The 57671-nt window shown below is 69.2% G+C and carries 54 protein-coding genes and 2 pseudogenes (1 of these 56 running past the window's edge); 24 read left to right on the forward strand and 32 right to left on the reverse strand.

The annotated features are described in order from the left end of the window. Positions 1-360, reverse strand: a pseudogene (locus IG04_RS48240) (fasciclin domain-containing protein); the annotation flags it as partial. Positions 361-548: 188 nt separating this feature from the next. On the opposite strand from IG04_RS48240, the gene IG04_RS0124960 reads away from it, so the two are divergent. The 5 genes from IG04_RS0124960 to IG04_RS0124980 all read left to right on the forward strand — a co-directional run bounded on the left by IG04_RS0124960 (position 549) and on the right by IG04_RS0124980 (position 5661). Then, a complete protein-coding gene (locus tag IG04_RS0124960; protein WP_036015809.1) occupies positions 549-1148 on the forward strand; it encodes a sigma-70 family RNA polymerase sigma factor in 600 nt (199 codons plus the stop codon). Continuing rightward, entirely contained in the window at positions 1145-1867 is a 723-nt protein-coding gene (locus IG04_RS0124965; protein ID WP_030479141.1) for an anti-sigma factor, read from the forward strand. Before IG04_RS0124960 ends, IG04_RS0124965 begins: the two co-directional genes overlap by 4 nt. A 106-nt stretch (positions 1868-1973) precedes the next feature. Next, the gene (locus IG04_RS0124970) at positions 1974-2957 is read left to right on the forward strand and encodes a fatty acid desaturase family protein (RefSeq protein ID WP_030479142.1); all 984 of its coding nucleotides are present in this window, start codon (positions 1974-1976) and stop codon (positions 2955-2957) included. A gap of 100 nt (positions 2958-3057) precedes the next feature. Then, positions 3058-4908 (forward strand): hypothetical protein, encoded by a 1851-nt coding sequence (locus tag IG04_RS0124975; RefSeq protein WP_144065549.1) that lies wholly within the window; start codon positions 3058-3060, stop codon positions 4906-4908. Between the two features lie 51 nt (positions 4909-4959). Continuing rightward, positions 4960-5661 (forward strand): SDR family oxidoreductase, encoded by a 702-nt coding sequence (locus tag IG04_RS0124980; protein WP_030479144.1) that lies wholly within the window; start codon positions 4960-4962, stop codon positions 5659-5661. Positions 5662-5668: 7 nt separating this feature from the next. On the opposite strand, the gene IG04_RS0124985 is transcribed toward IG04_RS0124980, so the two are convergent. The 10 genes from IG04_RS0124985 to IG04_RS0125030 all read right to left on the reverse strand — a co-directional run bounded on the left by IG04_RS0124985 (position 5669) and on the right by IG04_RS0125030 (position 16392). Further along, entirely contained in the window at positions 5669-6865 is a 1197-nt protein-coding gene (locus IG04_RS0124985; RefSeq protein ID WP_030479145.1) for a cytochrome P450, read from the reverse strand. A 14-nt stretch (positions 6866-6879) separates the two neighbouring features. Beyond that, positions 6880-7662 carry an ABC transporter permease gene (locus tag IG04_RS0124990; RefSeq protein ID WP_030479146.1) on the reverse strand — a complete coding sequence of 261 codons (783 nt, stop codon included), beginning with the start codon at positions 7660-7662 and terminating at the stop codon, positions 6880-6882. Further along, complete coding sequence (locus IG04_RS0124995; RefSeq protein ID WP_030479147.1) at positions 7659-8594, reverse strand: daunorubicin resistance protein DrrA family ABC transporter ATP-binding protein; 936 nt, start codon at positions 8592-8594, stop codon at positions 7659-7661. Before IG04_RS0124995 ends, IG04_RS0124990 begins: the two co-directional genes overlap by 4 nt. Before the next feature lie 10 nt (positions 8595-8604). After that, entirely contained in the window at positions 8605-9447 is an 843-nt protein-coding gene (locus tag IG04_RS0125000) for a DUF4097 family beta strand repeat-containing protein (protein WP_030479148.1), read from the reverse strand. Between the two features lie 69 nt (positions 9448-9516). After that, the gene (locus IG04_RS0125005; RefSeq protein ID WP_030479149.1) at positions 9517-10041 is read right to left on the reverse strand and encodes a ribbon-helix-helix protein, CopG family; all 525 of its coding nucleotides are present in this window, start codon (positions 10039-10041) and stop codon (positions 9517-9519) included. Between the two features lie 67 nt (positions 10042-10108). Then, positions 10109-10915, reverse strand: a complete 807-nt coding sequence (locus IG04_RS0125010) for a TIGR02452 family protein (RefSeq protein WP_030479150.1) — start codon at positions 10913-10915, stop codon at positions 10109-10111. 43 nt (positions 10916-10958) lie between these two features. Then, on the reverse strand, positions 10959-11945 hold the full coding sequence (locus IG04_RS0125015; RefSeq protein ID WP_030479151.1) for a hypothetical protein: 987 nt from the start codon (positions 11943-11945) through the stop codon (positions 10959-10961). A gap of 53 nt (positions 11946-11998) precedes the next feature. Further along, positions 11999-12454, reverse strand: coding sequence for a (2Fe-2S)-binding protein (locus IG04_RS0125020; protein ID WP_030479152.1), 456 nt, complete (start codon positions 12452-12454; stop codon positions 11999-12001). 13 nt (positions 12455-12467) lie between these two features. After that, entirely contained in the window at positions 12468-14681 is a 2214-nt protein-coding gene (locus IG04_RS0125025; RefSeq protein WP_030479153.1) for a xanthine dehydrogenase family protein molybdopterin-binding subunit, read from the reverse strand. 184 nt (positions 14682-14865) lie between these two features. After that, on the reverse strand, positions 14866-16392 hold the full coding sequence (locus IG04_RS0125030) for an ABC-F family ATP-binding cassette domain-containing protein (protein WP_030479154.1): 1527 nt from the start codon (positions 16390-16392) through the stop codon (positions 14866-14868). Between the two features lie 315 nt (positions 16393-16707). Here IG04_RS0125030 and IG04_RS0125035 point away from each other — a divergent pair, with 315 nt between their 5' ends. After that, a complete protein-coding gene (locus tag IG04_RS0125035) occupies positions 16708-17484 on the forward strand; it encodes a sensor histidine kinase (RefSeq protein ID WP_051770637.1) in 777 nt (258 codons plus the stop codon). Between the two features lie 2 nt (positions 17485-17486). On the opposite strand, the gene IG04_RS44225 is transcribed toward IG04_RS0125035, so the two are convergent. The 6 genes from IG04_RS44225 to IG04_RS44235 form a co-directional block, all read right to left on the reverse strand. Further along, positions 17487-19016 (reverse strand): helix-turn-helix domain-containing protein, encoded by a 1530-nt coding sequence (locus IG04_RS44225; RefSeq protein ID WP_051770639.1) that lies wholly within the window; start codon positions 19014-19016, stop codon positions 17487-17489. Then, a complete protein-coding gene (locus IG04_RS44230) occupies positions 19013-20074 on the reverse strand; it encodes a DUF917 domain-containing protein (protein WP_030479157.1) in 1062 nt (353 codons plus the stop codon). Before IG04_RS44230 ends, IG04_RS44225 begins: the two co-directional genes overlap by 4 nt. Positions 20075-20084: 10 nt before the next feature. After that, positions 20085-21626, reverse strand: coding sequence for a hydantoinase/oxoprolinase N-terminal domain-containing protein (locus IG04_RS0125050; RefSeq protein WP_030479158.1), 1542 nt, complete (start codon positions 21624-21626; stop codon positions 20085-20087). 9 nt (positions 21627-21635) lie between these two features. Further along, the gene (locus tag IG04_RS0125055; protein ID WP_051770685.1) at positions 21636-22955 is read right to left on the reverse strand and encodes a purine-cytosine permease family protein; all 1320 of its coding nucleotides are present in this window, start codon (positions 22953-22955) and stop codon (positions 21636-21638) included. 114 nt (positions 22956-23069) lie between these two features. Beyond that, positions 23070-23702: a hypothetical protein gene (locus IG04_RS0125060; RefSeq protein WP_084401902.1), complete on the reverse strand. Its 633-nt coding sequence runs from the start codon at positions 23700-23702 to the stop codon at positions 23070-23072. Positions 23703-23765: 63 nt separating this feature from the next. Beyond that, the gene (locus IG04_RS44235) at positions 23766-24317 is read right to left on the reverse strand and encodes a hypothetical protein (protein ID WP_084401903.1); all 552 of its coding nucleotides are present in this window, start codon (positions 24315-24317) and stop codon (positions 23766-23768) included. A 56-nt stretch (positions 24318-24373) separates the two neighbouring features. Here IG04_RS44235 and IG04_RS44240 point away from each other — a divergent pair, with 56 nt between their 5' ends. The 9 genes and pseudogenes from IG04_RS44240 (at position 24374) to IG04_RS0125105 (ending at position 33833) form a co-directional block, all read left to right on the forward strand. Continuing rightward, on the forward strand, positions 24374-24826 hold the full coding sequence (locus IG04_RS44240) for a YbaB/EbfC family nucleoid-associated protein (RefSeq protein WP_051770645.1): 453 nt from the start codon (positions 24374-24376) through the stop codon (positions 24824-24826). Further along, positions 24823-25128, forward strand: a complete 306-nt coding sequence (locus tag IG04_RS0125075) for a hypothetical protein (protein ID WP_030479163.1) — start codon at positions 24823-24825, stop codon at positions 25126-25128. The genes IG04_RS44240 and IG04_RS0125075 overlap by 4 nt, the downstream gene beginning before the upstream one ends. Next, positions 25125-25619: a DUF6346 domain-containing protein gene (locus IG04_RS0125080; RefSeq protein ID WP_144065550.1), complete on the forward strand. Its 495-nt coding sequence runs from the start codon at positions 25125-25127 to the stop codon at positions 25617-25619. Before IG04_RS0125075 ends, IG04_RS0125080 begins: the two co-directional genes overlap by 4 nt. Next, positions 25616-26917: a WXG100 family type VII secretion target gene (locus tag IG04_RS44245; RefSeq protein ID WP_051770647.1), complete on the forward strand. Its 1302-nt coding sequence runs from the start codon at positions 25616-25618 to the stop codon at positions 26915-26917. Before IG04_RS0125080 ends, IG04_RS44245 begins: the two co-directional genes overlap by 4 nt. Further along, on the forward strand, positions 26914-27300 hold the full coding sequence (locus IG04_RS0125090; RefSeq protein ID WP_030479166.1) for a DUF6346 domain-containing protein: 387 nt from the start codon (positions 26914-26916) through the stop codon (positions 27298-27300). The genes IG04_RS44245 and IG04_RS0125090 overlap by 4 nt, the downstream gene beginning before the upstream one ends. A 154-nt stretch (positions 27301-27454) precedes the next feature. Beyond that, positions 27455-27541: pseudogene (locus tag IG04_RS48990) on the forward strand (DUF2399 domain-containing protein); the annotation flags it as partial. A gap of 55 nt (positions 27542-27596) precedes the next feature. Continuing rightward, complete coding sequence (locus IG04_RS0125095; RefSeq protein ID WP_245816482.1) at positions 27597-28997, forward strand: TIGR02677 family protein; 1401 nt, start codon at positions 27597-27599, stop codon at positions 28995-28997. Continuing rightward, positions 28994-30067, forward strand: coding sequence for a TIGR02678 family protein (locus IG04_RS0125100; RefSeq protein WP_030479314.1), 1074 nt, complete (start codon positions 28994-28996; stop codon positions 30065-30067). Before IG04_RS0125095 ends, IG04_RS0125100 begins: the two co-directional genes overlap by 4 nt. After that, a complete protein-coding gene (locus tag IG04_RS0125105) occupies positions 30060-33833 on the forward strand; it encodes a TIGR02680 family protein (protein ID WP_036015818.1) in 3774 nt (1257 codons plus the stop codon). The genes IG04_RS0125100 and IG04_RS0125105 overlap by 8 nt, the downstream gene beginning before the upstream one ends. Here the strand turns inward: IG04_RS0125105 and IG04_RS0125110 are convergent. After that, on the reverse strand, positions 33830-34336 hold the full coding sequence (locus tag IG04_RS0125110) for a hypothetical protein (RefSeq protein WP_030479169.1): 507 nt from the start codon (positions 34334-34336) through the stop codon (positions 33830-33832). The genes IG04_RS0125105 and IG04_RS0125110 overlap by 4 nt on opposite strands. Next, positions 34333-36651 (reverse strand): helix-turn-helix domain-containing protein, encoded by a 2319-nt coding sequence (locus tag IG04_RS48665; RefSeq protein ID WP_030479170.1) that lies wholly within the window; start codon positions 36649-36651, stop codon positions 34333-34335. The genes IG04_RS0125110 and IG04_RS48665 overlap by 4 nt, the downstream gene beginning before the upstream one ends. A gap of 85 nt (positions 36652-36736) precedes the next feature. Between IG04_RS48665 and IG04_RS0125120 the strand changes: the two genes are divergently transcribed. Further along, entirely contained in the window at positions 36737-37789 is a 1053-nt protein-coding gene (locus IG04_RS0125120) for a cytochrome P450 family protein (protein WP_051770649.1), read from the forward strand. Here the strand turns inward: IG04_RS0125120 and IG04_RS45530 are convergent. Genes IG04_RS45530 through folP form a run of 3 tightly spaced genes read right to left on the reverse strand, consistent with a single transcriptional unit; the run spans position 37746 to position 39856 of the window. Then, the gene (locus IG04_RS45530; protein WP_084401906.1) at positions 37746-38030 is read right to left on the reverse strand and encodes a hypothetical protein; all 285 of its coding nucleotides are present in this window, start codon (positions 38028-38030) and stop codon (positions 37746-37748) included. The two genes, IG04_RS0125120 and IG04_RS45530, sit on opposite strands and share 44 nt — an antisense overlap. Positions 38031-38078: 48 nt before the next feature. Further along, positions 38079-39017: a hypothetical protein gene (locus tag IG04_RS0125125; RefSeq protein ID WP_030479172.1), complete on the reverse strand. Its 939-nt coding sequence runs from the start codon at positions 39015-39017 to the stop codon at positions 38079-38081. A gap of 14 nt (positions 39018-39031) precedes the next feature. Beyond that, positions 39032-39856 (reverse strand): dihydropteroate synthase, encoded by an 825-nt coding sequence (gene folP, locus IG04_RS0125130; RefSeq protein WP_030479173.1) that lies wholly within the window; start codon positions 39854-39856, stop codon positions 39032-39034. A 62-nt stretch (positions 39857-39918) separates the two neighbouring features. Here folP and IG04_RS0125135 point away from each other — a divergent pair, with 62 nt between their 5' ends. The 3 genes from IG04_RS0125135 (at position 39919) to IG04_RS0125145 (ending at position 41897) form a co-directional block, all read left to right on the forward strand. Continuing rightward, positions 39919-40983: a DUF2786 domain-containing protein gene (locus IG04_RS0125135; protein WP_051770650.1), complete on the forward strand. Its 1065-nt coding sequence runs from the start codon at positions 39919-39921 to the stop codon at positions 40981-40983. A gap of 94 nt (positions 40984-41077) precedes the next feature. Beyond that, positions 41078-41560 (forward strand): hypothetical protein, encoded by a 483-nt coding sequence (locus tag IG04_RS0125140; protein ID WP_036015820.1) that lies wholly within the window; start codon positions 41078-41080, stop codon positions 41558-41560. Positions 41561-41624: 64 nt separating this feature from the next. After that, complete coding sequence (locus tag IG04_RS0125145; protein ID WP_030479176.1) at positions 41625-41897, forward strand: hypothetical protein; 273 nt, start codon at positions 41625-41627, stop codon at positions 41895-41897. A 760-nt stretch (positions 41898-42657) separates the two neighbouring features. Here the strand turns inward: IG04_RS0125145 and IG04_RS0125160 are convergent. Next, on the reverse strand, positions 42658-43485 hold the full coding sequence (locus IG04_RS0125160; RefSeq protein WP_036015821.1) for an SWIM zinc finger family protein: 828 nt from the start codon (positions 43483-43485) through the stop codon (positions 42658-42660). Beyond that, positions 43478-46456, reverse strand: coding sequence for a DEAD/DEAH box helicase (locus IG04_RS0125165; RefSeq protein WP_030479178.1), 2979 nt, complete (start codon positions 46454-46456; stop codon positions 43478-43480). The genes IG04_RS0125160 and IG04_RS0125165 overlap by 8 nt, the downstream gene beginning before the upstream one ends. Before the next feature lie 30 nt (positions 46457-46486). Here IG04_RS0125165 and IG04_RS0125170 point away from each other — a divergent pair, with 30 nt between their 5' ends. Beyond that, on the forward strand, positions 46487-47953 hold the full coding sequence (locus IG04_RS0125170) for an aromatic amino acid ammonia-lyase (protein WP_030479179.1): 1467 nt from the start codon (positions 46487-46489) through the stop codon (positions 47951-47953). 80 nt (positions 47954-48033) lie between these two features. Beyond that, complete coding sequence (locus tag IG04_RS0125175; protein WP_030479180.1) at positions 48034-48993, forward strand: zinc-binding dehydrogenase; 960 nt, start codon at positions 48034-48036, stop codon at positions 48991-48993. 666 nt (positions 48994-49659) lie between these two features. Here the strand turns inward: IG04_RS0125175 and IG04_RS0125180 are convergent. Continuing rightward, positions 49660-49944, reverse strand: a complete 285-nt coding sequence (locus IG04_RS0125180; protein WP_030479181.1) for a MoaD/ThiS family protein — start codon at positions 49942-49944, stop codon at positions 49660-49662. Continuing rightward, complete coding sequence (locus IG04_RS0125185) at positions 49941-51020, reverse strand: WD40/YVTN/BNR-like repeat-containing protein (protein ID WP_030479182.1); 1080 nt, start codon at positions 51018-51020, stop codon at positions 49941-49943. The genes IG04_RS0125180 and IG04_RS0125185 overlap by 4 nt, the downstream gene beginning before the upstream one ends. A 145-nt stretch (positions 51021-51165) precedes the next feature. Here IG04_RS0125185 and IG04_RS0125190 point away from each other — a divergent pair, with 145 nt between their 5' ends. Beyond that, positions 51166-52854, forward strand: coding sequence for an acyl-CoA dehydrogenase family protein (locus IG04_RS0125190; protein ID WP_030479183.1), 1689 nt, complete (start codon positions 51166-51168; stop codon positions 52852-52854). Here IG04_RS0125190 and IG04_RS0125195 read toward each other — a convergent pair. Continuing rightward, positions 52851-53480, reverse strand: a complete 630-nt coding sequence (locus IG04_RS0125195) for a TetR/AcrR family transcriptional regulator C-terminal domain-containing protein (RefSeq protein ID WP_051770652.1) — start codon at positions 53478-53480, stop codon at positions 52851-52853. The two genes, IG04_RS0125190 and IG04_RS0125195, sit on opposite strands and share 4 nt — an antisense overlap. A gap of 68 nt (positions 53481-53548) precedes the next feature. Here IG04_RS0125195 and IG04_RS0125200 point away from each other — a divergent pair, with 68 nt between their 5' ends. Continuing rightward, entirely contained in the window at positions 53549-53989 is a 441-nt protein-coding gene (locus IG04_RS0125200; protein WP_030479185.1) for an ester cyclase, read from the forward strand. Here IG04_RS0125200 and IG04_RS0125205 read toward each other — a convergent pair. The 5 genes from IG04_RS0125205 to IG04_RS0125225 form a co-directional block, all read right to left on the reverse strand. Continuing rightward, positions 53986-54885, reverse strand: a complete 900-nt coding sequence (locus tag IG04_RS0125205; protein ID WP_245816484.1) for an asparaginase — start codon at positions 54883-54885, stop codon at positions 53986-53988. The two genes, IG04_RS0125200 and IG04_RS0125205, sit on opposite strands and share 4 nt — an antisense overlap. Next, on the reverse strand, positions 54866-55633 hold the full coding sequence (locus IG04_RS0125210; protein WP_030479187.1) for an amino acid ABC transporter permease: 768 nt from the start codon (positions 55631-55633) through the stop codon (positions 54866-54868). The genes IG04_RS0125205 and IG04_RS0125210 overlap by 20 nt, the downstream gene beginning before the upstream one ends. After that, entirely contained in the window at positions 55633-56247 is a 615-nt protein-coding gene (locus tag IG04_RS0125215; protein ID WP_030479188.1) for an amino acid ABC transporter permease, read from the reverse strand. The genes IG04_RS0125210 and IG04_RS0125215 overlap by 1 nt, the downstream gene beginning before the upstream one ends. Then, positions 56244-57122, reverse strand: coding sequence for a glutamate ABC transporter substrate-binding protein (locus IG04_RS0125220; RefSeq protein WP_030479189.1), 879 nt, complete (start codon positions 57120-57122; stop codon positions 56244-56246). Before IG04_RS0125220 ends, IG04_RS0125215 begins: the two co-directional genes overlap by 4 nt. 106 nt (positions 57123-57228) lie before the next feature. Further along, positions 57229-57435, reverse strand: a complete 207-nt coding sequence (locus IG04_RS0125225; RefSeq protein WP_030479190.1) for a cold-shock protein — start codon at positions 57433-57435, stop codon at positions 57229-57231. A gap of 210 nt (positions 57436-57645) precedes the next feature. Here IG04_RS0125225 and IG04_RS0125230 point away from each other — a divergent pair, with 210 nt between their 5' ends. Further along, on the forward strand, positions 57646-57671 hold the beginning of the coding sequence (locus IG04_RS0125230; RefSeq protein ID WP_030479191.1) for a hypothetical protein. Its footprint extends 229 nt past the window's final position; 26 of the gene's 255 nt are visible here — the first part of the coding sequence; it begins with the start codon at positions 57646-57648; its stop codon lies beyond the right edge, outside the window.

The following is a 57671-nucleotide window of genomic DNA, read 5'->3' on the forward strand; positions in this document are numbered from 1 at the left end:
CGTGAACTCGGCGCCGTTGAGCGTCGAGACCAGGTTCACCTTCGGGTTCAGCTTGCCCGACACCGCGCTGACGAGCGTGGTGAGCAGCGGGTTGTTGCTGGCGGCCACGGCGACCGGGTCAGCGGCCATGCCCGAAACCGAGCCGGCACCGGACGGAACCTGCTTGGCGTAGTCGGCACAACCGGGGCCGACGAGGTCCTTGGCCGGATCGGCCATCGCAGCCGAGGACTGGGTGGTCGTGGTGGGCGCGACGCTGGAAGTACCGCTGCCGGCCGTGTCACCCGAACCGCACGCCGCGCCGAACAGGGCGAGCGAGGCGGTGCCGACGGCCAGAACGGTGTTGCGGACGGTCTTGTTCATGACGAGACATCTCCAAAGGGTGATCGAGCAGTTGCTACTCGTGATTCGCCGCCCCCCCGGGAAGCGGATGGGTGCGGTTATGAATCCGTTACCAGCCGTGCCCGCGATGTGACGACGCATTCCGAACCGATCCATCTGCGTCCCTGCTGCGAACAACTAGAGGACGACAGCGGAGGAGAGGACCTGGGATGCCAGAACGTGAGCGGGCACTACAAAGCCTGCAGAGCACCCCTCGTGACGTCGGCCCGACCGCTGACGACCTGCTCCCGCTGGTCGCACGGGGCGACGAGGCCGCGTTCGAACGGCTCTACGACGTCGTCACCGGCTCGGTGTTCGGGCTGATCAGGCGCGTCCTGCGGGACCAGGCGCAGTCGGAGGAGGTGTTCCAGGAGGTGATGCTCGAAGTGTGGCGGACCGCGACCAGGTTCGACCCCGAGCGGGGCAGCGCCACCACCTGGATCCTCACGCTGACGCACCGCCGGGCCGTCGACCGCGTCCGGTCCGCCCAGGCCGCCACGCATCGTGAGGACCGCGCGGCCCGTCTCGACACGGCCAGGCCGTTCGACGAGGTGAGCGAGCAGGTCGAAGGACGGCTCGAGCAACGTCAGGTCCGCCGCTGCCTGAGCTTCCTGACCGAACTACAGCGCGAGTCCGTGCTGCTCGCCTACTACCAGGGCTATTCCTATCCGGAGGTCTCGAGCCTGCTGGGCATTCCGCTCGGCACCGTCAAGACCCGGATGCGCGACGGCCTGATCCGGCTGCGGGACTGCATGGGGGTGACCGGATGAGGACCACATCCGCTGATCTGCACACGCTCACCGGCGCCTACGCCGTCAACGCGTTGTCGGACATCGAACGAGCCTCCTTCGTGGTGCACCTGACCCGGTGCCAGAGCTGCGCGGTCGAGGTCACCGAACTCGCGGCCACGGCCGCACGGCTGGGCGTCGCGGTCGAGTCCCCGCCACCGCCCCAGCTCCGTGCCCGCGTGCTCGCGGCAGCGGCCGAGACACGCCAGCTGTCCCCGCACACGGCACGCGTGCCGGACCCGCGCCGCAAGCGCTGGGCGGGAGGGCTGCTCGCGGCCGCCTGCCTCGTCGCCGCGGTGTTCGTGACGGTGCAGTACTCGCAGACCGGTCAGGAACGGCAGCTGGCGCAGCTCTCCAGCGAGTACAGCCGGTTCTCCGACTTCCTGTCCACGCCGGACGCCAGGCTGATCAACGGCAGGGGATCGAACGGCGCCACCGGCACCGCCGTCGTGTCGGCCGGCCGCGACGAGGCGCTGTTCCTCGCCAAGGACCTGCCGCAGGCACCCGACGGGCACACCTACCAGCTCTGGCGGATAGGCGCCGACGGCGACCCGCACTCGGCCGGGCTGCTCGACTCGCGGTCGTCACCGGTCGTCGTCAGCGGGCTGACCGGAGCGCAGGAGATCGCGCTGACCGTCGAGCCGTCGGGAGGTTCGGAGAAGCCGACCACGCCGGTGGTGATGGCGATGCCGCTCGCGTGAACCAGGGCGACGGTCCTCTCTGCCGACGCCGGCATGACCGGTGTGATTGGTAACGACTTCATGGGCCGTGCATGACTTCGTCGCCGCGATCAGGCATTCTGCGCAAATGGCACTCCGGCAGGCGAGCGACTTCGCTCAGTTGTCCACCGAGATCAAGCAGGCTGGCCTGCTTGCTCGGCGGCGCGGTTACTACTTCACCCGGATCGGCGTGAACCTCCTGGTCTACGCGGCGGCCTGGGTGGCGTTCGCGCTGCTGGGCGACTCGTGGTGGCAGCTCGCGGTGGCGGTCGTGCTGGCCGTGATGTCCACGCAGCTCGCGTTCATCGGCCACGACGCGGGTCACAAGCAGATCTTCGCGTCGAAGAAGTGGAACGAGATCACCGGCTACGCCCACAGCGGACTGGTCGGCGTCAGCTACGAGTGGTGGGTGGGCAAGCACAGCCGCCACCACGCCAACCCGAACCACGAGGACGAGGACCCGGACGTCGACATCTCGGTGCTGGCGTTCACGCAACGGCAGGGAGCGGCCAAGCGCGGACCACTGCGGTGGATCGCCTCGCGCCAGGCGGTGTTGTTCTTCCCGCTGCTGTTGCTGGAAGGCTTCGCGCTGCACTGGCACTCGATCCGGTACTCGGGCCGCGAGCGGACCGTGATGATCGCGAACGTCGTGGTGTACCTCGCGGTCGTGTTCTGGGTCCTCTCCCCCGTGTACGCGGTCACGTTCATCCTGGTGCACCAGGCCCTGTGGGGCTTCTACATGGGGTGTTCGTTCGCTCCCAACCACAAGGGCATGCCGGTGCTGTCGGCGGGACACTCGCTCGACTTCCTGCGCAAGCAGGTGCTGACCTCGCGCAACATCCGGGGCAGCTGGTTCGTGGACATCCTGCTCGGCGGGCTGAACTACCAGATCGAGCACCACCTGTTCCCCAGCATGCCGCGACCGAACCTGAAGCACGCGCAGGCGATCGTGCACAAGTTCTGCGAGCAGCACGGGATCTCCTATGCCCAGTGCGGCCTGTTCCGTTCCTACGGGTACGTGCTGCAGCACCTGCACGAGGTCGCGCAGCCGATGCGCAAGGCCACGGTCTGATCCACGATGTCCTGAAGTGGACAAAGGCTGACCAAAACGCTCGTCCCGCGCGCACGACGCTGGTTTCCTCGGTGGAAGGACCGAACTGGGGGGACTGGACATGCGAAAGCATCTGTTTGGCGTGCTCACGGCAGGTATGGCACTGGCTCTGGTCGCCGGCGGGCAGTCGGCGGCCGAGCCCGCGGCACCGCTCTTCCAACCCGATCCGATGCTGGCCTTCCTGCCGGCGGAGGCGAAGGTCGACTGGGCGGCGGTGCAGCGGAACCGGGAGTCGCGCAAGCAGTCGCGGGTGGCCGCGAAGAGCGCGGGCCAGCCGTTGACCTACACCGAGAAGGAGACCGGGCAGGGCGCCAACGACGTGCCCTCGAAGGCCGAGCACGTGGCCGGGTTCGGGACCGGCAGGGGCAAGAACCCGAAGCTCACGCTCACCGGTGACCTCGCGGGCGACCCCACGATCCCCGTGGTGGCGCCGTTCGCCGAGACCAACGACGCCATCCCGCTCGCGAGCGACCCCGGTGTACCCGTGCGCACCAGCGGCAAGATCGGTGACGGCCCGTACGGCAGCGGCGGCGACGGCACCGGTGACCACGACTTCTACAAGCTGTCCGGCGGCACCGAGGGGCGGATCGTCGTCCTCGAGACGGACACGCCGACCGGTGACCTGGACACCCTTCTCGCCGCGTTCGACGCGACGGGTCAGCTCCTGAACCAGCACGACAACCTCGCGGGCAGCACGGACAGCAGGCTGCGGGTTCCCGTGGCCGCCGGGCAGGACGTCTACGTGATGGTCGCGTCGGCCGGACCCGGCGGGATCCCGGCCGACCCGATGAAGCCCGGCACCGGCAAGCGCGTCCTCACCGAGGGCGCGTACGACCTGACCATCGCGACCGGCGGCGGCCCCGCGGACAGGGACCACTTCTCCGTCGACCTCAAGGCCGGTGACGTACTGGGCGCGTCGGCGGCGGGCAAGGCGACCAGGGTCGTCGTCCACGACCCCGCCGGGCGCGAGGTCTTCGGTTCGTCGCAGGACTTCAGCTTCCTGTACGCCGAGAACTCCCCGATGCCCGCCGGTGGCAACGCCGTCGCGGACTTCGTGGCGCCGAAGGACGGCCGCTACACCGTCGGCGTCGAGAACGGTGACGGCCGCTACGACGTCACGGTCGAGGCCTACCGTCCCGGCTCGGAGCTCAACCAGCGGCCCGAGGTGCTGACGATCTTCCTCGACTTCGACGGCGCGCGGGTCAACACCCGGATCTTCGGCGTCGATCCCTCGGCCGGCAACAAGGACCTCTCGCCGTTGAGGAAGTTCCTGCCCGGCTGGGGTCTCACCGACGCCGACGAGAACGCCGTGATCGACGGTGTGGTCGCGACCGTGCGCGAGAACATCGAGCACGACCTGGCCGCCAAGGGCACCAACAAGCGGTTCGCCGTGCGGATCCTCAACAGCCGCGACCACGCCGACCCGTGGGGCCAGAGGAACGTCAGCCGCGTGGTCGTCGGTGGTTCGATCGCCGAGGCCGGCATCCAGACCGTCGGCATCGCGCAGTCGATCGACGCGGGCAACTTCGGCAAGGAGGAGACCTCGCTGGTGCTGCTGGACATCCTCAGCGCGCCGGCCGCCCAGACGCGCACCTCGCTGAACGGCTACATCACGCCGGCCAGCGACAAGATCGCGTTCATCGGCCGGGCGATCGGCAACATCACCGCGCACGAGGCCGGGCACATGTCGGGCAGCTGGCACCAGGACCAGTTCAACGCGCTCGACGCCATCATGGACCAGGGCGGCAACCCGAAGGGCATGTTCGGCGTGGGCCCGGACGGCATCGGCGGCACGGCGGACGACATCGACGTCGACTTCCACGAGGACGTCCTCAACCCCAACGAGGGCTTCACCGGGATCGAGGACTCCCTCAACCGCACCGCGTGGGCGTACACCCGAGGCGCCAACTGACGGTCCGAATCCCGCCAGCATCCTGATCGTGGTTCCAGCAGGCTGATCGACATGGGATCACTTGAGGGGAAAGCGGCTCTCGTCACCGGCGGGAGCCGCGGCATCGGGGCCGCGGTGGCCGAGAAGCTCACGGCGCTGGGCGCACGTGTCGCGGTCACGTACCAGAACACCAAGCCGGACAACGGTTTCGCCATCCAGGCGGACAGCGCCGACCCGGACGCCATCGTGGCCGCGGTCGAGGAGACCGCGGTCCACTTCGGACGGCTCGACGTGCTCGTGAACAACGCGGCGGTCTTCCGGGTCGGACCGCTGGAGGAACTCGGCCGGGAGGAGTTCGACCACACCATGGCCGTGAACGTGCGCGCGCCGTTCCTCGCGGCGCGTGCGGCGGCACGGCACATGCGTGAAGGTGGCCGGATCATCAGCATCGGCAGCAATGTCGCCGTGTACGCGCCGTTTCCCGGCTTCGCCCTGTACTCGGCCAGCAAGACCGCGCTGATCGGGATGACGAAGGGCCTGGCGCGCGAGCTGGGTCCGTTGGGTATCACGGCGAACGTCGTGAACCCCGGTCCCACCGACACCGACATGAACCCGGCGGACGGGCCGATGGCGGACACGATCCGCGGTCTGACCGCGTTGGGGCGCTACGGAAAGCCGGCGGAGATCGCCGCGGTCGTCGCGGCTCTGGCTGGTGAGGCCGGTGCGTACGTCACCGGCGCCAGCATCAACGCAGACGGTGGTTTCACCGTCTGACGGGCAGTTAAGCCCAGGTGACCGGCAGGGCGTGCACGCCGTAGATGTTCATGTCGGTCCTGAGCTTCACTTCACCGGCCGGAACGGCGAGTTCGAGTGACGGGAAGCGGCGCAGCAGTCCCTCGAACCCGGCGCGCATCTCGATGCGGGCCAGCTGCTGGCCGAGGCACTGGTGCACACCGTGCCCGAACGAGAGGTGGCCACGGGCGTTGCGGTGCACGTCGAGCGTGTCGGCGTGCTCGTAACGCTCCGGGTCGTGGTTGCCCGCCAGCAGCGACAGGATGACCGACGAGCCCTTGGGGATGGTCTCCCCGAAGAACTCGATGTCCTCGGCGGCGTACCGGAAGAAGATGTCGCCGACGGCGAGGTACCGCAGCAGTTCCTCGACGGCGTCGGGGATCAGCGCCGGGTCCGACCGCAGCGCGGCCAGCTGGTCCGGGTGCTCCAGCAACGCGAAAGTGCCCAGCGACAGCATGTTCGCGGTCGTCTCGTGGCCCGCGAGCAGCAGCAGGAACGCCATTCCGCAGAGTTCCTCGATGCTGAGGTCCTCGTCGCGGGCCAGATCGGACAGCAGGTCGTCACCCGGTTCGGCGCGCTTGCCGATGACCAGTTCGGCCAGGTACGAGTTCATCGCCATGTACGCGGCCATCTTGTCTTCGAGGTTCACCTCCCGCTCCATGAACTTGGAGGAGTTGGTCTGGAAGGTGTCGCGGTCCGCGTACGGCACACCGAGGATCTCGCAGATCACCAGTGACGGCACCGGAAGCGCGAACTCCTTGACGAGGTCGACCGGCGGCGTGAGCTTCGCCAGCGCGTCCAGTTGCCGTTCGGCGATCTCGATGATGCCCTCTTCGAGGGCCTTCATCCGCTTGACCGTGAACGCTCCGGTGAGCTTGCGGCGTAACCGGGTGTGGTCCGGCGGGTCCATGCTGATGAAGAGTCCGGGCGTCTGCGGTGACGGCTCGGTCTGCTCCGGCATGCCGGGCGTCGGGAACGGCACGTGGATGATGCCGAGGTCCTGGCGGTTGCTGAATCTGGTGTCCGACAACGCCTGCCGGACGGCTTCGTAGCCGGTGACGAGCCAGCCCTCGTGGCCGTCGGGGAAGAGCATCGGGCTGACCGGGCGGGTCTCGCGCACCAGCGAGATCTGGCTGGGCGGGACGAACGGGGTGACGTCGCGGTCCATGGGAAGGCCGTGCAGCATGATCGGTATCTCCTTCAGCGGGTGGATTCGCGGTTGAAGAGCTTCTTGGACCAGAGGTAGCCGCCGAACCCGATGACGACGCACCAGGTGAAGGCGATGTAGCCGCTGTTGCCGATCGGTGTGCCCATCAGCAGACCACGCAGGGCGTCGATGAACGGGGTGAACGGCTGATACTCGGCGAACCAGCGCAACACGGTCGGCATCGAGTCGGTGGGCACGAAACCGTTGCCGAAGAACGGGAGCAGGATCAGCGGCAGGCCGATGTTGCTCGACGACTCGACGGACTTGCTGGCGAGGCCCAGTGCGGCGGACAACCAGATCATCGCGAGCGACATGGCGACCAACAGCCCGACGAGCGCGAGCCAGCCGACGGCGTTCGCCTGCGGCCGGAAGCCGATCGCGACCGCGACGCCGAAGACGAACGTCATGGCGAGGGCCGTCTGGACCAGGCTGCCGACGACGTGTCCGGTGAGGACGGACACGCGGGCGATCGCCATGGTGCGGAAGCGATCCACGATGCCCTCGGTCATATCCATCGCGATCGAGATGCTCGTGCCCTGCACCGCCGCGGTGATCGACATCAGGATGATCGTCGGTGTCACGTAGTTGAGGTACTCCGCGCGACCGCCGGAAGGCCCGCCCAGCCCGGCGCCCAGCGTGCCGCCGAAGACGTAGACGAACAGCAGCAGGAAGACGACCGGCATGATCAGGAGCTGGAACGTCATCGACGGGTAGCGGATCATCCGCTTGAGGTTGCGGCGCACCATCGTCGCCGAGTCGGTCAGCACGTAGGTCATGACTGGACCACCTTGTCGGGGTTGCCGGTGAGGGCGAGGAAGACGTCGTCGAGGTCGGGCGTGTGGGTGCTGAGCGAGTCGACCAGCACCGAGTTCTCGTCCAGGCGGTCGAGCAACGTCTTGAGCGAGCTGACGCTGCCGTCGCTGGGTACGCGCAGGGCGAGCGCCTCACCGTCGCGGGAGGCGTTGCGCACGATGCGCAGAGCGGCGTCGAGGTGCCGCGGATCGGTGAACTGCAACAGGACGTGGCCGCCGGGGATGCGGCGCTTGAGCTCGTCCGCGGTCCCCTCGGCGACGATCTTGCCGTGGTCCAGCACCGCGATCCGGTCGGCGAGCTCGTCGGCCTCCTCCAGGTACTGGGTGGTGAGGAAGATCGTGACGCCGCTCGCCACCAGCTCCCGCACGATCTGCCACATCGTGCGGCGGCTGCGCGGGTCGAGGCCCGTCGTCGGCTCGTCGAGGAAGATCACCTGCGGCGACCCGACCAGCGTCATCGCGAGGTCGAGCCGGCGCCGCATGCCGCCGGAGTAGGTCGACGCGGACTTGTCGGCCGCGTCCACCAGGTCGAACTGCTCCAGCAACTGCTCCGCCCTGCGCTTCCCGGCCACCTTGCCGAGGTGGTGCAGGTCGGCCATGAGCTTCAGGTTCTCGCGCCCGGTCATCAGGTTGTCGACGGCGGAGAACTGGCCGGTGACACCGATCGCGGCACGGACGGCGTCGGGGTCGTTCGCCACGTCGTGACCGGCGACGGACGCGCTGCCGCCGTGCGCGCGGATGAGCGTCGAGAGGATCTTGACGGCGGTGGTCTTGCCGGCGCCGTTCGCGCCGAGCAAGGAGAAGACGGTGCCGCGCTGGACGTTCAGGTCGACGCCCTTGAGCACCTCGTTGTCGCCGTAGGAGCGGCGCAGGCCGGTTGCCTTGATCGCGTTCATGGTGTTCCCCTCAGCTGCGGCGGACGGTGATGTCGCCGAAGGACGTGTGAGCGGTGACCTTGACGGTCGCCGTGGAGTTGCCGGGGCCGTCGCTGCCCTCGAGCGTGTTGGTGACGCGTCCGAACGCGGTCTTGGCGTCGATCCACGCGGCGGTGCCCGGGGCGATCCCGATCTCGATGCCGCCCATCGCGGTGCTGAGCGTGACGGTGTCGCGGACAACCTCGCCGATGTTGATGGATCCCATCGCCGTCCTGGCCTCCGCCGGCCCACCGGCGCGTTCGACGGTGATGTCGCCGTTGGCGGAACGCACCTTGAGCTCGCCCTCGACCGAGCCGGCGTCGATGTGACCGTTGGAGTTCTTGGCGACCAGCGAGCCGTCGACCGTGCCGATGCGGATGTGGCCGCTGCCGGTCTTGACGTCGGCGTTGCCCTTGACCGCGCCGATGTTGACCACTCCGGCGCCGGTGTCGGCCTTCAGTGGCCCGGTCCGGTCGAGGTGGATGTTGCCCGCGGACATGTCGACCTCGGTCACGCCGAGCACCCCGGAGGTGCGGACACTGCCCGCCGTCACGTCGGCGTCCACTTTGGACCCGGTCGGCAGCTCGATCACGACGTCGACCGACCGGGTCTTCTTGGAGAAGTCGAACGTCCGCTTCGGCCCGCGCACCATCAGCGTGCCGTCGGCGTAGTCGACCTTGGTCTTCTGCGCGGCCTCGACGTCCGAGGAGTCGGACGGGTCCGAGGGCCGCACCTCGATCTTCGTGTCGGTGCGGTCGCTCGCGACGATCTGGACGTACCCCGCGTAGACGTCCAGCAGTACGGAAATCGGTTCTGGCGTGTCGTAAGAAGGCATGGCTGTCCCCTCAGAAGGTGTCGGTGGAACATCCCCGCAGGTCGGGGCGAAGTGGAGAAGGCGCTGGGACTAACGCACCCAGCCGACGAAACGCTGGGTGGCGGGGATGCCGCCCAGCAGCGTTTCGGTGGCGGTGTCGCGCTTCGGGCTCAGCTGCGCCGAGGCGGCACGCACGAGCCACGCGTTGACCGAGCGACCCTCCTTGGCCGCGGCCTCGTCGATCGCGGCCTTGAGCGGTTCGGGCAGCCGGACGTTGATGCGCACGGTGGTGCCGTCGTCGAAGCCGGCCGCCACGTCCTCGGCGGGCGGCGCGGCGACGGGCTCCGGCGCGACGGCGGCGGGCTGCTCCGGCGCCCGGCGCGTCACGACGAACTTCGGGTCACGCCCCCGCAGCAGCACCTGCACCGAGTCCGGTGCCAGGTCCGCGGTGATCTCGTCGGCGGCGGCGGACAACGCTTCGAGCAGTGCCAGCCGGATCGCGGACTCCATCGTCACGGTCAGCCGCTCGACCAGCGCACTCGCTTCGTCGCCACCGGTCTCGACGGCGGTGAGCAGCTCGCGGCCGAGGGAAGCCACATACGGGGTCAAATCCATGGCATCACTATGGCACACGGTGGTGCCATCAGCAAGCAATTCTGGCTCAAGTTGGCGCCATTTTGGCTCAGTGCAGGTCAGGGGCCTGTTCGACGAAGGCGTCCGCGAACGCGGCGAACGTCGGCGTCCCCTTCTGCCGGTCCAGCACCGCGAAGACGACGTGGTCGAAGAAGCGGTTGTCCCTCAACGCGATCCGGAAGACGTGGGCGACGGTGGCGGGCTCGTTGCCGAAGACACCGCAACCCCAGGCACCGAGCACGAGCCGGCGGTGCCCGTGCGCCGCCGCGACGTGCAGCACGCGGATGGCCCGCCTCAGCAACGCGAGCGGGATGTCGTCGGCGCGTTCGGGCTGGTTGCGCAGGATCGCGGACCGGTTCGGCGCCGCGGCGGTGAGGAACGAGACCTCGTACGGCTGGGGCAGGAGGGTTCCCTTGTCATCCTTGAACACCGGCACGCGCGGCGAGTAGATCACGCGGTCGCTGTAGGTGAGGTCGTCGTGGGCGCGGTGGTACGCGTAGAACTCACCGGCGGCGCGCAGGCAGGGGTAGATCGCCGACGCACGGGCGATGCTCTCCTCCTGCGCCTGCGCGCCGTTGAGGAAACCGCCTCCGGCGTTGCGCGCGGAGGCGAAGTTCAGCGCCGCGACGTCACCGCCGAGGCGCCGTGTCGCATCCAAAGTGGACTCGTTGGTGACGTCGATCCGGATGCCGCCGGTCTCCGCGGGCAGCGACAGCACCTCGTCCGGCAGGTGCAGCCGGGTTCCCGCGACAGCGGGAGCGACGGCGACGGTGACCTCGCCCGAGGCGGCGGAGTAGGAGCCGCGCTCCGAGATGGCGACGGTGTCGTGGGCGATCGCTCGCAACCTGCTGCTCATGATGCCCACGAGTCTGATCGTCGTTCTCACCGGCGCCAAGCGGTTAAATCCGGGCGTAGACCTCGGCGACCACGCCGAACGCGGCCTTGGGCTCCCACGACAGGTCCTCGAAGACCTTCACGACGCCGAAACTCGCCATGTCGAGGTCGCGACTTGGATCGTCCGGCCGGTGCGTGTAGTTGTTGAGCGCGAACATGTAGACGAACGCTCCGTCGACACCCTCGGCTTCGAAGGTCTCCAGCACCTGGCGCACGTAGGTGGCCTGCTCGGCCTCGTCGCGGACATAGCCGTCCTTCACCCGGACCGGCCTGCCCGCGTCGTCGTGCTCGACGATCTCCATGCTGCGCGGCGCCACGGCCCCCGAACCGCGCCAGGCCGCGGTGCCGAACCCGGTGATCGCGACGGGTTTTCCCTGCGCCACCAGGTTCCTGATGCTCTCGGCGTACACGCCGGCGACCGCGGCCGACCGGATCAGCTCGAACGACCTGATGTCGAACAGGTCCCAGTCGGGGTTCTCGAACGGGATGCAGGCGTAGGTGAGCCTGCCCCCGAAGTGTTCCCGCACCACCGCGACGGCCTCGGCGAGGAACTCGTTGAGTTGCGCACTCACCGCCTGCATCCGTTGCGGCTGCTCCAGAAGCCGGTTCAGGCGCTGCGTCAGGTCGTCACCGGGCAGGAAGCCGGAGTTCATGATGCTGAGCTCGGCGCCGGTCACGAACACGACCTCGGCACCCGTGAGCCGGATCTTCTCGGCCCGCCGCGCGCAGTCCGCGAACAGGCCGAGGATCTCGGCCGGGCTCAGCTCCAGCGGGTAGGGCGAGAACCAGATCTCCAGCCCGAGTCCGGCGGCGATCCCGGCGGCCTGCTCGAGCCGTTCCGGATCACCGCCGACCAGGTGGACGGCGTTGCAGTGCAGGTCGTCCCGGATGACGGTCAGGTCCCGCCTGACCGCGTCCAGGTCGAACTTCTCCAGCGAGATCTCTCCGTGGCGCACGAAACCGGTGTCGTACGCGATGCCTTTGGCGCGCATGCCACCGAGACTAAGGCGCAAACTTGCGTGCACGCAAGTTTGCGCCTCCGCAGTTACGTCTTGGCCGCTGCCGACTTGATGGCCTGCCGGATGCGGAAGTACGTGCCGCAACGGCAGACGTTCGCGATCCGGTCGATGTCCTCGTCCGAAATCTCCTTCTTCGTGCGGAGCAACGCCGCCGCGGCCATGATCTGCCCCGGCTGGCAGTAGCCGCACTGCGCGACGTCCTGCTCCAGCCACGCCTCCTGGACCGGGTGCAGGTCGTCACCGGACGCCAGCCCCTCGATCGTGGTCACCGACTGCCCGGCGCACTCGGCGACCGGCGTCACGCACGGCTGGATCTCCGCACCGTTCAGGTGGGACGTGCAGGCGCGGCACACGCCGATGCCGCAGCCGAACTTCGGGCCGCGCACGCCGAGCTTGTCGCGCAGCACCCAGAGCAGCGCCAGGTCGGCGGGAGCGTCGACGGTGACCGGCTTCCCGTTGACGACGAACGTGTAGGTAGGCACAGGGGACGCTCCTTCAGCGCGGGAACGGCTCGAAGTCGACCGGGAAGATGATCGGGAAGCTGCGCGGCACCACGCCGGTCGCCCGCGCGTAGGCGTTGGCGATCGCACCGACCGCGGCCGGCACGCCCAGTTCGCCCGCGCCACCCGGCTCGCCCGTCGCCGGCATCACGAAGATCCGCACGTCCTTCGGGGTGTCCTTCTGCCGCGCGTAGTGGAAGTGCGAGTACGAGCCCTCCAGCGGCAGGCCCTTGTCGATGTGCAGACCGGCGCGCAACGTGGTGGAGATGGCGTCGGTCAGGCCGCCGAGCATCTGCGCCTCGAGACCCCGCGGGTTGATCGGGCGGCCGACGTCGACCGCGATCACCGCCTTGACCACGCGCGGGTTCTGCGGGTCGCGGGCATCGATCTCGACCAGGCAGGCCGTGCACGACTTGTACTCGTCGTGGAACGCAATGCCCTGCGCGAAGCCCTTGGGCATCACACGGCCCCAATCGCCCTCCGCCACGACCTTGTTGAGCACGGCGCGCTGGCGGGCGGTCTTCAGGTACTCACGGCGGAACGCGACGGGGTCCTTGCCCATCTGCGCCGCGAGCTGGTCGACCAGGATCTCTTCCGCACCACGGGTGTTCGCCGAGTAAACGGAGCGCCACGAGCCGGTGTGCATGCGAAGCGGCACCTCGTTGAGCAGCGAGGTCACCACGCCGAAGTTGTACGGCACCTTGCACGTCGTGAGGAACACCGTCTGCGCGAACGACAGGTTGCCCGCGACCGGCAGCGACGCGGCGGTCGCGGTGAGGATCTCGCCGAGGCCGTGCCGGAAGTCGGTCTCGACCGAGGCGACGCGGTGCTCGAACGTCAGCACGTTGCCGAGCGCGAACGTCGCGCGCAGCTTGTGGTGGCTGGCGGCGCGAGCCCGGCCGTGCCGCATGTCGTCGGTGCGGCTCCACATGAGTTTCACCGGGCGGCGCAGGGCTTTCGAGATCTGCGCGGCCTCGATCGCGGCGTCGAAGAAGAGCCTGCGCCCGAACGAGCCGCCGCCCTGCGTCACGTGCACGGTCACCGCGGACTCCGGCAGGCCGATGGCCGCGGCGGTGGTCTGCCGCGCCACGATCGGCGACTTCAACCCGGCCCAGATCTCGGCCCGGTCGTCACGAACGTCCGCGATCGCCGAGTTCGTCTCCATCGGCGCGTGGCTGACGAACGCGAAGTCGAACTCCATGTCCAGGTGCTGGGTCAGCAGCGGCGGCACGACGAACGGCAGCGTCGCGGCCTTCAGCTTGGCGCGGATCTCCTTGTCCGACAACGCGTCGATCGTGCCGGCGTTCCAGGTGACCTTCAGCGCGTCCCGGGCGGCCATGGCCTGCCCGAACGTCTCCGCGACGACCGCGACGCCCGTCGGCACGACCCCGATCGCGAGCACACCGGGCATGGTCCTCGCCACCGCCGAGTCGACCGACCTCACCGATCCGTTGATCGTCGGCGGCCTGCGCACGACCGTCGGCATCGCGCCCGGCACGTCGCGGTCGAGCGTGTACCGGAACTGACCGGTGACCATCGCGCGGGCGTCGATGCGTGACTGCGGCGTGCCGACGAGCCGGTGTTCCGAGGCCGGTTTCGGTTGGGCGGCGAAGACTCCGGTGAGCTGCGCGGCGGCGGACGTCAGCAGCCCGTACAGGATGGGACGCCCGTCCGGGAGGATCACCGCGCCGTCGCGTGTGGACAGTCTGGAGACCTCCACGCCGTACTGCTTCGCCGCCGCCGCGAGCAGCCGGGCCCGCGCGGCCGCCGCGGCGTGGCGGATCGGGCCGTACACCGACCGCATCGTGTTGGAACCGCCCGTGAGCTGGTTCATCAGCAACTCGGGCCGCGCGTCGGCGAGCGTGACGCGGACCTGGCCGAGAGGCAGGTCCAGCTCCTCCGCGACGAGCATCGCGCAGGCCGTCGTGATGCCCTGACCGACCTCGGCGCGGGGCAGGTCGAGGGTGACGACGCCGTCCTCACCGACGCTGAGCACGGCGAGCGCACCCGCGGTCGGGGTACCGGCGAGAATCAGGATGTCGCCGAGATCAAGGATCTCGGCCGGTTGCGGCAGCGTCGGGATGACGGCCTCGGCCGTGCCGGGAACCGCGACGGTGAGCACCGGCGCGGCCACGAGGAACGTGAGGAACTGCCGACGACGAACCGGAGCCCCGGCTGCGGGGACCGGGACTTCGTTGTCACAGGTCATGTACTCGTCAACGACATCTGGCCGGCACGGGTACGACCGTCAGCCGAATGGGTGCACGACCGAACAGCGCATCACCGAAACTGCGCCATTACGGCGGACGATTCGCCGTACATGAGACGAATGGCAGCGCTGCTGCCGGCACTTGTCCTGGTCTCTCCTGCGGTCACCGTCGAGCTGATCAGTGCTATCGAGACGTTCGACCGCTACGAGCCATTCTGAGCTCCTCCCCCTGCCACCGCCGGCGCAGCAAGCGGTCGTGCGACGCCACGACCACCGCGCCGGGGAAGTCCGCGAGCGCGGCTTCGAGCTCCTCCACCAGCGCGAGCGACAGGTGGTTCGTGGGCTCGTCCAGCAGCAGCACGTCGAACTCCTGGTCGAGCAGCCGGGCGAGCGCGAGCCGCCGCCGCTGCCCGACCGACAACGCGCCCACCGGAGTCGCGAAGTCCTCCCTGTGCAACAAACCCAGCGCTTCGAGCTGCTCCGCGCTCCCGCCGAAGGCGTGCAGGACCGCCCGTTCCGGTTCGCACACAACGGTTTCCTGCGGCAGGTAGCCGATGACACCATTCCGGACGACCGTGCCGTGGCCCGGTTCGAGCGCACCCGCCAGCACGTCGAGCAACGTCGACTTGCCGGCGCCGTTCGGTCCGGTCACCAGCAACCGCTGCCCCGCTTCGACTTTCAGCTCCCCGAACTCGAGAATCATGCCCTCGCGCACCGCCGCGTCCAGCGGGGCGTTGAGGCGCAACGGTTCCGGCGGCTTCGGCACCGGATCGGCGCGCAGCCTTTCCAGCCGTTCGGACGCGCTGCGCACCCGCGTCCTGATCGACGCCTGCACGCGTCGGCCATCGCCGTTGTACTTGCACTTGTTGTGGTCCGGGATCGGCCGTCCCGGCGCGACGCGGTGTGCCGTCGTGCCGCGCCACTGCGTCCAATGCCCGACCTCACCGACCCACTCCGCGTAGGCCTGCTCCCACCGTTGCCGCGCCGCCCTCTTCCCGGCGACGAAGCCGGCGTAACCGTTGCCGTAGCGGGTGATCGACCGGTTCTCGACCTCGACGATCGCCGTCGTGACGCGTTCCAGCAGCAGCCGGTCGTGCGTCACCACGACCAGCGTGCCCCGGTGCTGCCGCAACCTGTTCTCCAGCCACGACAACGCCTCGTCGTCCAGGTGGTTGGTGGGTTCGTCGAGCAGCAGCAGTTCCGGCTCGGCCGACAGCACGCCCGCGAGCGCGAGCCTGGCCCGCTCCCCGCCGGACAAGGTGCCGAGCGCGCGTTCACGACCGGCACTCACACCGAGTGCGGACATCGCGGCCTCGACCCGCGCATCGGCCGAGTAGCCGTCGCGCAACTCGAAGGCCGTCAGCAACTCCCCGAGCTCGTCGAGCCTTTCATGCCGAGCAGCGACCGAGATCTCCTGCTCCAGCAAGCGAATCTCGACGAGAGCGGCGTCGATCGCGTCACCTACGGTCGCCCCGGCGGGCAGGTCGAGCACCTGCCCGAGATAGCCGATGCCCTGCGCCACCACGGTGATCTCGCCGTCGTCCGGCACGTCCTGCCCGGCCATCAACCGCAGCAGCGTCGACTTGCCCGAGCCGTTCTCGCCGACCACACCGAGCTTCTCGCCTGGCCGGACCGTCAGGGAGATGTCGTCGAGCACGCGCTTGTACGCGTAGTTCCTGCTGATTTTCTTGATCGTCAACTGAGCTGACATGAGGGACCCCCACCGCCGAAGGAATTCGGGAACGGATGCTGGAAGCGGGGTCAGTAGATCACCTAATCGATGTTGCCATACACTGTACGAGAGTGCAACCACCTGTCTGCACTCCGGAGCGTTCACGAAGCCGCCGGGCTCCCCGCGGTTCGGCAGGTCGTTCCTCTGGACGGCCCTGTTCCGCAAGGAAGCGCAGTGAACGGACGCACATGTCCGGCAGGCGGAACAGTCGGACGTCGCCACCTGCGAAAGTAGGGTCAACCCCCTGCTCAAGTAGGTGATCCAAGGCACAAAACCGGCAGTATCGTCACCCGCGTGACGCCGGCCTACGCGTCGATGGCGTCCATCGGCGTCATCGGTCCCACCGTGATCGTGATCGCCGTGCTCGCGAGCCTCTACGTCGGCACGCGGCGCAGGCTCGCGCGGGCATCGGCCGAACTCGCCGAGCGGGAACGCGAACTGCTGGCCGAGCAGGCCCGCGCCGACGAACGCACCAGGCTCGCCGCCGAGATGCGCGACGTCGTGACGCACCGGCTGAACCTGATGGTGCTGCACGCCGGCGCGTTGCGGATGGCCGCGAGGGACGACGGCGTGCGCCAGGCGGCCGAGGAACTGCGCACCGCGGGCTGCCAGTCACTGGCCGAACTGCGCGACCTCGTCGGCGTGCTGCGCTCCGGCCGCGCCGCCCGCATCCCGGACGTGCTGCCGGACCGGCTCTCCCGGCTCGTCGCCGACTCCGCCGCCACCGGCCTGGAGATCACCCTGACCGAGCACGGCGACGCGGACACCCTCTCCCCGGCCGTGCGCCGCACGATGTACCGGGTCGTCCAGGAATCGCTGACGAACGTGCACAAGCACGCGCCGGGCGCGCTCACCGAGATCACCATCCACTGTGGACCGAGCAGTGTCCGCGCGGTCATCCGCAACACCAGGCCGACGGCCGCACCGGGTCTGGTGCTGGCCGGTCCCGGCAACGGCCTGCTGGGCCTGCGCGGCCGCGTCGAGATGGTCGGCGGCACCCTCACCGCGGGCCCCACGGACGACGGCGGGTTCGAGGTGGACGCCGTGCTGCCCGCGTTCGTGCCGACCTGACCTCACTCGTCGGAGGCGCGGACCGCCCGGCAGGCCAGGTGCACCGCGAGCCGCTCGTCCGGGTTCAGCAGGCTGACCCCGAGCAACTGCTCGACCCGGTTGATCCGCTGCGACACCGTGTTCCGGTGCACCTTCAGCCGCACGGCCGCGGACGAGGTCACCGACTCCTCGTCCAGGTAGACGGCGAGGGTGCGCAGCAGTTGCCCGTCCTCCACGCCTGCCAGCGGTGCCAGCAGGCGCGTGGCCTGGTCGACCAGCGCCGGGGTCTCGGCCGCCATCGACAGCAGGCGCCGCACGCCCAGTTCGTCGACGTGCACGACCTTCGCCGAACCGGTCATCGCGGCGGCCTCGCGGGCCTCGGCCAGCGTCCTGCCCACGCCGGTGACGCCGGGGTGCGGCCGTCCGATGCCGGCGACGAGCTGACAGCCACCGAGCACCTGGGCGATCTTCGCGGTCAGTTCGCGGTGCTGCGACTGCGGCGGCTCGGAGTCGTTGGTGAGCCAGAACGACCAGCCCTCCGCGCCCTCGACCAGCTGGCCGTGCAGGCCGCGGCGGGACAGCTCGACGCGCAGCCGTTCGGTGCCGGTGGCGTCGAGCACGCCCGGCGCGGCAGGCACCACGTAGACGCCCGTGTGCCAGCCGTCGAGGCGCCACCCGGCCAGCACGGCCTGCTGCACCAGCTGCGGCGGCACGTCGTCGCCGGAGGCGAGCAGTTCGGACAGCAGTGAGCCGCGGGAACGGGCCTGGCGCTCGGCCTCCAGGCGTTCGGCGGCGACCCAGCTGCCCAGCGCCCACGACGCGACCTGACTGATCTGCAGGACCGTCTCGGCCCAGCGCTTGTTGCGGCCGCGGGCGTGCGAGACGAGCCACAGGTGCACGTGCCCGGTCCGGTCGGTCTCCACCGGCACGGCCACGGCGAAGCCCTCGGCCATCTCTGCGGTGGCGGCGACGGAGCCGGCCAGCAGCTCCGGTGGCAGGCCTGGCGGCGACACCCCCTCGATCGCGGTGCCGTCCGCGCTGATCACGGCGCACGTCACGTGCAGCTCGCCGGACAGGATCGTGATCACCGAACGCGGATCTGGCCTGCTGCGCCCCAGCCGCGCGGTGACGGCGTTGAGCAGCCGGGCCGCCGCGACCTCGGGGCGGCGCACGGCCGTGCGCAACGCGTCCGCGACCAGCAGCGGGTCGTCCGCGTCGGCCTGCAGCAGGGGCACGCCGAGCCGGTTCGCGAACGAGATCGTCGCGGCGGAAGGGGCCTGGTACGCGCCCGTCGACGACCGCACCAGCACGACGGCCCGCACGTCCGCGCTGTACGCCCGGCGCAGCGCCACCTCGACGAGGTACGGCTGGTGCCCGGTCAGGATCACCAGGTCTCCGGCCGAGCACGCCTCGACGGCGGTCATGTCCGCCGCCAGCCGCACGTCCGCGACCTCGGTGCCCACACCACGTTCGCCCGCCAGCAGGGTCGCGTCGCCGAAGACGCCGATCTCCAGCAGATCGCGCACGGTCAGCGAGCCGGCGTCGTCGATCATTCGGCGCCCCGGAACGGCACGTAGTCGAGGTCGTAGCCGAACGCCCGCGGATCGACCCTGCCGAGCATCTCCGCGGGCAGCCACTGCGCCGGCGATGGGAGCGCTACCACGTCCACGACCGCGCCGAACCCGAGTCGTTCGGCCGACAGCGGGTGGCCGGTCTCGGCGTCCAGGCAGCACAGCAGGTCAGGCGTCGTCACGAGCGCCTCGCCGTCCGCGAGCGCGACGAGGTACTCCCCCTGCATCTCCAGGCGCACGTACGCATCGTCGGCGTCCAGCCGCCGCAGCGCCACCGTTCCGCGTGGAAAGTCGCCGACCGACTCGCGCCACACCTCGACGACTTTTCCCCGCGTGACAAGGAAACCGCCGGAGGCCTTGGCCCGTTCGCCGACGGAGTCCGAGTGCCGCGACCAGATCTCGCCCAGTTCCAGGGCACGGGCGAGCGAGCCCGTTATGCCCGCTTCGACCGCGTCCGCGAGCTTCAACGGCTTCGCGACCATCATCGCCCAGCCGCCGAAGTCGACCATCACCGTGCGGGCGAGCTTCTCGATGCCGGTCGAGTCGAGCACCGCCCGGTTGCCGCTGGGTTCGGTGATGGCCAGCGGGGTCGTGGGCAGCCCGGCCGCGTCGTAGGTCGTCTGGTCGATCCGCGGGAACGCTCTCCCCATGCCGTCGACGTCGACGTACGGCAGGCCCAGCCGTGCCGCCAGGAGCAGCGGCAACAGGCCGTTGCACCCGCCGATCTCCCATCCGATGACCGCCGTCGCGGGCGTGGAGTCGTGCGCCTGCAACGCCTTCAGGGCTTCCTCGGCCTCCAGGCCGGAGGGCAGCTTCTCGATCATCACGGTCGGCGCGCCGAGCAGCCCGACCCGCGCGCCGTAGCCGTCCGGGTCCGCCTCCCCCGGCTCGAGGATCGTGACCGGTCCGCTCTGCCGCATCTCGTGCCGCAGCATCGCGGCGAACGCGTGCGTCTCCTGCTCGCCGCCCCCGCCACCGCTGCCGAGCATGACCACGCCCAGGGCGAGCCGGTCCACCTCGTCGGGCCGCAGCAGGTGCATGGCCGGGACTTTAGTGGCCGAGCAGCAGATCACCCACCGCGCGCGCCCGCACGCGGCTCGCGTTCCCCGGCAGGTACGCGAGCGGGACCTCCTCGATCTCGACGATCCGCACGCTGCCGGCGTCCGCACCCGCGGCCACCGCCTTGTCCACAGCTTCCTGCCGAGCCGCGTCGAGCACCTCGTCACGCCGCGCGGGCTCCATCGTGAACACCCGGTCGACCTCTCCGCCGACCTGCGCGATCGCCGCGCCGATGGCGTTGGCGAACGCGTGGTGCTCCGGCCTCACGATGCCGCTGACGCCCTCGATCCCGTCCCGCACGAGCACACTGCCACCGCCCACCAGCACGACGGGCAACGGCGCCGGGCTCGTGCGCATGCGGTCGACCTGCGCGGCGATCCGGTCGCCGACATGGTCGAGCACCGACCGCACGAGCGTGCCGTCGAGGTGCCGCACCAGACTCGCGTCGCCGATGTCGGCGAGACCCGCCGCGACCGCGACGTCCGTCGCCGTCAGCGTGTCACCACCGAACACCAGGGCCTGCCGGGACAACCGGAATCCGACGCTGTCCGGGCCCACCCGGATCTCCGGCCGCTGCCGCACGACGCTGCCGCCCCCGAGGCCGACCGAGCGGACGTCGGGCATCCGGAAGTTCGTGCGCACACCGCTGATGATCACCTCGGACGACGCCTCGCGCGGGAAACCGTTGTGCAGCATGCCGATGTCGGTCGTCGTGCCGCCGACGTCGACCACCGCGCAGTCGTCCGTCCCGGACAGGAACGCGCCGCCGCGCATGGAGTTCGTCGGCCCCGAGGAGAACGTGGCGACCGGGTAGCAGCGCGCGTACTCCAGGTCCATCAGCGTGCCGTCGTTCTGGCTGAGGTAGAGCGGGGCGCCGATGCCTTGTGCCGTCAGGGATTCCACGAGGCCGTCGGCGATCTGCTCGGCGAGCACGCGCAGGGCGGCGTTGATGATCGTCGCGTTCTCCCGCTCCAGCAGGCCGAGCCGCCCGATCTCGTGCGAGAAGCTCACCAGCAGCCCCGGCACCTCGGCCGTGAGGATTTCCGCGGCCCGGCGTTCGAACTCGCTGCTGACCAACGAGAACACCGAGGTGATGGCGACCGAGCGCACGCCCTTGTCCGCGATGTCGGCGGCGACGGCGCGCAGTTCGTCCTCTCTGAGCGGCGAGATGACCCGGCCGTCGTACTCGTGCCCGCCGTGGCAGAGATACGCGTGCCCGCCGATGGCCTGCCGCAGTTGCTCGGGCCAGTCGACGAACGGCGGAAGTGCCGTGGTGGCGGGAAGTCCGAGCCTGATGGCCGCCGTCCGCGCCAGGCCCCGGCCTTCCACGACGGCGTTGACGAAGTGCGTCGTGCCGATCATGACCGCGGTGATCGCCGCCGGTTCGAACGCGTGCCGCAGCCCGCCGACCGCCTCGATGATCCCCGTCGTCACGTCGGCCGTCGTCGTCGCCTTGCACACGGCCAGGACCCGCCGGCCCTCGACGAGAACGGCATCGGTGTTCGTGCCGCCGACGTCGATACCGATGTGCATGTCCACCCCTCAGGCGACCGCCGCCTCCTCGGCCACCTTACGGTTGGTGGCCCGGCGCGTCCTCATGCGGAGCAGGTCCAGCCGTCCGGCGCAGACGTACAGCGCGAACGCGAGCACGAGTGAGTTCACACTGGACTGTCCGAACGCCAGGAACTCGCCGGCGACGGCCGAAGCCGGCCAGATGACCACCGTGGCGGGCACCCACGAGGGCGCCGAGCGCGGCACGTAAGGCCGCGTGGAGATGATCTCGTTGCGCCACCGCCGCACGACGAAGTACTCGGCGATCATGATCCCGGCGACGGGCGGGAACACCACGCCCAGCAGCACCAGGAAGTGGCTGAACTGGTGCACGATCCCCGCCGCCGCGAGAACACTGCCGGCGCACCCGACGATGACGGTCACCTGCACCCGGCTGATCCGGAGCGCGAACACGGCGTCGAAGAAGTTCACGAGGCCGAGCGAGGCCGAGTAGAGGTTCCAGTCGTTGATCTTCAGCACCGCCGTGACCACGATCAGCGCGCCGATCCACCCGCCGGACGCGCTGATGACGCCCATGACGTCCGTCGTGCCGAGCCCGCGCGCGAGAAGCACCCCGGCGAGGCTGATGACCCACTCGCCGAGCGTGATCCCGAGAACCGTCTGCTTGATGACGTCCCGCTCGTTGCGGTTGAAGCGCGTCATGTCCGGCGCGATCGCCGCCCCGACGATGAAACTGCCGGTGACCAGCGTGATCGCCGTCAGCATCCCGATCGAGGGCCCCGGCGCCGGACCACTGAGCGCGGCACCGACATCGTGGACGTTGGTCAGCACGAGCCAGCCGAGCAACAGCAGGAACGCGGGCACCGCCACGTACGCCGTCCACGCCATCCACCGCACGCCATAGGCGGCGATGACCGTGACGACGACCCCGAAGAGCAACGACCACACCGGCGCCGGCAACACCCCCGCGACGGTGGCGAGCGTCATCCCAGCCAGCCCGGTCTGCACGCCGAACCACCCGGTGCACGACAGGGCGATGATCAGCCCGAGCACCGCCGACCCGGCGTGCCCGAACCCCGTCCACCGGCTCAGAATCGCCGTGGAGAGACCTTCCCGCTGCCCGATGACCCCGACCGTGATCGCCACGGCGTTGAGCAGCACGGCCCCGATCGTGAGCGCGAGGAACGCGTCCCAGAACGTCATGCCGAAGCCAAGTGTCGCGCCCAGCAGCAACTGGCTCAGCGCGGTCGTCTGCCCGAAGCGCTGGGTCGCGACTGACAACCACGGGTGCCGCGCCTGGTCAGGGACACGGCTGAGGGCCTGATCATCACGCCCGAGAAGAGCGGCCACGATCATCCCTCCGCCCTGTGATCGACAACCCGGACAGTAATAGGCCACCCACGGTCGAGCTACAGACAATGTGCACAGTCGGATGAATCACCACGTTGCGATACGCACAGGCACCTAATTCATCGCGAGTGCGATTCGCCTTCGCGCGACCAACCGGGTCTGGTGCACGTCCATGCTCACCCCGAGCCCAGGCCGCCGCTCGAACCGGTCGTAACTGCGGCTGAGCAGCCAGTGAGCCGCCACCGGCGTGATCAGCTCCAACCGCATCTCGTCCCGCAGCCGAGCCAGCGCCTCCTCCACCTGCCGCGTCAGAAACGCATGCCGGGTGAGGCTCCCACTGATTTCGTCGATCATGAAAACCATGGCATGAGGCGAGTCGCCGTACGAATAGCTGCACAGCAGTGCCAGATATCCCGCGTCGATCGACCGGTCACCGATCCAGCACTCCCCGAATGTGAGCGCTCCCAAATCCCACTTCGGTTCGGACTGACGGCGCGCGGCCTCCTGAGCCCACACCCCGGGCCGCCCAGGCAGCAGATGCCCCAGCGCCGTCAGCAACGCCGCACTGCGCCGGCTGGGCACCTCCCCCAGGTGCCGGACGACGACCTCCCACAACTCCTCGTTGTCCGCGAACGGCCCCACGAAGGCACTGACCTGGAGCTCGACCTCCAGCGGATCGGTGAGCTGCGGCAACGGGCGCCCGGCATCCACCACCGCCTGCTGCATGGGGGTCAGCCTCGTCCGCATGGGCGCGAGATTAGGCCGATCGGCGCAACGCAGCCCGCGCGTGGCTCGACGCCACCACGCGGATCACCCCATCGTGATCACCGAACGAAGCCCGTCCACGAGCAGGTCGCCCGGTACCTCGAACTGAACACCGCCCTGCGCGGTCACCAGCACCGTGACAGGCCGCTCCAGCGCGTCCACGACCACGGCCAGCTCCACCCCGCGAAACCGGTGCCAATGCGGCGGCCAGTCCCGCGGCCGCGCACGTTCCGAAGCGAAGACGTCCACGACGTCCTTGCGCATGACGAGATGCTTTCTCGGTTCGCGAGCGGGATCAGCCGGCAGCACGAGTTCGGCGGCCAACACAGCGTCGACCAGTTCAGCCTTGTCCGCGTACCCGCGGTGCACGAGGTACATCAACGACTCGAGGTCGTTCTCGAAGCTGATCTCCAGTGGCCGATACCGTGGATTCGGCACGTACTGATCAGTGATCTCACCCTGTGCGTCCACGAGATATCGCCCGATGACCGCCTCGCCCGAACTACCGTCGTAGGCGGGGTCGACCACGTGCAACCAGTTGTTGGGCATGCGACGAGCGCGTTCCCGCATCTCCCGAGTGATGAGCGGCTTCATCATGCACGCATTGTGCCGAACCGTGCGCGGAGAGTTCGTACGAATGCGATCATTCGATCGTGACCGATCCGCACGCGTTCCTCGCGAACTTCGAACAGCGCCTGCACCAGGCCCAGGAACAGGCGAACGCCATCCAGACGGCGTTCCGCGAATCCCGCACAGAAGCCCAGAGCCCTGACGGCTCGGTCATCGTCACCGTGGGCTCCGGCGGCCGAATCGAGTCACTCCAGCTCACCCCGCGCGCCGACGACCTCGGCCACACCGCCCTGGGCCGCACGATCATGGACACCATCCGCCGCGCCCAGGTCGAGGCCGCCCGCAAGATCGAGGACACGATGCGCCCGATCCTCGGTGACGGCGAGGGCATGGCCTTCCTGCGCGAACAGGTCGAGCAGGGCATCGCCGTGATCGACCCGGCGGGCACCGTCGCCGAACCGCCACCCGCCCCAGGCCGTCCCGCACCACCCCAGGGCGATGACGACGACTTCGGCGGAAGCTCGGTGCTGCGATGACCGGCTTCGCGGCGCAGTCCGAGGCCATCGCGGCCCACGGCAAGCAGATCGTCGGCCGGCTCTCCCCGTCTCTGCAGGAGGTCGCCTCCGCCTCCCAGGTGAGCCTGGGCCCCGCCGTGATGGGTGAGCTCTGCCAAGCGTGGTCGTGGATCTTCAACGACGAACTGGACAAGGCGAAGTTGCTGCTCGCCGAACTGCCCAAGGCGTTCGAGGCCACCGGCGACGGCCTCTGCTCCACCGCGGAGACCTACCAGCAGACCGAAGACGCCAACCGCGCCTCCCTCCGGGGAGTGGACGGATGAAGATGGCAAAGCGCATCGCGATCGCGACCGTCCTCTGGATCGTCGCCCTCTACCTCGCCCAAGCCGCGCCCCGGTTCTTCGGTGGCGAGGTCGGTTCCGGCGGAGAGACGAAGGGCTACGCCGAGGACATCTCCTGTTCGAGGAACTGGTGGGCTTTCGGAGTCCTCTGGTCCTGCGACGCCACCATCGTCGCCAACGACGGCAAGCGTTATCGCTACCACGACGGCAGTTCCGCACTCACGCCCGCCGACGTCGGCCAGCGCGTGCCGATGACCAACCACCGAGTGCGGACCAGCGGTTCTTCAGCCCCATCCGTGGAATGGGGGGTCACCGAACTGCGCGAGCCCATCAAAGCCCTCGTGGCCCTCTCCATCGTCGGCATACCGGGAGTCGCGTTCATCATCACCGTTCGCATGTTCCGCAAGAGGAAATCCGATGATGCGGAAGAAACCGGACCAGCGTCGGCCCAGCCTGAAGGAACGAACCGATGAGCAATCCGCTGATCGCCAAGAAGGAGCCCGAAAAGAAGGCGTTCGCCGGTGCTGGTTTCGCCGACACCGGCGAGGACCTGGTCAGGCCGTTCCTCGAAGGCAAGGACATCGACCCGGTCGCCCTCGGCATAGACGGTGCCGCGATGGTGCTCGACGTCGCCGGTCTGCTCACCGACCCGCTCGGCACGCTCGCCTCGTCCGTCGTCGGCTGGATCATCGAGAACGTGGGCTTCATCCGCGAACCCTTCGACAAGCTCGCGGGTGATCCTCCCGCGATCGAGGCGGTCAGCAAGACATGGGAGAACATCGCCAAACGCCTGAACGAGGAGGCCACCGCCTACGGAAACCAGGCGAAGGCGCTCGCGGACTGGACCGGCGACGCCGCCGACGCGTACCGGACCCGGTGCAGCAGCCTGGTCGCGCAACTGCAGGGCTCTTCCGCCGCGGCTTCCTCGGCGGCGAACAAGATCAAGGTGGCCGGCGCGGTCGTCGCCGCCTCCAGGGCGTTGATCCGCGACCTGCTGGCCGACCTCGCGGGCACCCTGCTGATGTGGGGCATCCCGGCCGCCGCGTCGGCCATCCCCACGGCCGGTGCCTCGATCGCCGCCTTCATCACCCGCGCCGTGACCAAGGCCGTCGAGATCGGTACCAAGATCGCGAGGTTCGTCGCCAAGCTGTTCAAGGCCCTCGACAAGCTCGCTTCCCTGGCGAAGAAGGCAGGCGAGGCGATGCGCAAGCAGGCGGACGACCTGGCCGCGCTGAGCAGGCAGATGCCGAACAGCCGCTACGGCAACCAGCGCGCGGCGGAACTGGCGTCCGACTCCGCGACGAGGGTGTCCCGGGCGGACACGCTCGACAACGTCGGTGAGGGACTCGGCAACGCGAGCAGGCGGGTCCAGGACGGTGTCGACAACGCAATGAACAAGGTCGACGACTTCGCCCAGCGCACGAGCCGGAAAGCCGACGACTGGGCGAACCGTGTGAAGGAGAACGGCCCGGCGCGCAAGCAAAAGGTCAAGGACTTCTACGAAAAGATGAACCAGCCGCCGCTCAGCACGCGCAGCGAGAACATGGGCGACCCTGGCTACGCGGCCGGTCGCGCGGCGGACCGCGTGGACTCGCCCATGAGCAAGGGCGTGCTCGACGGCCAGAACTGGGTGCGTGCCGTGGCCAGCCGGGACATCAGCCACCTGATGCCGAACTACGGCGACCTGGTCCACCCGGCGAAGGAACTGGGGAAAGAGCTGAACAAGTCGGTGGGCAATGGCGGTCACCAGGATCCCAAGGAAGGCTCGTGACCAAACCGAGGCGGATCGGCATCGCCGCCGTTCTCTGGGGCGGCGATCCAAGGGGCTACGCGGAGAGCATCTCGTGCGCACGCAACTGGTGGGCCTTTGGCGCCCTCTGGCATTGCAACGCCACCATCGTCGCCGACGATGGCAAGCAGTACCCATACAGCAACAAGAACTCCTCGCTCACGCCAGCCGACATCGGCAACCGCGTGCCGATGACCAACAACCGCGTACGTTCCGGACGGTCTTCCCAGTCAAGCGCGGAGTGGGCGCTCGCCGAACGCAGAGACCCGAACAAGGTCGCGTACATGCTGTCTCTCATGGGCATTCCGGTAGTCGCGCTCTTCATCACGTTCCGCATGTTCCGCGACAAGAACCCGGTGGCGTGACAGGACATCACCAGCGTTGGCTGACCCTCGCCTGGTTCGCCCTTTGCGCGTACGGCGCCGCGTTCCTCCTGCTGTTCTGGGAGGACCACGGCCCTCGATGCGCCGCGGTCGCCCACGCCTTGGACGATGATCGTCCACTGGCTCCGCACACGGGACCCTGCGCTACCACGGCGACATCGACTGGGGCGGCATCCGCATCGCGAACGTACTGGACGACCTCCTGAGCGATTTGGAGGCCTGATGGCCTCCCACCCTGTCACCCGAAAGCCCTACTGCGACAAGCTACGGTGGCACAGGTGACGACGTTTCCACCGGTGCCCGCGGACCTGTTCCGCTTCACCACGACCGACCAGGCGGAGCTGCACACTGCGGTGATGCGCGTGTTCGGGGTGGCGAACGAGTGCCTGCAGACCGTCCTCACCGCCGATGACGTGCAGCAACGGCTGAGGGGCGTCGGCTGGTCCGAGCAGGTGACGGACGACGAGCTCACCGCGTCCCTCAACGCTCTCCGTCAATGGGGCCTGCTCGACGCGTCGCAGCACCGCTACGGCCTGACGAAACCAGGCGAGGCCGCGTACGCCGGCGTCCGGCACGCCGTCCACACCCTCACCACGGACGGCGCGCTGCAGACCGCCGTGCTCGACGCCATCGCGGCCCACCTCGACGAACTTCAGAAGCCGCTGGACGAGCGCCAGGCGTTCGCCACGCTCACACAGCTCGAAGGCCATCTCGAAGCGTTCAAGACCGGCACGACGCGGTTCAACGCCGACCTGCAAAGGCTCCTGAGGGACGACCAGGCGGATCTGGCCACGTTCCAGGACGTCAAACGCACGACGGTCACCTACCTGCGTGACTTCATCGCGGAACTGGACGCGCGCAAGCTGAAGATCCGCGAGGCCATCAGCGCCATCGACCCCGCCGAGCTGCACGAACGCGCGCGCAACGGCGCCGGGCTCGTCCCGGACCAGTGGTTGCAGCAACGGAAAGAGAACTGGGGCAGCCTCCGCAGCTGGTTCTGCGACAACCCGCCGCGTGTCGAGGAGCTGCAGGACGTGTCGCGCAAGGCGATCGTGCAGTTGCTGCGAGTGCTCGACCGGATCAGCGAGCAGCGCAAGAAGCCCACGAACACGGCGGCCGACTTCAGGGCGCTCGCCCGGTGGTTTGCGCGGACCGAGACCGAGGACGAGGCGCACGAGCTGTTCAACGCCGCGTTCGGGCTGTGGCCGGCGCGGCACGCGCATCTCGCGCACGCCGACGGTGAGCTGTTGCCGAGCGGCGAGGCGTGGCACAACACGCCGCCGGTGCCCGTGTCGCCGCAACTGCGCGCTACCGGCAAGCAGGAGCACATCGGCAGCACCGGCAAGGTCCGCAACGTCGACGAGGTGCGCCGCAACCGCCGCGAGCAGGCGGAGAAGGAACGCGCCGAGCTCGAGTACGCGTGGTCGCAGATCCAGACCGACGGCGCGATCCGGATCTCGACGCTCACCAACCTCGACCATGACACGTTCCACCGGCTGATCGACCTGGTCGGCAGGGCGCTGGGCAGCGATCCGGACAGCACCGGCACGCGCACGGCCGGCACCAGCGACGGGCGGATGCAGATCAACCTGCGCAACGCGCGCGGCTGGGCGACCATGACCACCCAGAAGGGCACGCTGAGCGGGCCCGACTACGTGATCGACGTGCAGAGCCGATGAGCCGTCCGGGGAACCAGCTCGCACGGCTGGAGAGCGAAGAGGTGGCGCGTGGTGTTCGTCTGCTGCTCGCGCGCCCGTTGCTCACCGCGACGCAGGACCACGATGGCTTCGACCTCATCAGAAGGCGCCGCGAACCGATCACGAAGTGGTTCGACTACTACTGCGGCTGGCGTGTGATCGTCGAGCCGCGCGCGGGATACGCGCGTCTCTTCAAGGTGACGCAACGGCCCGACCGCACGCGGCCGGCGTTCGACCGGCGGCGCTACACGCTGCTGTGCCTCGTGTGCGCGGAACTGCTGACGGTGCCGGTGAGCACGCTCGACGAGCTGACCAGCCGCACCAGGCAGGCCGCCGCCGAGGACGGCATCCAGTTCGATCCGGCCAGGCGCAGCGACCGCAACGCGTTCAACGACGTGCTGACGTTCCTCGAAGACCACGGCGCCGTCGAGACCGGCGAGCACGTCCGCGCGGACCCGACGCTCGTCACCCGCCTGCTGGCCGCGCCGGCGCCGCCCTCCACAGTGGACACGATCGCCGGCCTGACCCGCGAGACCCGCTACGACAACGCGCACCGCAGCCTGTGGCAACGGCACTCCGTGATGCGCAGGCTCATCGACGATCCGGTGCTCTACAAGGAAGATCTGACTGCGAGCCAGCTCGCGTTCCTGACGTCCCCCGCCGGGCGCAAGGTCGTCCAGACGGGTATCCGGCTCGCCGGGTGCACGCTGGAGGAACGCGCCGAGGGCTATCTCGTGGTCGACGCCGACGCGATCGCCACGGACACGAGGTTCCCGGACGACGACAACCACGCGAAGGTCGCCGCGTTGTTGTTGCTCGACCGGCTTGCACAGGGCCCGGCCACCACGGAGGACCTGGTCGAGGAAGTACGCGAGCTGCTCACGAAGTTCCGCACCTGGGCCAAGGCCTACCAGTCGGACGGTGGCGCGGGCAGGCTGGCGGCGGACGGGCTCGAACTGCTGGCGGCGTTCGGGCTCGCGCGCACGGAGAACGGCACCGTTCACAGGCTGCCCGCCGCAGCCAGGTACGCGGTCGAGGAGCTCAATGACTGACCGGTGGCAACCGAGCCGCGCCGGCATCATCAACGTCTGGCGCTACTACGACGAGATCTTCTCGTTCTACCAGGGCAGGCTGCTGCTCAGAGGCCCCAACGGCACGGGCAAGTCGAAAGCGCTCGAGCTGCTGCTGCCGTACCTGTTCGACGCGAACCTGCGTCCGCACCGTCTGTCGACGTTCGGCAGTGCGGACCGCACGATGCACTGGAACCTCATGGGCGAGGGCAACCAGGGCAGTACGCGCGTCGGGTACGTGTGGCTGGAGTTCCAGCACGGCGAGCAGTGGTTCACGTGCGGTGCGCGGCTCCAGGCCACCACGAACACGTCGAACGTCATCGCCACGTACTTCACGACGTCGCTCCGGATCGGTGATCTGGCGCTGGTGAACGAGGCTGGGCGCCCGTTGACCAAGAGCGATCTCATTGACGCGATCGGCGACTACGGCGTCGTGCACGCCTCACCGGCCGATTACCGCCATACGGTGCGGACGACGTTGTTCCCCGGCGTGAGCGAGCAGAGGTACGACTCGCTGATCACCGCGCTGTTGCAGCTGCGCACGCCGAAGCTGTCCGAGCGGCTCGACCCGAGCGTGCTGTCCTCGTTGCTGTCCAAGGCACTTCCGCCGCTGGACCAGTCCGATCTGACCGAGATCGCCGAGGGGTTCGAACGGCTCGACCGCCAGCGCGAGGAACTGCGGCGGCTCGACGAGGAGATCTCCACCGCCGAACGGCTGGCGGACGTGCAGCGCGGCTACGCCCAGCGCGTTCTCGGAGTGGCCGCACGGGCGCTGGAGTCGGCGACCGAGCAGCTCGAGGACCTGACGCGGGCCGCGCGGATGAGCGAACGCCGCTACCAGCGGCAGATCACGCTGACCGACGAGGCGTTCGACCAGCTCGCGGCGCTGGGACGCGAGGCGAGCGCGGTCGACGCCCAGATCTCCGGCATCTCCGACCTGCCCGCCTACCAGGAGGGAAAGCAGCTCGACCTGTTGCGGCAGCAGCTTTCCGCCGCGAACGTGCGGGCTTCGGAGGCCACCGCGCACGCCGTGAAACTTCGCGCGCGTGCCGTTGCCGACGACGAGCAGGCGGAGCAGGCCAAGTCCGATGCGGCCGCACGTGCCGATGAGCTGCGACGCTCTGCCGTGATCGCACGGGAAGCCGCCGAGCACGCGGGCATGCCGTCGCTGTTCGAGGAGATCGAGTCCCACGCCGACGCGCGGTCGGGCCGTCAGCTGCTCACCGCCGCCATCGAGTCCAGGTCCACCGAGATCAACTCGATCAGTCGTGCCGTCGCCGCGCACGAGAAAGCCGTCGACGCACGGAATGCCGCACGTCAACGGCATGAGGAAACGCGTGACGAGCTCGACCTCGCCACGAACGCGGAAACCGTGGCGCAGCGGACGTTCGAGCAAGCGTTTGCGAAGTTCCGCGCGGACTTCGACACGTGGGCGCACGGTTGTTCCGAGCTGAACGTGTCCGAGCACGGCGAGGTCGTCGAGGCCGCTGCACGCGCTCGCGAGGAGTTCAGCCGCATCGAGGCGCGTCTGGAGGAGACGCGCACGGCGTTGAACGGCCAGCTCTCGCAGTACAACGCTATCCGCGAGAAGCTTGCCAACCAGGTCGACGTGCCGCCGCCCGCGCCGTACACGCGTGACGACGAGTACCGCGCTCATGCCGTGGGCGCCCCTCTGTGGCGTCTGGTCGACTTCCGCCCTGGCACGCCACTGCCCGTGCGTGGCGCGGTCGAGGCGGCCCTGGAGGCGTCGGGGCTACTCGACGCGTGGCTCACACCGGACAACTCGTTCGGCATGTCCGACCGGGACCGTTTCGCCGAACCTTCGCTGGCACCACCCGCTCCCGGCTACACGCTGCTGGAGGTGCTCGTCACCGACGACGAGCGCTGCCGCCGGTTCCTGGAGGGCGTCGCGTTCGGCGACACGGCCACCGGTCACGCCGTCGCGATCGGCGCGGACGGGACGTGGCGGCTGGCCAACGCGCACGGCCGCTGGACCAAGGACTTCCCCACCTACATCGGCGCGGACGCCCGCAAACGGGCCCGCGCGGGCCGGATCGCCGAGCTGACCGGCCTGATCGAGCAGCTCGCCACCGATCTGTCCGGTGTGGACGCCGCGCTGAACCAGATCGCCGTTCGCCGCGCGACGCTGGCCGGTGAGATGGCCAGGCAACCCTCGACCGACTCGATCGAGATCGCGGAAGAGCAGCGGACCAAGGCGCAGTTGCGTTGTGCGGCGAGGAAAGACGCCGTCGCGGCCGCAGCCCAGCGGGTGGCGGACGCCGAGGCCGTCGTCGCCCAGCACGCCGCCACGACCGACATTCCGGACGCGGACGCGCTGTCGGCCTTCGCCACCGCGGCCCACCGCTGGCTGGACGACCGCCACGACGCGTTCACCACCGAGGCGCTGTCGGTCGAGGCCGGCAGCCGTGCCTCGACGAGCAGCGCGCTGGCCGACGAGGCCGAGGAGACGACGGCCGCCCGTCAGCAGGAGGCCGCCGACCTCGCCATCACGCTGGAGACCGTCGAACGTGCCGCGGGCTCCGAGTTCCAGGCCCTGGACCAGCAGCTCATCTCGTTGCGCGCCAAGGCTCTCGCGCTGGCCGAGGAACGCGAACTACTGCAGGACAAGCAAACGGGCCTGGCGCGCACACTCGGCACGTTGGAGGAGAAACGCAAGGGCGACACCGCACGTGCCGCGGAAGCCGCTGTCGTGCATGAGGCGGCCGAAGCACGCTATCGGCATCTGACCAGCGGCCACCTGCCCGCCGACGCCGGCGAGGTGCCCGACGGACCGGTGGACCCGCGCCTGATCCGCGACTCCGAGTCTCGTCTCGGTGCCGCCGTGCACCAGGCGCAGCACCAGCTGGCCGGCCGCATCGACCTGTCGCTCGACCCCGACGACGACGTCACCGTGCTGACCGCGACGCTGGACGGCGCGCGCATGGGTGCGCACGCCCTGCTTCAAGCACTGCAAGCCGAACGTGACCGCGTGCGCACGCACATCACGGACGGCGAACGCGACCTCTTCGACCAGACCCTGACCGGCGACACCCGAAGGCACATCGCCCAGCGCATCCAGGGCGCGTCCGAGCTCGTCGGCACCATGAACCAGCGCTTGGAGCGCGTCCAAACAGCGTCCGGCATCCGCGTGCAACTCGACTGGCAGGTCGATCCCCAGCTGCCGCCGGGTACCCGAGAGGCCCGCGATCTCCTGTTGCGTTCAGACCTGAACGACGACGAACGCGCGTTGCTGCACCAGTTCTTCCGCGAGCGCGTGGAGGAAGCACGCGCGCACGACTCCGCGACGGGCTGGGAACAACAACTCGCCCAGGTGCTCGACTACACGACGTGGCACCAGTTCGTCGTGAAGGTGGACCGAGGCGAAGGCTGGGTGCCCGTCACCAAGCGCGTGCACGGCGCGTTGTCCGGCGGCGAGAAGGCCATCGTGCTGCACCTTCCGCTGTTCGCCGCGGCGGCCGCGCACTACCACGCCACCCCGACCGCACCCCGCCTGATCCTGCTGGACGAGGTCTTCGTCGGCGTCGACGCCACGAACCGCGGTCAGCTGCTGGAACTGCTGGTGAACTTCGACCTCGACCTGGTGCTCACGTCGGACCACGAGTGGTGCGACTACCGGGAGCTGACCGGCATCGCCATCCACCAGCTCACGACCGGCACGGACGGGGACGATGCCGTGACGACCGTGCGCTTCACGTGGGACGGACACAGCCTCACGGCCGACGACTAACTCCCGAACAACGCCAGCAGTTCACGCTGCTCGGCGGCGACGGAGAACAACGGGTTGCGCCGCGGATAGATCTCCGCGGCCGCCCACAGTTCCGTGCGCACACTGGACGCGGTACCGATTCTGCGTCCACGCGCGCGTAGGTCGGCCACGAGGGCCGCGGCGTCGAACAGGTACACGGCGTCGATGACCAACGGTCTCGTCGTGCCGCGAGAGCTGGCGGGAGGCACCTTGGGCCCGGCCAGCACCAGGTAGAGGTCCGGACCTTCCTCCTTCAGGTCCAGCAGCCCTTCCCGCTTCGGGTACCACTTCACGTCCACCGACCGGCCGTCGCGGAACCTGCCGTTGATGCCTTTGGACGTCTCCAGCACGATGCCGAAGACCTGGACGGCGATCCACTCGCCGAGGTGCGCGGTCAGCGCCGGACGCCCGATGCGCTCGGCTAGTTCGGCATCGATGCGGTTGCGTTCCTGGATGAGCTCGGCCACCCGGTCGATCGCGGTCATGCCGACCCTGTCGTCCGAACCGTGCCGAGCGTTATCCCCGGTCTGTCGAGGTCATCCCCGAGAACCAGCGCGAGTTCGCCGCGCGTCGCGATCCCGAGCTTCGCGTACGTGCTGGACAGGTGGTTGTCGACAGTCCGCACGGAGATCACCAGCGACTCGGCGATCTCCTTGTTCGTAAGTCCCCGTGCGGCCAGCACGGCGACCTCACGCTCCCGCTTGGTGAGCGGCACCAACGTCACCCCGGCCAGCGCGGGTGTTCGCGCACCCTCGCACAGGCCGATCAACCGTCCGGCCAGCGCGCGGTTGCCCGACGCGGCGGCGGCCTCCGCCGCGAACAGCACGTACCCGGCTTTCTCGAACCGCGCGGCCACTTCCTCCAGCGCCGCGGAGTCGTTGCGCACCAACGCCTCCGCGTGCGCCGCGTACACCGGGACCAGCAGCCCGGTCATGGTGGCGGCGAGTTCCCGCAGCCGTTCCAAGGCGTCGGAAGCGCGCCCGAGCCGCACCGCCTCGTGCAGGAACACCGCCTCGGCGGCGAACTCGGTGTGCGTCCTGGCGTCCTCTGCCGCCTCGAACGGCGACGTCCCGCCCGCCCAGATCCTCGCCTGCCACAGCCCGATGCCGTACGGGCGCATTCCCGGCGGCGCCAGCGGTTCCGCCTCGGCGAGCAGTGCACGCGCGTCGTTGCCCAGCAACGCCTCCACGTGAGCGAGTTCGCAGAGCCGCACGAACGGCTGCGTGGGCCGTGCTTCTCGCAGTAAGCGCCGTGCTTCGAGCAGCCGGCCACCAGCGCGTGCCAAGCCGGCGCACGACACGGCCCAGCTCGACCGCATGGAATCCCACTCGGCCTTCTCCCGATGCGCTTGCACGGCAAGACGCTCCGCACGGGCCAGTTCACCGTGCATGGAGTACACGAACACCTCGGAGAACAAGTTCATCTCGGCGCCCAGTCCAACCTCGGGGTGCGGCGGAACCACCGGGAACGGTCCCGTGTAGCGGCCCTGCACCACGTCGATCATCGCGAGGATCGCCGCCTCACCCGAATCCGAGGGCGAGAGCAGCGCACGAGCCTCGTCGTACTTGCCGTCGAAGAACAGGAACACGGCCCGTCCCGCCGGCATCATGATCATCTCTGCGGCTTCCTCGGTGCGCCCGAGAGCCCAACCGAGGTTCATCGCGCGCATGGTGCGGACCTCGATCGGGTCGTCGTCGGTCGCGACCGGCGCGAAGACCTTCTCGGCTTCCTCCGCACGATCCGTGAACAACAGGATGAGGGCCAACTGTCGTGCGGCCTCGACACCACCACCGACGGACCATGCGGCTCGTGCGAGCCGTTCTGCCAGAACGACACCACCTGTCGCGCTGGCGATGTTCGCCGCCCGCAGAAGCAACTCGGGATCGTCCGCCGTACCGCTGTCCAGGCGCAACACCGCTACTCGCAACGGATCGTCGAGCACGGAAGCCAGGTACCGCTGATGGTTCCGCTTGCGCAGAGGAGGGCACTGCGCGCGCAACACCTCGCCGTACAACGGATGCGCGAGCCTCAGTCCGTCATCGGTCACGGTCACGAGCCCGTCCAACGTCTCCGACGCGGCCAGGTCCAGCGGCTCACCGAACGCGAGCAGCTCCAGCACCCGGCGTTCCTCGGCGGGCACGGCGCCGAGGTGTGCCTCGATCAGCTCCACCAGCCGTGGCGACAACGGCAGCGGTCCGTCCAATGACCACACACCGCCGTGCGACACCCACTGCGCAGCGAAGTGCATCTCTCGCAGCAGCAACATGTTTCCGGCGGACGCTGTCCACAGCCGATCGGCCGTCACGCTGTCCAGCACGCCGCCGAGCACGGTCTCCAGCACCTCGACCACCGCCGCACGTCCGAGCGGCTCGAGCTCGATGCGCGGCAGCAGTTCGTCCTTCCAGAGCGCCACCACCGGTTCCGGCGCGCGTTCGCCCGAACGCAACGTCGCCACCACGACGGCTTCCCGGTGTTGTACGAGCTGGTGCAGCAGACCTGCCGACGCGTCGTCGAGGAGATGGACGTCATCGACCACCACGACGCGACCGCGCAGCGCCGTCCGTGCGGCGGTCAACATCGCCAACGGCGAGGGATCCACCGACGGCAAGAAAGGTGCCATCACGCCGAGTGGAATCTCCGACATCGCCGCCGTGGCACGCAACCGGACGTCGCACTCGACCTCGTCCAACAGCCGTGTCTTGCCCACGCCGGCAGGACCCGCCACGATCAGCCCCGCACCTCGCACCGCGCGCCGGACCGCGATGAGTTCGGCGTCCCTCCCCACGAACGGCCACCCCATACCGTCAGGCTAGGTGATCCCCGCCGACAAGATGGGTGGTCGCCTACTCATGCCCCTGAACAGCGCAAACGCCACGATGAGCGGCATGAGCTTCTTCACCGATCCGATCCCGTACTTCGACGAGTGGCGCGAGCGGGGCCCCGCGCTGATCGAGACCCCGGACGGCCAGAAGTCGTGGGTGATCAGCCGCTACGACGACGTCGTACAGGCTCTCAGCCACCCGGATCTCAGCAGCGCCATCATCCCCGGCGGCATGCTGAACCACACGGACCCGCCGGAGCACACGCAGTTGCGCAAGCCCATCGCACGTGCGTTCTCCACACGGCGGATGGAGGCCCTACGGCCGCGCATCGAGGAAATCGCCAACGAGCTGCTCGACGCGTGGGAGGGCGCGGAGGAGGTGGACGTCATCGAAACGTTCGCCTACCCGCTGCCGATCACCGTCATCTGTGAACTCCTAGGTGTGCCCAAAGAGGACAGAGATGAGGTCCGGAAGCTGTCCGCGGAGCTGCTCGCACCCGAGACCATGGTCGAGGCGTTCGGCCGGTTCGCCGCGTACGTGGAGCGTCTCCTGGCCACGAAGGGGCCCGGTGACGACGTCATCACCGAGCTCCGCGACGAACCGAACCTGGTGATGAACCTTGTGTTGCTCATCACAGCAGGCCACGAGACGACCGTGCAGCTCATCGGCAACGGCCTGCTCGCCCTGCTGCGCGATCCCGCCCTGCAGCGGTCGCTGGCCGACGATCCGATCATGATTCCGGAGGCCGTCGAGGAGTTCCTGCGCCTCGACGGTCCACTGGCCATGGGGGTGGGCCGTGTCGCCACTTCCGACGTGGTGATCGGAGGGGTCACGATTCCGAGATCCTCGCAGGTCACCGTCTCACTGGGGGCGGCGAACCGGGATCCGTCCCGGTATTCCGGTCCGGACGTGGTGCAGCTGGGCCGAGACCCACACGTCGCGTTCGGTCACGGGATCCACTACTGCGTGGGGGCGCGGCTGGCTCGTATCGAAGGTGAGATCGCGTTCGGAACGCTCCTTCGGCGTTTCCCGGAACTCGTGCTCGCCGCTGAGCCCGAGTGGCGGGAGTCATTCATCCGAGGCTTGGGATCATTTCGCGTGCGACCGAAGCCCTGACGGCGGCACGGGCGGCCGACAGGTCGTCGACCGCGTAAATCTCCGGACAGGACGCGATGACGAGGTCCTTGTCTGACGCGACGGTCAGCAAAGAAACTTTCTCCGTCAACGACTTGGCTTGCCGGACAACTCCCTTGGCATCAACGCGGATCAACGTGACCCACGTCTCTGACCAGGGAAAGTCCGCTACGGCGCTGGATTTCCGCAGGCCTTCCACATCGAACTCGGCGAATCTGGGCATGACACCAAGATAACGACTCGAGGTTACGGAACGTCAAAGATCACCCTTTCACCGCAATGCAGCCAGCAGATGGGACAGGTTGACACCAACTGCGTCCGCCAACCGGCGGACGACTTCTGGAGCGGGTGCCAACGGGTGTGTCTCGCGGGTGAACGGCAAGCCTTCACCGCCGGAAAACTTCGATTGCGGCGTAACGGGCGCGAGCATCGGGTAGACGCGCCAGCGCGGCACCTTCGAGTCAGCCATGGCGAGCGTGTTCTCGTGCCACAGCATCACGGCCGATGACCGAATGTTGCGCGCGAGGACACAGCCGTGGCCCGTGAGCGTGATCGCGCGCGCAGCGGCCCGCACCGCGTTGCGGAACTCGCCCTCCACCACCCACACGCCGTTCATGAACTCCGCGGTGAAGCCTTCGGTCTCCAGAGCGGCGATCGTTTCGGCGTGCTGGTCGTCCGCTGCGGCCGTGGCGAGCTCGACGACCTCCTGCACCTCCGAGGCCGTCACCACGCGCGCACCGGCCTCCGTGGAGGCGTACAGGAGCCGTTCCACGTGACGGTCCTCCGCGTAGGCAGCCCACTCCTGGGCCTTCTCCCACGCCGACCGTGCGATGACGTCGGCCTCGGAACCGCCGCGCAGGCGTGCGTCCTGCAGCAACTGTGCGAGCACCACGGCGATGACAGAGCTCAGCAGTGCGTCGTCACGTGACTCGTCCTCCGCGGGAACGAGAGAGACGACCAGGTCACGCAGATCGGCACGCCAGCTCTCGTCGCCCGCCCACACGCCGATGGCGAGCAGGTTCAGGTAGTGGTCCGCGAGGGCCATCCGCACGAGCAACGGCTGAGTGCCTGCTTCTCGTGCGTCGCGGCGTGCGGTGACCTTCAGCTGCTGTCGTTCCGCGGGATCCACCACGCTCACGCGGATCTTGTCGAGTTCGTCGAGGAAGTCGTCCCACCGGTCGTCCGAAAACCGGGCGAAGACGTCGTCCACCTGTTACCTCCAGCTCAGAGTCGAGCGACGGACTCGAGTACTCGTCTGGTGCGCGCCACCTCGTGCGCGCGAAAGACCGCGGCGCCCGCCAACGCCGCGATCACGGTCGCAACGAGGGTGCCCTCGACGCGCTCGTTCAGTTCCACGCCGAGGGTCTCCCCGACGAAGTCCTTGTTGGACAGAGCCATCAGCACCGGCCACCCGGTCGCCACCAGCTCGTCCGTGTGCCGCACCAGCGCGAGGCTGTGCCATGTGTTCTTGCCGAAGTCGTGTGTGGGGTCGATCAGCACGCTCTTGCGAGGCACACCGAGTGCGACCACCCTCTCCGCACGCGACGTCGTCTCCGCGATGACGTCCGCGACGAGGTTCGGGTAACTAACCCTATGCGGACGCGTGCGGGGCACCGCACCGCCCGTGTGCGAGCAGACGTAGCCGGCGCCGTACTCCGCGGCGACCTCGGCCAGCTGCGGGTCCGCGCCCGCCCACGTGTCGTTGAGCAGGTCGGCGCCGGCCTCGCAGACGAGGCGGCCGACGTCCGCGCGCCAGGTGTCGCTGCTGATGATCAGATCCGGGTAGGCGGCACGCACGCGGGCGATGAACGGCACGACACGGCGCACTTCCTCGCCGGAGTCGACCAGATCGCCGGGGCCGGCCTTCACACCGCCGATGTCCACGATGTCCGCGCCCTCGTCCACGACGCGGTGCACGGCCTCCATGGCCACGTCCTCGGCGTAGGTGGCGCCCTTGTCGTAGAACGAGTCCGGCGTGCGGTTGATGATCGCCATCACCAGCGCGTGGTCACGGACGATGGTCCGGCCGCGGAACTGGAGCTCGATCACATCCCGTGTCTACCAGGTGGTCCCCGACCTTTGCACATGGCGGACGTCTCATACTGCATGGCGTGGAACTGGTGAAAGCGGTCGATGCGCTCTGGCAGCGCGGCTGGCTGCCGTACGACGTGCGCGAGATGGTGTCGCGTTCGCTCGATGAGTCGGCCGCCTCTCTCGTGGTGGACGTGATCGCTTTGTCCTGTTCGCCGCATGCTCCGGCGACCGTGCATCCGCGGTGGCAGCGTCAGCTGGACGAGATCGGCGCCTCGGTGTGGTGGGAGGGACCGCTGATCGAGGCGTGGGCGACGCGTCACATCGAGACGCTGTCGTATGCGAACCGCACGGCCGCCGAGCTGTTGAAGTTCCTCGGGCGGATGCCTTCGTTGCCGCAGATCCTGCCGTTGCCGGGCGACGTGCTGATGTCGGCCGTGCGCGCGGGGCTGGATCCGAAGGTGCTCAACCGGGTGCGCGGCCTGCTGGCGAAGGCCGAGTCGACGGCGTTCCCCGAGGAGGCGGAGGCGCTGTCGGCCAAGGCGCAGGAGCTGATGAACCGGCACGCGCTGGAGCGGGCGATGCTCGACGCGGACCTGCCGGCGGAGGCGACGTCGCGGCGGATGTGGCTGGACAAGAGCTACTTCAAGGAGAAGTCACAGCTCGTGCACGTGGTGTCGGAGGCCTTCCGGTCGCGGGCCGTGGCTTATGACGGGTTCGGGTTCATCGCTCTCGTCGGTGACGAGGTCGACCTGGAGAGCGTCGAGCTGCTGTCGACGTCTCTGCTCGTGCAGGCGACACGGGCGATGGTCTCCGTTGGCGGGCGCGCCGGCAAGGGCAGTGAGGCGCGCTCGCGGCCGTTCCGGAAGTCGTTCCTGGTGGCGTACGCGTCGCGGATCGGGGAGCGGCTGGAGGCGATGGCGGCCGCGCCCGCTGCTCCGGACGACCCGATCGCGTCGGACGAGCGGCTGCTGCCGGTGCTCGCGGACCGCAAGCTGGCCGTGGACACGCTGTTCGAGCAGATGTTCACGCAGACGCGCACCTCGCGCGTGACGGTGCGCTCGGCCGCCGGGTGGGGCGCGGGGCGCGCCGCCGCGGACGCCGCTGACATCGGGACCAGCCGAAAGTCCGTGACCTCGGGCTAGCCCACCACCCCTTCGAGTGAACTCCCCGCATCACAACGGCCTCCGGGGCCCAACCCCGGAAAAACCGTCAGACCCCCTCCCTAACGTCGACCCCATGACATCCACCTTCCACAACGAGATCAAGCTCGGCGAGGTCAACTACCGGCTGAGCGCGACGACCGACTCCGACGAATCGATGGTGCTCGACCTGCTCGGCTCACTCGACTCGGGCGAGGTGATCGCGGACGGCCGCCTCCGCCTGCCGGTAGAGGGCGGCGTCACGATCGGCAAGCTCCTCGCGCGGGTCCTGAGCGCCCACACGCGCCTGCGCAGCCGCCCGTCCCGCCACGCGAACGCCAACCAACCCTGGACCGAAGCCCTCGACACCGACCTGCGCGCCGCCTGGCTCACCTCGCCCGAGACCGGCTCCCCGAAACTGATCAGGTCCCTGGCCGACGCCATGGAGCGCTCCCCCACGGCCATCCGGGCCCGCCTCGCCAGGGTGGGCTGCGACCCGGACGTGCCGGGCCGCGAACTCTCCGCGACAGCCGCCGTGCTCCTAGGGGCGAACTCAGGGGGCACTCAGGGGAAGACCTGATTCGCGGACCCCTCAGCCCGGCGGACTCTGTAGTGACAGGCACCAGAGTCGCAGGGGGTACGCAGTGGAGATCGACGGCTTGTTCACCGCACTGCTCTTCGGAGCGGTCATCGGCGGCCTGGGCCGCCTGGTGATCCCGGGCAGGCAACACGTGTCGCTGCTCGCGACCATCCTCGTGGGCATCGTCGCCGCCCTGCTGGGCACCGCGGCCGCCACGGTCCTGGGCGTGGCCGAGACCCCGGGAATCGACTGGATCGAACTGGCTCTGCAGGTGGGCCTCGCCGGCGCCGGCGTGACCCTGTGGGCCAACCGCTCCAAGCAGAAGCTCCTCCACTGAGCCCAGGGCAAGGGGGCCCAGCCGCCCACTCACCCACCGCCGACCGACCCGAGCCGCTCGCCCTCCGCGCACCCACAAGCCACCGCGCCCGGACCACACAGCGCCCAACGGGTCAGCCGGCTCCCATCGCGCCCGGCTGGTCACCGCCGCCGCCCGAGCACCATCTCGCCAACGGCTGCCGCCTCCGCGCCGCACTGCGCTCCCGCGCTTGAACGCGCTGGACCCCAGTGCTTCCAACGGTTCCGCAACCCCGGTACCCGGCTGACCGATACCGCCGAGTGACCATTTGCCATCCGGTGGAGCCGGCCCTCACCGCTGAACGCAACCCAGCCTCGGCGGATCCCACGGCCTACGCGTGAAGTGCCGTCCCGACCCACCGTCTCTCTCAACGCACTCCCGGTTTCGCGCAGTGGGCCAACGAACCCGCCGGGACGGACGCGGCCTACGGCCCGACCCGCATCCTGACCATCGACACCATGGAGGCAACCACGAAGGTGAGCGCAGAGCTGACGCTGTCCAAGGACGGCAAGCCCGTAGGTACGACGGCGCTGTCACCAAGGAGGTCCCGCGGCACTAGGCGATCGCGAAGGCCGCCACCGGCAACGGGTCGAAGGCGTGACGGTGATCGGCAGCCGGCCGCTTCAGCGGCTCGTCGGCGTGGTGGGCAACGACGGACTGGAGGACGCTCCGGGCGAGTCGGTGTTCCTGCGCCTCGGCTGGATCCGCTGACGCAGGAAGACGGTTCGGACTCGCGCCAGCTCTACTCCTCGGGTTTCAGCGACAGGTAGGCCGGGCGCAACAGGTCGGCCAGCGACGACTGGCCCACGGTGATCGGCACACCGTCGAGCTGATCGAGCACCGCGTCCGTGCGCACGACCGCCGTGGGATCGCCGAAGTGGAGGTTCGACGTGGTCTGCCGCTGCCAGAACGTGTCCAGGCACCGCGTCAGCGGCGGCGCCTCCTCACGGGCCACGGCGGAGCGCACCGTGCCGCGCAGCGCGCGGAGACGGTCGAGCAGGTCCTCACGGCTGCGGCCACGCCAGGCGAGGATCTCGAACGGGTCGTTGTCGAACGACTCGGCGAGCAGGTAACAGACGGCGGCAAGGTGCTTGCACGGCACCTCCCAGTCCGGGCAGCTGCAGTCCATCGTCATCTCGCGCTGCGTCGCGGGGAAGAGCCGCAGTCCCAGCGAGGCGAACAACGTCTCGATGTCCGCGGGCATCTCGCCGGCCAGCAGTTTCGCCGCGTACAGGGCCTTGCCGGCCAGCGCGTGCTCGATGCGCTGCCACTCCTGACCGGTGAACGACTTGATCGCGATCCGCGCCTTGTACGGCGTGGGGCGCGAGCCCTGCACCAAGGCGATGACCATGCTCGTGGACAGCGACAACGACAGCACCTGGCCCTGCCGCGCGTAGTTGCGGCCGCGGGTCAGCCGGCCGCCCATGCCGAAGGACTCCAGCACCTCGATGAACCGGCGCGACCACCAGGTGGCGCCGATGTCGCCGCGCTTGCTCTTGGCCTTGAGACCGTTGTCGACCTTGATGGTCCTGCCGTACTGAGAACGTTCGCCGGACCAGTGCTCACTCACCGATGGCCTCCCCGGACAACGCCAGCAGGTCGCGCAGCTGCGCGGTGGACAGGTCGGTGAGCCAGTTCTCGCCGGCGCCGACGACCAGCTGGGCCAGCGCGCGCTTCTCCTCGATCATGGCGTCGATGCGTTCCTCCAGCGTGCCGATGCACACGAACTTGCGCACCTGCACGTTGCGGCGCTGGCCGATCCGGAACGCGCGGTCGGTCGCCTGGTCCTCGACCGCCGGGTTCCACCAGCGGTCCAGGTGGATCACGTGGTTCGCGGCGGTGAGGTTGAGGCCGGTGCCGCCCGCCTTGAGCGACAACAGGAACAGCGACGGGCCCTTGCTGTCCTGGAAGCGCTCCACCATGCGGTCGCGGGACGCCTTGTTCGTGCCGCCGTGCAGGAACATCACCTCGGTGTCGAAGCGCGCGGCCAGGTACGGCACGAGCATGCTGCCGAACTCGGTGAACTGCGTGAAGCACAACGCTTTGTCGCCCTCGGCGAGCACTTCTTCGAGCACTTCCTCCAGGCGCGTGAGCTTGCCGGAGCGGCCGGCGACGCGGGAGCCGTCCCCGAGGAAGTGCGCGGGGTGGTTGCAGACCTGCTTGAGCTTCGACATGGTCGCGAGCACGAGTCCCCTCCGCTCGACGCCCTCGTCCGCTTCCTCGATCTTCTCGAGCATGTCGTTGACGACGGCCTGGTAGAGCGAGGCCTGCTCGGCGGTGAGGTTGCAGAGCTGGCGCATCTCGACCTTGTCCGGCAGGTCGCTGATGATGCGCGGATCGGTCTTCACGCGGCGCAGCACGAACGGGTTCGTGATCTTGCGCAGGCGGGCGGCGGCGTCCTGGTCGTTGTGGCGCTCCACCGGGACGGCGAAGCGGGCGCGGAACGTGTTGACCGTGCCCAGCACACCGGGGTTGGCGAAGTCCATGATCGACCACAGCTCGGCCAGGCGGTTCTCGACGGGCGTGCCGGTGAGCGCGACGCGGTGCCGTGCCTTGAGCTGGCGCACCGCCTGGGACTGGCGGGTCGAGCTGTTCTTGATGTTCTGCGCCTCGTCGAGCACCACGCGGTCGAAGGTGAGGTCGCTCAGCGCGTCGGCGTCGCGGGCGGCCAGCGAGTAGGTGGTGAGGATCAGGTCGTGGCTCTCCACGGCTTCGCGCAACGCGTCACCGTTCAGGCGGTCCGCCCCGTGGTGCACGTGCACCGAGAGGTCCGGGGTGAACCGCGCTGCCTCGCGTTGCCAGTTGCCGACGACCGACATCGGGCAGATCAGCAACGTGGGCGGCCTCTTGCCGTCTGCACGGTTCAAGGCTTCCAGCGCCAGCAGCTGCACGGTCTTGCCGAGGCCCATGTCGTCGGCCAGGCACGCACCCAGACCGATCCTGTCGAGGAACGCGAGCCACGCCAGGCCGCGCTGCTGGTACGGACGCAGCCGCGCACCGAAGTTCTCCGGCGGCTCGACGGGTTCGAGCTGCTCGTCGGCCTTGCCGGACAACAGGTCGCCGAGCCAGCCGTCCGCCTCGACGGACATCAGCGGAAGCGGCAGGCTCTCGTCTTCCGCCGTCAGTCCACTGTGGAGCATGACCTCGACGGCGGTCATCTGCCCACCGCCGCGTTTGAGGAACGCGAGTCCGGCGGCGAGCCGTTTCTGGTCGACCTGCACCCACTGGCCGCGCACCTTGACCAGCGGCACCTTCGCCCTGGCCAGTTCGGCGAGCTCGGCGTCGGTCAGCGTGTCCTCGCCGAGGGCGAGCTCCCACTTGTAGTCCACAATGGACTTCAAGCCGATCTCGCTCTCCTTGGCGACGGTTCCGGCGGTGCCGCGGCTCTTCGTGGTGAGTTTCAGGCCCAGCTTCGTCGTCTGCTGCCACCACGACGGCAGCAGCACGCCGAACCCGGCCTGCGCCAGCACCGGTGCGGCGGTCAGGAACCGGTACGCGCCCTCCGCGCTGACCTCCATCTCGGCGGGGTGCGAGCCGCGCAACGCCTCGTCCAGGTCGGGATGCAGCTTGCTCGCGCGGCCGAGATCGGCCAGCAGGTGCTCCTGCGGTGCCGGGATCCAGCGCCGCAGCACGCCGTCGTCCGCGAACCAGACCTGCTGCGCGGGCACGAGAACGCTCGGCTCGTCGACGGCCTGAAGAAGGAACTCGACGGCCCACTCGTCGTCGTTGCGCTGCTCCGGCGAGCGCAGCCGGAAGCAGGTGCGCACGGGGCTCTCGTTGCCCGCGCTGTCGCGCCAGCGGTCCAGTTGCTCGCGCAGTTCGTAAAGTTCGACGGGGTCCGCGTCGAAGGCGGGCTCGCCGGTCAGCGCGTCGAGCCAGGACTCCGCCGTCGTCGCACGGCCTCGTCCCGCCGGGGCGAGAGCGGTGCCGCTCAACCGGCTCCGCACCTGCTCGTCGACCGCTGTCGTCAGTGCCGCGCGCACGAGTTCCGCCGGGTCGCCGACGATCTGCTCGCACCGGCAGGCGGGCGGCATCGCGGCCTGCAGCGCCGCGAACCGCGCCGAATCCGTCCCCGAGAGCACCGGCGCCCACCGCGCGACGGCCCGCTCCGGCGCGATCGACGGCAGCACGCGGCCGCGGTCGACCAGGTCGGCACCGAATGCGGCCACGTCGAACACGAACCGCGCGGAGTCACTCAGTCGCACCTCGGCACCACGCTCCGGGGCACCGTCGAGGCGGATCGTGGGCACGCCCCACTGCCGCAGCTGCACCTTGCCGCGCTGCGCTCGTCCCGCCGCCAGCGGATCGCGCACCAGTTCGGGCGACGCCATCGGCCCCGACGAGAACGACGGCAGGAGCAACGTCCGCGTGGTCGTTTTGCGCGGTTCCTGCCCGAGCGCGGCGGCCAGCGATTCGGCCGACGCCGCGAACGGGTGCGGTGCGTCCCGACGCGTGCTCTCGCTACGTGCGGGCAGCCCGGAGTCTTCGGCCCACAGTGCGAGAACACCGTCGGTCGTGCACAGGCCATGCAGTACGAGCACCTCTGAACCCTATGTGCTCACATTGGCGCCATGGTCGAAGACTCCCCTGTCGTCCTGGACGGTCAGTCCCTCAGCGCCGACGACGTCGTGCGCGTCGCGCGGTACCACTCGCCGGTGGCGCTGCACGCTGATGGCGTCGCACGCCTCGAAGCGTCGTGGGGCGCCAGCCAGCGCCTTGTGGTGCGGCGACAGGTGTACGGCCGCACGACCGGCGTCGGTGCGAACCGCGACCAGATCGTCAGCACGGAGGGCTGGGCCGAGCACGGCCTGCGCCTGCTGCGCAGCCACGCGGGCGGGCTCGGCGGCATGCTCCCCGAGGAGCAGGTGCGCGCCATGATGGTCGTGCGCCTCAACCAGCTCCTCGCAGGCGGCGCAGGCGTGCGCAGAGCCGTGGCGGACGCGCTGCTCGCCGCACTTAACGGCAGTTGCTACCCCGGCGTCCACGAGTACGGCGCCATCGGCACGGGCGACCTCACCGCCCTCGCCGAAACCGGCCTGACCCTGCTCGGCGAGCGCTACTGGCTCGGCTCCACGCAGACGCCCGACCCGATCGAACTCGACTCGGGCGACGCGCTGGCGTTGATCAGCAGCAACGCCCTCACCATCGGCATGGCGGGCCTGGCCTGGCAGGACGCGCACCAGCTCCTCAAGGCCACGCACGTCGTCGCCGCGCTGTCGTTCCTCGCCGTGGACGGAGCCATCGAGGCTTACGACGAACGCGTCCACCTCGGCCGCCCCCACCCAGGACAGGTCGCCGTGGCCGCCGAGATGCGCCGCCTGATCGGCGAACCACCACGCCCGCCCGCGCGCATCCAGGACCCGTTCGGCTACCGGTGCTTCCCGCAGATCCACGGCCCGGCCGTCGACGCCGCCACCGACCTGGGCCGGGTGCTCGACGTCGAGTTCAATGCCGCCGCCGAAAACCCGCTGATCGTCTCCGACCACTTCGGCCCGGAGGACGACGCCGCCTACCACCACGGCGCGTTCCACAGCGCGTACCTGGGCCAGGCGCTCGACCGGCTCCGGCTCTCGATGCTGCACACCGGCCACATCTCGACCGCCCGCCTCGCCACGCTCGTCGAGCCGAGCTTCACCGGCCTGCGCCCGTTCCTCGCCGAGGGCGTGCCCGGCAGCTCGGGCGTGATGATCCTCGAGTACAGCGCCAACTCCGCGCTGGCCGAGGTCCGCACCCTCGCCGAACCCGCGAGCATCGGCAACGCCGTCGTGTCGCGCGGCCAAGAGGAGAACTCGAGCTTCGCCTTCCAGTCCGCCTCCCAGGCCCTGCGCTCGCTGAGCGCGTTCCGCCTCGTCCTCGCCTGTGAGGTCGTGGCCGCCGTCCGCGCCCTGCGGCTACGCGGCATCACACCGCGGACCGAGTCGCTGCGGGCCGCCTTCGAGGCCGCCGAGTCCAAGCTCAACCCGGACATGGCCGACCGCCAGCTCAGCCCGGACGTCGAGGTCGCCTCGGCACTGCTGGACGACTTCGCCTCCTGCTGACGTCTGGGCTTGATCTCCACCAAGCTGGAGCTTTTACGGTGGGACGTGGCCAGGTTGATCTAGGCGGGGATGTGGTTGTGGTGCGTGCTGTCCGTGTGCACGAGTTCGGTGGTCCCGAGGTGCTCCGCGCGGAGGAGGTTCCCGCGCCGGTGGCAGGCCCGGGGCAGGTCGTGGTGGGCATGGAGGTCGCCGACGTGATCTTCCTCGACACACTGCTGCGCAACGGCTGGGGCGGCGAGTACTTCCCGCTGACACTTCCGTACGTGCCGGGCGGAGGCGGCGCGGGCCACGTGCTCTCGGTCGGCGAAGGCGTGGACCCGGCGTGGCTGGGCCGGCACGTCATCAGCCGCGGATCGGGCGGCTACGCGGAACAGATGCTCTTCCCCGCCGAGGAGATCGTCGCGGTCCCCGACGGCCTGGGCTCGGCCGAGGCGGCGGCCCTGGTGCACGACGGCGTCACCGCACTCATGCTCGCCCGGCGCGCGGAGATCAGGAAGGATGAGTGGGTCCTGGTGGCGGCCGCGACGGGCGGCGCGGGTTCGCTGCTCGTGCAACTCCTGCGCGACGCAGGCGCACGAGTCGTCGCCGCGGCCCGCGGTGAGCGCAAGCTCGCACTGAGCCGCGAACTGGGCGCGGACCTGGCCGTCGACTACTCGCTGGACGGCTGGCAACACCAGGTCCGCGAGGCGACGGGCGGCGTCGGCCTGGCCTTCGACGGCGCGGGAGGCCCACTCGGCAGGGCCGTGTTCGAGACGGTGGCCGACGGCGGCCGCTTCATCACCTACGGCACCTCGGACGGCTTCGCCGACATCGATCCGGACCTGGCAGCCCGCCGGCAGGTGCACGTCGACAACGCGCTGGAGGCCGGGACGCCCGACCCGGCGACCGTGCGCGCACTCCTCACGGACGCGCTCACCCTCACCGCACAGGGCCGGCTCCGGCCGGTGATCGGCGCGACGTACCCGTTGGCGGAGGCCGCGAAGGCTCACCGTTCGCTCGAAGAGCGCACGACCCTCGGCAAGTCACTGCTGCTGGTCTGACCGCTCGCGCGGCCGGAGTCGGGCTTGGTCGGGGGTGGTTGGGGCATGCGGATGTGTGGCGGCGACAGCCGGGAGAGGGGCGGCTGCGATCGAGGTGGTGAACGGCGGTGGTCGGACGGCGCAGGCAGGGCGGTGGCGTTGGCCGGAACGACGCGGACAAGGGCGGTGGCGGCAGCCGAGCCGGCGGGGCGGCGGGGCGGCAGGGCGGCAGGGCGGCAGTAGCAGCTGGGGTGGTGGGCGGCGGTAGCCGGAACGGCGCGGACAGCGCGGTGGCGGCAGCCGAGCCGGCGGGTCGGCGGTAGCCGCTTCGGCACCAGCAAGCCGGTGGCGAGATAGCGGCGACCAACGTGGCGGCTGTACCTGGAGTGGCAGCAGGCAAGTGGCATCCGCAGCCAGTCCCCACAGGGTCGCCGGAGGACTGAATCGCGCCTGCCGCAGTCGCCGCCCCGCTGTAGTCACCGCCCCGCCCCAATCACCGCCCCGCCCCAATCACCGCCCGGTCCCAGGCACCACCCAATCCCAGGCACCGCCCCCCATCCCAGGCACCGCTCCACGACGGCTGCCGGCTGCACCGGTCGCCGTGCAACCACCGCGCCACCGGGCAGTCGCCGTCGCCGGGTCGCGCCGCCATCCCCGGTGCGGCGCGACCCCGGCGAGGTGCAGGCGTCAGCCGCCGGCCACCGACGGCAGGATCTGGATCTCCGCGCCCGACGGGAGTGGGGTGGCCGGGCCGCCGAGGCGGCGGCATTCCTCGCCGTTGACGTAGAAGTTCACGTAGCGGCGCAGGGCTGCGCGCTCGTCGCGCAGGCGGCGGTCGAGTAGCGGGTAGGTGTCCGCCAGGACGTCCAGGGCCGCTCCCAGGGTGGCCGGGTCCGGGACTTCCACGTCCAGGTGGGCGGCGCCGTCGGTGGCGGCGCGGAGGACGCCGGGGATCAGGACCTTCACCTTCACGTCGGGATCACCGCGGCTCGGACCGACGTCACGTCCGGGAGGTGGGCTGCCACGCGGTGCCAGGTCTCGCCCGCGTCCGGGCTGGCGTAGACCTCGCCCGAGCGGGAGCCGAAGTAGACGCCGGGGACCTCGGCGTCGTCCGTGCACATGGCGTCGCGCATCACCGCTGTCCAGAAGTCGTCGGGCAGGCCTTCGCCGAGGGCCTGCCAGGTAACGCCCGCGTCCTGGGAGCGGTAGACGCGGCACTTGCCTTCCGGCGGGAAGCGGCGGCCGTCCGCCTCGATCGGGAACGTGAAGATCGTGTCCGGGTCGTGGGGGTGGACGACCATGGCGAAGCCGAAGTCGGTGGGCAGGCCGGCGGCGATCGACTGCCAGGTGTCGCCTCCGTCGTCGCTGCGGTAGACGCCGTGGTGGTTCTGGGCGTAGAAGCGCGAAGGCGACGCCGGGTGCTGGGCCACCTTGTGGACGCATTGGCCGAACTCCGGCCACGGGTCCGGAAGGAAGTACGCCTTGATGCCCTTGTTGCGGGCTTCCCAGGACTTGCCACCGTCGGCGGTGCGGTAGACGCCGCCGGTCGACATCGCCACCAGCATTCGGTCGGGATCGACCGGGTCGGGCACGATCGTGTGGACGGCCTGGCCGCCGAAGCCCGCCTCCCACTCCGGACGGTGCGGGTGGTTCCAGAGGCCCTCGACGAACTCGAACGAGCGACCGCCGTCGGAGGACTTGAACAGCGCCGACGGCTGCGTGCCCGCCCAGACCACGCCCGGCTGCGTGGCCGGTCCGGGCTGGAGCTGCCAGACGCGTTCGAGGGCAGCGTCGTCGACCGGGAACGCGATCGGCGGCGTGGGCGACTCCTCCCAGGTGGCACCCAGATCGTCCGAGGTGGACACTCCCGGACCGAAGTGCGGTGAGGACACCCCCGCCAGCAGACGAAGGCCCGCACGCGCGTCGAACGCGACCGCGTACACCTCCTGCATCGCGTGGTGCGGGCCGTCGACCTGCCACGACACCCGATCCTCACTGCGGGCGAGCCACAGCCCCTTGCGCGTACCGATCGCCACAACCACCGTCATCGCAACGCAGCCTCCCAGCCAGAAGGTGTGATGCGGAGCACGTTACGCCGGGGGTCTGACAATTTCTGAGGACGAGGGAAACCCCACGTAGACCCACAAGTTACTCACTGGTAGCGTCCGAAAGAAGAGACGCAAGGAGGCCCCAGTGCTGCTCGACCCGAACCACTACGACCCCGCCCACCTCGACGACGAGACGCGGCGCCTGCTCAAGGCGACCGTCGACTGGTTCGAGGCCCGCGGCAAGCGGCAGCTCATCGCGGACGCGCAGGACAAGGTCTGGTACACCGAGTTCCTCGACTTCGTGAAGCGCGAGAAGCTCTTCGCGACGTTCTGCACGCCCGCGAGCGTGGACGGCACCAAGCGCTGGGACGCCGCCCGCAACGCCGCGTTCAGCGAGGTGCTCGGCTTCTACGGCCTGCAGTACTGGTACGCCTGGCAGGTCACGGTCCTCGGCCTCGGTCCGATCTGGATGAGCGGCAACTCCGAGGCCAAGCAGAAGGCGGCGGCCCTCCTCGACAGTGGCGCGGTCTTCGCGTTCGGACTGTCCGAGAAGGAGCACGGTGCCGACGTCTACAGCACCGACATGATCGTCACGAAGACGGAGACCGGCTACACGGCCACCGGCAGCAAGTACTACATCGGCAACGGCAACGTCGCCGGCATGGTCAGCGTCTTCGGCAAGCTCGCGGACTCCGACGAGTACGTCTTCTTCGCCGTCGACAGCCAGCACGAGAACTTCGAGCTCGTCAAGAACGTCGTCGACAGCCAGATGTTCGTGAGCGAGTTCCGCCTCGACGCCTACCCCATCACCGACGCCGACATCCTGCACCGCGGCCCCGACGCCTTCTCCGCCGCGCTCAACACCGTCAACGTCGGCAAGTTCAACCTCTGCACGGCCAGCATCGGCATCTGCGAGCACTCGTTCTACGAGGCGATCACCCACGCCCACAACCGGATCCTCTACGGCAACCCGGTCACGAACTTCCCGCACGTGCGCCAGAACTTCGTCGACGCCTACGCGCGCCTCACCGCGATGAAGCTCTTTGCGGACCGCAGCGTCGACTACTTCCGCAGCGCCGGCGAGAACGACCGCCGCTACCTCCTCTTCAACCCCATCACCAAGATGAAGGTGACGAGCGAGGGCGAGAACGTCATCGACCTGCTCTGGGACGTCATCGCCGCCAAGGGTTTCGAGAAGGACACCTACTTCACCCGCGCCACGGCCGACATCCGCGCGCTGCCCAAGCTCGAAGGCACCGTGCACGTGAACCTGGCCCTGGTGCTCAAGTTCATGCCGAACTACCTGTTCAACCCCAAGGCCTACGACGAGGTCCCGACGCGCCACGACGCGACGGACGACGACTTCTTCTGGCACCAGGGCCCCGCACGCGGTCTCGGCAAGATCCAGTTCCACGACTGGGAGCCGATCTACACCGAGCACGCCCACCTGCCCAACGTGGCGCTGTTCCACGAGCAGGCCCGGGCCATCAAGACGCTGCTGACCACGGCGGCGCCGGACGAGGCCCAGCAGAAGGACCTCGACTTCCTGCTCAACCTCGGCCACCTCTTCACCCTGGTCGTCTACGGCCAGCTGGTCCTGGAGCAGGCGAAGATCACGAAGACCGACCAGCACGTGCTCGACCAGATCTTCGACGTCCTGGTCCGCGACTTCGCCGGCTACGCGACCGCCCTGCACGGCAAGGCCAGCAGCACCGAGGCCCAGCAGCAGTGGGCCGTCACGCAGATCCGCAAGCCGCACGTCGACCAGGCTCGCTTCGACGCCGTCTGGCAGCAGGTGGAAGCGCTCTCCGGCCGCTACGAGATGCGTCCTTAGGACTGGTAGCGCTCCAACGCCGCGATCATGAGTTCGAGGCCGAACTCGAACTCGTGATCGTGGTCGTAGGTCCCCAGCTCGTCCATCACCCCGGCGGACAGCGGAAACGCCGACACGTCGACGTCCTCGTAGGGCGACAACGCGATCCCGCCCAACTCGGGCGACGTCGCGACCTCCCTCATCAGCGTGCCCAGCAGGTACGACACCATCGCCCGCATCATCCCGACGGCGATCTTGCCCCGGAACCCCGCGCGGTCGAAGTTCGTCAGCGCCGCCTCGATCGTCCGGAACCCCGCCTCGCTGCTCAGACGTCGCGTCGCCAGCATCACGAACGCGCGGGGGTGCCGGCGCGCCAGTTCCCGCACGGCACGGGCATGTGCCCGGAGGTGATCACGCCAGTCGTCGCTGTCGACGTGGTACGGCCGCGCCTCCGCCATGATCCGCTCGGCCGCGAGGTCCACCAGCACGGCCTTGTTCGGCACGTGGTTGTACAGCGACATCGTGCCCGCGCCCAGCTCAGCGGCGAGACGCCGCATCGAGACGGCCTCGACGCCCTCGCATTCGATCAACCGCACGGCCGCATCCACGATGCGGGCGCGGGTCAGCGGTTCACGTGGCGAGGACACTGGCGGAGACCATCCGACGTGGAGTAGCTTCCCTGCGACGTACGGCGTACGTAGGAGGGTCGGCCGGTATGACCGAGTCCAGGGCGCTCAGAGCGCTGCGTGAAGCGATCGTCTTGGAACACATGGAGTCGCAGAACGACCACGACTTCGACACCTCTCTGAACACGTTTCCGCACCCCCGCTACGAGATCATGGCGTCCGGCCAGGTCCTCGATGGCGTGGACGCGGTGCGCGCCTACTGGCAACGCACCCGCGCGGCGTTCCCCGACCAGCGCAACAAGGTCATCGACGTCCACCATGCCGACGACGCCGTGATCGTGGAGTTCGAACTGCAGGGCACGCACCTGGGAAGCCTCATCGGCGAAGAAGTTACCGGACGGTCGTTCAAGGTCAGGATGGTCGGTTTCTTCCTGTTCGACAAGGACGTCCTCGTCTGCCAGCGCGTCTACGGCGACACGGCGACGGTCATGGCCCAGCTGGGCATGCTCAAGGTCCCCGAAAAGTTCTAGAAGACGACACGAACCTCTCCGACGACCTGCCCGCCGCCGAGCACCGGCACGGACAGGGACTCCTTCGCGGGCGACACGTCGAACCCCATGGCGGCCAACGCCGTGAGCCCGATCGCCGTCGTGGCACGGGGATTGCCGTCGAGCACCTTCACCGCGACCGCGTGCCCGGTGGCGGTCGCCAGCACCAGCACACCTTCCGCACCGCCCTTGGCCACCACGCCCGGCAGTTGCTGCATGACCACGGTGTTCACATGCCCGGTCCCGCCGACGTACTCGGGGAATCCGCGCATGGCATCGGCGACAGGCGTGCGCACCAGCCCCTGCATCGCCCGCGCCAAGCCGTGCAACGACAACCCGTACACGGGCGCGCCACAGCCGTCGATCGCCGTGTGCACAACGGACTCTCCGGACAACTCCTCCACCGTCCGCATCACCAGCCGCTGCAACGGATGCGAAGGCTCCAGATAGGTCTGCGTCGGCCACCGCGCCGCCACGCACGCCGCGAGCATCGCCGCGTGCTTGCCCGAACAGTTCATCCGCACCCGGGAAGGTTCCGACACCCGTTGGCGCGTCTCCTCGTCCTCGGGCCAGGACGGCGGGCAGCGCAGCAACCCGACCGGCAACCCGCCGAGCAGCTCCATCACCAGCTCGACGTGCCGGTTCTCCCCCGTGTGCGACCCCGCCGCGATCGCCAGCGCGGGCCCGGCCAAGGGCGCGCCGGCGGACAGGCACGCGAGCGCCTGGAACGGCTTCATGCACGACCGCGGCAGCACCGGGTCCTCCACCGGGCCGACGGAAACGCCCACGGCTCCGGACGGCAGCAGGCCGACGACGCTGCCGTGGTGCAGGCTCTCCACGAACCCCGACCGGGTCACCTCAGCGAGCAGTGCGGGCACGAGCAGCCTCCAGCCGGTGGGCCAGCCTGGACAGCGCCAGGTTGACCACGAGGTAGACGAACGCGACGACGATGAAGGTCTGGATCAGCAGACCGTTGTAGTTCGCGAGCACCCGCCCGTTGAACAACAACTCCGTGTAGGAAACGACATAACCCAGCGAGGTGTCCTTCAACAGACTGACGGCCTGGGTCACGAGCAACGGCGTCATGTGCCGCACGGCCTGTGGCAGCACCACGAACCGCGTCACCACACCGTCCGGCATGCCCAGCGACAACCCCGCCTCGCGCTGGCCGGGATCGACCGCCGAGACGCCCGCCCGGAAGATCACCGCGTAGGACGCCGCGTGCGACAACGCGAGCGGCACCACGAGCTTCCAGAACAGCGGCAGGTTCACCCCGAACGACGGCAGCACGAACAGCATCACGTACACGAGCAGCAGCACCGGAACCGTGCGCATGACCTCGGCATAGGCGCGAGTGAACCGGTTGGGCCGCAACGCGAGCAGCAACCCGCCCGCCATCGCCAGCACACCCGTCGCACACGCCGCCACCACCGTCGACCACAGGCCTTCAAGCAGATAACGCCACACCGGCCAGGTCAGATACGGCCTCCACCGAACCGGCTCCAGCTGCCCACCGGCCGCGAACTGGCGCAACCCCAGCGCGACTAGCCCGAGGAGCACCAGCCCGGACACCACGGAGACCCAGAAGACCCGGCGGCGGAACCGGGGGCCAGGAGCGTCGAACATCAGGCCAGCCGCCGTTCCAGCACGCGTGCCCCGAACCCGATCCCGGCGGCCATCACCAGATAACAGAGTCCGACGCCGGTGAACACCAGCAACGGCTGCGCGAGCTCCAGGTTGATCCGTTGCGCCGCACGGGTCATGTCCACTACTCCGACCACACCGGCGAGTGCGGTCGCCATCGTCAACGCGATCGCGATGTTCGCCAACGGCTGCACGACGTTCTTCAGGGCCTGCGGCAGGATCACGTGCCGCAACGACTGCCGCAGCGACAGCCCCAGCGCCCGCGCGGCCTCGCCCTGACCGGACGCCACCGAGTTCACGCCCGACCGCAGCGCCTCCGCCACGAAAGCCGCCTCGTACAGCGCGATCGCCGTGAAAGCCGTCCAGAACAACGGCATCGTCACGCCCACCTCCGGCAACCCGAACACGAACAGCACCAGCCAGGCGAGCAGCGGGACGTTCCGCCACACCTCGACGTAGACCGCGCCGGCCCCTCGCAACAGCGGTACCGGCACGATCCTCATGACAGCGACCAGCAGCCCGGCGAGCAACGCGCCGGCGAACGACAGCAGGGTCAGGGCGACGGTGTTCAGAAAGCCTTCGAGGACCAGGCTCATGAGGCGATCGCGGGTGGCGCCGGCGCGTCGCCGGTGACCACGGTGCCGATCGTCTGCTTCCAGACCTCCTGCCACAGCCCCGACCTGCCGAGCTCACGCAGCCAGTCGTCCACGAACTTCGTGAACTCGGCGTCCCCATGCTTGATGCCGATGCCGTACGGATCCTCGGTGAACGGCTCACCGACGAGCTGCAGTTCGCTGTCCTTGGACGCGCCGGCGACCAGGATCGCCTGGTCCTGCACGTAAGCCTCGCCGCGGCCCTGCTTCAACGCCGTCAGGCACTCGGGATCGGAGCCGAACTCGACGATCTTCGCGGTGGGCGCCACGTCCTGGACGGCCTTCACCCCAGGGGTGTTCGCGCCGACGATGACGGTCCTACCAGCCAGATCAGCGGGTCCGGAGATGCCGGACGTGCCCCTGCGCACCGCGATCGACTGCCCCGACCGGTAGTACGGGCCGGCGAACGACACGCGCTCCTCGCGCGCGGGCGTGATCGTGTAGGTCTGGATGATCACGTCGACGGTACCGTTGGCCAGCAACGGTTCGCGCGTCTCCGACGTCGCGGAGAGCAGCTCCGTCGAGGGCTTGCCGACGATGTAGTGCGCGAGCAGCTTGCCCAGGTAGGCGTCGAAGCCGGTGAGCTCGCCGCTGATCGGGTCGAGCTGGGACAGCAGCGGGGCGTCCTGGGAGCCGCCGATCAGCAGCTCGCCGCGCTTCCTGATGCGGTCTACGGCCGAGCCAGGCGTCACCTGACCTGTGTAAACGGGCGCCTTGGCCAGCAGGGCGTCGATCTTGCCACCGCCGGGCACCGCATCCGAGCCGCCGGAACACCCGGCCACGAAGAGCAACAGAGCAACTACGAACAGTCTCCCCATGCCGCGACGCTACTGAGCGCGATGAATCGGGCACAAGATACGACAAAGCCGCTTGTCCGATAGTGGACAGGCGGCTTGTCTTGAATCTAGAGCTGACTGGTCAGACTCAGACGGCGCGAACGCCCTGGGCCTGCGGGCCCTTCTGGCCCTGACCGATCTCGAACTCGACCCGCTGGTTCTCGTCGAGGGACTTGTAGCCGTTCCCCTGGATCTCCGAGTAGTGCACGAACACGTCGGCGCCACCGTTGTCGGGGGAGATGAAGCCGAAGCCCTTCTCCGCGTTGAACCACTTGACGGTGCCCTGTACTGCCATCTTGCTACTTCTCCTCTAACAGGTGCCGGATCGCGCTCGCGACCACCGGGTCAAGTCACAGCGGCGTCTTCTCCGGAACCTGGAGAACCCGCTCACTCGCAACCTCGTTCCGCGAGCGGGGTGATCCACGAACACGAAACGTACGACCGAAGACAGTCAACCACGGGTCCCCGCCCTCAGTCGAGCCATCGATTTCGCTGCTACCGTGAGATGCCAGGTGAGTTCGCGGAGGTGCT

Source organism: Lentzea albidocapillata (assembly GCF_000719115.1).
Lineage (GTDB): Bacteria > Actinomycetota > Actinomycetes > Mycobacteriales > Pseudonocardiaceae > Lentzea > Lentzea albidocapillata.

Coding starts and splice junctions, on each gene's coding strand:
- IG04_RS0124960 (WP_036015809.1), top strand. CDS start 549: ATGCCAGAACGTGAGCGGGCACTACAAAGCCTGCAGAGCACCCCTCGT.
- IG04_RS0124965 (WP_030479141.1), top strand. CDS start 1,145: ATGAGGACCACATCCGCTGATCTGCACACGCTCACCGGCGCCTACGCC.
- IG04_RS0124970 (WP_030479142.1), top strand. CDS start 1,974: ATGGCACTCCGGCAGGCGAGCGACTTCGCTCAGTTGTCCACCGAGATC.
- IG04_RS0124975 (WP_144065549.1), top strand. CDS start 3,058: ATGCGAAAGCATCTGTTTGGCGTGCTCACGGCAGGTATGGCACTGGCT.
- IG04_RS0124980 (WP_030479144.1), top strand. CDS start 4,960: ATGGGATCACTTGAGGGGAAAGCGGCTCTCGTCACCGGCGGGAGCCGC.
- IG04_RS0124985 (WP_030479145.1), bottom strand. CDS start 6,865: ATGCTGCACGGCCTTCCCATGGACCGCGACGTCACCCCGTTCGTCCCG.
- IG04_RS0124990 (WP_030479146.1), bottom strand. CDS start 7,662: ATGACCTACGTGCTGACCGACTCGGCGACGATGGTGCGCCGCAACCTC.
- IG04_RS0124995 (WP_030479147.1), bottom strand. CDS start 8,594: ATGAACGCGATCAAGGCAACCGGCCTGCGCCGCTCCTACGGCGACAAC.
- IG04_RS0125000 (WP_030479148.1), bottom strand. CDS start 9,447: ATGCCTTCTTACGACACGCCAGAACCGATTTCCGTACTGCTGGACGTC.
- IG04_RS0125005 (WP_030479149.1), bottom strand. CDS start 10,041: ATGGATTTGACCCCGTATGTGGCTTCCCTCGGCCGCGAGCTGCTCACC.
- IG04_RS0125010 (WP_030479150.1), bottom strand. CDS start 10,915: ATGAGCAGCAGGTTGCGAGCGATCGCCCACGACACCGTCGCCATCTCG.
- IG04_RS0125015 (WP_030479151.1), bottom strand. CDS start 11,945: ATGCGCGCCAAAGGCATCGCGTACGACACCGGTTTCGTGCGCCACGGA.
- IG04_RS0125025 (WP_030479153.1), bottom strand. CDS start 14,681: ATGACCTGTGACAACGAAGTCCCGGTCCCCGCAGCCGGGGCTCCGGTT.
- IG04_RS0125030 (WP_030479154.1), bottom strand. CDS start 16,392: ATGTCAGCTCAGTTGACGATCAAGAAAATCAGCAGGAACTACGCGTAC.
- IG04_RS44225 (WP_051770639.1), bottom strand. CDS start 19,016: ATGATCGACGACGCCGGCTCGCTGACCGTGCGCGATCTGCTGGAGATC.
- IG04_RS44230 (WP_030479157.1), bottom strand. CDS start 20,074: ATGCACCTGCTGCGGCCCGACGAGGTGGACCGGCTCGCCCTGGGCGTG.
- IG04_RS0125050 (WP_030479158.1), bottom strand. CDS start 21,626: ATGCACATCGGTATCGACGTCGGCGGCACGAACACCGATGCCGTTCTC.
- IG04_RS0125060 (WP_084401902.1), bottom strand. CDS start 23,702: ATGCGGACGAGGCTGACCCCCATGCAGCAGGCGGTGGTGGATGCCGGG.
- IG04_RS44235 (WP_084401903.1), bottom strand. CDS start 24,317: ATGATGAAGCCGCTCATCACTCGGGAGATGCGGGAACGCGCTCGTCGC.
- IG04_RS0125075 (WP_030479163.1), top strand. CDS start 24,823: ATGACCGGCTTCGCGGCGCAGTCCGAGGCCATCGCGGCCCACGGCAAG.
- IG04_RS0125080 (WP_144065550.1), top strand. CDS start 25,125: ATGAAGATGGCAAAGCGCATCGCGATCGCGACCGTCCTCTGGATCGTC.
- IG04_RS44245 (WP_051770647.1), top strand. CDS start 25,616: ATGAGCAATCCGCTGATCGCCAAGAAGGAGCCCGAAAAGAAGGCGTTC.
- IG04_RS0125100 (WP_030479314.1), top strand. CDS start 28,994: ATGAGCCGTCCGGGGAACCAGCTCGCACGGCTGGAGAGCGAAGAGGTG.
- IG04_RS0125105 (WP_036015818.1), top strand. CDS start 30,060: ATGACTGACCGGTGGCAACCGAGCCGCGCCGGCATCATCAACGTCTGG.
- IG04_RS0125110 (WP_030479169.1), bottom strand. CDS start 34,336: ATGACCGCGATCGACCGGGTGGCCGAGCTCATCCAGGAACGCAACCGC.
- IG04_RS48665 (WP_030479170.1), bottom strand. CDS start 36,651: ATGGGGTGGCCGTTCGTGGGGAGGGACGCCGAACTCATCGCGGTCCGG.
- IG04_RS0125120 (WP_051770649.1), top strand. CDS start 36,737: ATGAGCTTCTTCACCGATCCGATCCCGTACTTCGACGAGTGGCGCGAG.
- IG04_RS45530 (WP_084401906.1), bottom strand. CDS start 38,030: ATGCCCAGATTCGCCGAGTTCGATGTGGAAGGCCTGCGGAAATCCAGC.
- IG04_RS0125140 (WP_036015820.1), top strand. CDS start 41,078: ATGACATCCACCTTCCACAACGAGATCAAGCTCGGCGAGGTCAACTAC.
- IG04_RS0125170 (WP_030479179.1), top strand. CDS start 46,487: ATGGTCGAAGACTCCCCTGTCGTCCTGGACGGTCAGTCCCTCAGCGCC.
- IG04_RS0125185 (WP_030479182.1), bottom strand. CDS start 51,020: ATGACGGTGGTTGTGGCGATCGGTACGCGCAAGGGGCTGTGGCTCGCC.
- IG04_RS0125200 (WP_030479185.1), top strand. CDS start 53,549: ATGACCGAGTCCAGGGCGCTCAGAGCGCTGCGTGAAGCGATCGTCTTG.
- IG04_RS0125210 (WP_030479187.1), bottom strand. CDS start 55,633: ATGTTCGACGCTCCTGGCCCCCGGTTCCGCCGCCGGGTCTTCTGGGTC.
- IG04_RS0125215 (WP_030479188.1), bottom strand. CDS start 56,247: ATGAGCCTGGTCCTCGAAGGCTTTCTGAACACCGTCGCCCTGACCCTG.
- IG04_RS0125220 (WP_030479189.1), bottom strand. CDS start 57,122: ATGGGGAGACTGTTCGTAGTTGCTCTGTTGCTCTTCGTGGCCGGGTGT.
- IG04_RS0125225 (WP_030479190.1), bottom strand. CDS start 57,435: ATGGCAGTACAGGGCACCGTCAAGTGGTTCAACGCGGAGAAGGGCTTC.